Source organism: Paenibacillus tepidiphilus, from assembly GCF_008635795.1.
Lineage (GTDB): Bacteria > Bacillota > Bacilli > Paenibacillales > Paenibacillaceae > Paenibacillus_AQ > Paenibacillus_AQ tepidiphilus.
Genome location: NZ_VWRQ01000026.1, coordinates 1 through 57,671, shown reverse-complemented (window position 1 = coordinate 57,671; position 57,671 = coordinate 1). Strand labels below are relative to the sequence as shown.

Below are 57,671 nucleotides of genomic sequence, written 5' to 3'. Positions count from 1 at the left end.
TGAAATGGCGCTGCTGAAGAAAATCAAGTTTCTGTCGGTCGATGTGGATATCCGGGACAAAAATAATTATTCATTCTCCCAGGTGAAAAACCGCATTGATGCCTTCCTGGAAATTCTTTAAACCTAAGCATAAAGGAGAAATCAATCATGATAACAGTTGGAATCGACATCGGCTCACTCTCGACCAAGTCGGCAGTGCTCAAGGACAAACAAGAAGTACTGGCTTACGACGTGATCTATACAGGCGGCAACAACCGGCAATCGGCCCAGACCACCTTCCGCAATGTACTGGATAAGGCCGGACTGACGGAGGATCAGGTGGATGTAGTGGTTACCACCGGTTATGGCCGTGAAAACGTACCGTTCTCCAATAAAAACTTCTCCGAAATCACCTGCCACGCAAAGGGGATGTATTTCCTCAATCCGGAAATCCGGACCATTCTGGATATCGGGGGCCAGGACAGTAAAGCGATCCAGCTGGATGATGACGGCAATGTGCTTAACTTTCTGATGAATGACAAATGCGCTGCCGGCTGCGGGCGCTTCCTTGATATTATTGCCAGAGCGCTCAACGTACAATTGGAAGAGATGGGGGAAATATCGCTCGCTTCCACGTCGGCCGCGCGCATCAGCAGCATGTGCTCCGTATTTGCGGAGACCGAGGTGGTATCCCTGGTAGCGGTTGGGACGCCTGCACCCGATATTGTCAAAGGCGTCCATGATTCCATCGCCACCCGTTCCATCGCTCTGCTGAAATCGGTGGGTATCCGTGAACCGCTCGGGATGAGCGGAGGCGTAGCCAAGAACATCGGAATTATTAATTCCCTGCAGGAAAAGCTCAAAATGAAGGTGCACGTCACCGATTATCCGCAGGTTACAGGTGCGATTGGTGCAGCCTATCTGGGATAATTGTCAATTCTTTTAGGAAAGGAGGGAATCTGCTTGGATCAGACCGCCGCTTCAGAACCGGTATCCTACAGGAATATTATCCGCATAACGTATCCCATTATCTTATCGATGTTCTCCATTAATATTATGGTGTTCATCGACAGAGCCTTTGTCGCCCGTTACGACACGACGCAATTTGCGGCGGTGATGCCGGCCAGCAACGTAGCTACCTCACTGGCGAGCATCTTTCTCGGGGTCGTCGGGTTCTCTTCCACGCTGATCTCGCACCATTATGGAGCGGGGGACCGTAAAAGCAGCAGCAGAACATTGTGGCAGGGGATATACATCAGCCTGCTGTCCACCTTGGGGCTGCTCGCCATATCGCCGCTGGTTGCCCAAATCTTCTCGCTGATGGGACACGGCGGTGAGCTTCTGGCTTATGAGAAGCAATTTTTCTATTTGATGATCCTGTCGAACAGCGTTCAGATTATGATTGCCGCCTGCTCCAGCCTGTTCCGGGGAGTGGGCGATACCAAGAAAATTCTGTATGTTTCCGTCATTGCGAATCTGTGCAATATTCTGCTGGATTGGCTGCTTATCTTCGGAAACTGGGGGTTTCCCGAGCTGGGAGGGATCAAGGGCGCCGGGCTGGCTACCTTATTCAGCTGTCTGCTGAATCTGCTGCTGACCGTTCTGCTGTTATGTACCCCGGCCTATAAGAAAGGATTTGAGGTATTCAAGCATTGGAAGCCGGACCTTGCGCCATTCAAGAAGATCTGGAAATTTGGTTTGCCTTCAGGGATTCAGTCGTTTGTGGGAACAGCCTACTTCAGTCTGCTGCTGCTTATCCTCGGCGGCACGGGGGAAAATGATCTCACTGCAGCCAATATCGTGTTTACCATCGAGGGTCTGTCGATCTTTCCGATATGGGGACTAGGCAATGCGCTCAGTATTGTAGCGGCCCAGGAGCGGGGAGGAGGGAGAACGGATAATATCTCAGGTGTATTGCGCAAAGGCCTGTGGCTCGCACTCGGCTTCAATGTGCTGATTATTGCGGTCTTTAATCTGCTGCCCGGTCCGCTGATCTCCATCTTCCATGACCCCAGCTCTCCGGGCTATCAGGCAGTGCTTGATATTACCATTCCGCTGGTTCGGCTCACCTCTGTCTGGATTATTTTTGATTCCGTACAGATTGTCATTGGCAGCATTCTCAAGGCAGCCGGTGACACCCTGTTTATGATGAAGCTGTATTTGCTGATGCCCATCGTCTTTTATCTGGTGCTGCCCTATCTTACATACACTGTGGCCGGTTACTCGCTTTACTGGGTATGGCTGGAGCTGCTGGCGTTCACGCTGGCGATGCTGCTGTTTGTAGGTAAGAGGTATCTGGACGGGAAGTGGCGGCAAATCGAAGTGTTGAAGCCGCCGTCGGTATCGGCTTAAGGCCGACGATATGACGAGAAGTTCTAGCCGATAAACAATGTGAGGACTCCTTCAATCCGCCGCCTTCCCGGCTAGCCGGCGGATTATAAGGACGGCCGCCTCCAGCAGCGAGGAAGCTGTAAGGTCCGCCGCCGGCTGCTTCGCTGCCCGGCGCTTCCGGCCGGCGATGCGCACCGTCATCGTACCGGCCGCTTGCCCGGCCTGGATGTCCGACTCCATATCGCCGACCATATAGCTCTGCGCCAAGTCAATGCCGTGCCGCTCTGCGAGCTCCAGGATCATGCCGGGCTGGGGCTTCCGGCAGGAGCAGCCTGCTTGCGGCCTGTGTGTGCAGGCGAGGATCTCGTCGATGTGCGCGCCCCGCTCCGCCAGCAGCGCTTCCAGCCGCCCGTGCACCGCCGACAGCGCTGAACGGCTCATCCGCCCCAGCCCGACACCGCCCTGGTTGGTGACGATATAGACCGCATAGCCCGCCTGATGCAGGCCGGCCACCGCTTCCGCCGCCCCCGGCAGTAAATAGACATCCTCCGGCTTGTTAACATAGCGGACCCGCTTTGTTTTGACCTCGGTTAGTACGCCATCCCGGTCCAGAAAGACCGCTCTACGTCCAGTTTGTTCCACGCCCATTGAACCTTCTCCCTTCTTCTCTTTCTAAACACTATACCCGCAGGACAGCTCCAGCACACTTCATGCCTACCACTTCTTCATATCTACCAATTCTTCATCCCTGCCATAAGAAGGAAGCCCCGGACCCGCCTGCCGCTTGATTGTCCCATAGTCAAAGCGGTTAATAATGGGCATTGACGAATTGAACAGAGGAGGTTACCGGCATGCAGACGATCTGGAAGGGCGCTGTCATCTTCGGACTGGTCAATGTGCCTGTCAAAATGTACACCGCAACTCACGACAACGATATTCCGCTGCGGATGCTGCACCGCGAATACAATGAACCGATCCATTACAGCCGTACCTGCCCGAAATGCGAGCAGGAGGTCGCCTGGAGCGATATCGTCAAGGGCTACGAATATGAGGAGGGGCACTTCGTTACCTTCGACAAGGAGGAGCTGGAGGAGCTGGCCTCCGAGACTTCGCGGGAGATCCGGATTCTGGACTTCGTTGATCTCGCCGATATCGATCCGATTTACTATCAGAAGACCTATTATTTGTCGCCCGAAGAGACGGGAGTGCATGCATACAAGCTGCTGGTGGAGGCTTTGAAAGCAACGGAGAAGATCGGCATCGCCAATGTGACGATCCGCCAGAAGAGCAGTCTGGCAGCCGTGCGTGTCGTCGACGGTGTGCTGTCGCTGGTTACGATGTTCTACGAAGAGGAAATCCGCGACCGTAAGCAGATTCCGGGCCTGCCGGATGATGAGAAGGTGGACCGCCGCGAGCTGGATATGGCGAAGACGCTGATCGGCCAGCTTACCGGCGACTTCGAGCCGGAGAAATACAAGGATGAATACCGGGAGCGCCTGATGGAAGCTATTGAGGACAAAATAGAAGGACGCGAGGTCAAGGTCGCACCGGAGGAGAAGGTCGGCAATGTGCTTGATCTGATGGATGCGCTCCAGGCCAGCCTTAAGCAGTTGAAGCCGGCCGACCATACAGACAAAGGGAAAGGGACGAGCAAGGAGACGAAGGGACCCGCGACGAAAAACCGCAGCAAAGGGCGCTCCAAGCGTACCGGAGCTTAAGGCATGCAGCCGCTGCTGCCCATGTCTCCGATACTGGTCCGCGAGCTTCCGCAGGGCGAGGATTGGCGTTACCAGCTGAAATGGGACGGCTTCCGGACCATTGCGGCGGTGCAGGACGGCCGGGCTGCCCTGTGGTCGAAGCAAATGCTGCCCAAGACGGCCGTCTATCCCGAGCTGGCGGCGGCGCTGTCCCGGCAGCACGGCAGCTTTGTGCTGGACGGGGAAGCCGTTATTCTGGAGCCGGGCTCCGGCCGGCCCAGCTTCCAGCTGATGCAGAAGCGGGATAAGCTGCAGGACCCGCAGCTTATCGCCCAGGCGGCCGTGCAAAGGCCGGTACAGTATGTGCTCTTCGATCTGCTGTACGAAGACGGCGAGGACCTGCGCGGCCTGCCGTTTGAAGAGCGGAACCGGCGGCTCCGCGCCCTGGCCGCTGATTGGGGGCCGCCGTTATACCTGGCGGACACCTTTGAGGATGGCGAAGCCCTCTGGAACTGGGTGGCCGAGCATGGCTGGGAGGGTGTAATCGCCAAGCGGAGCGGCAGCCTGTACCGCGCAGGCAAAGATCATGCCGACTGGTACAAGCGCAAAGCCTCCTTTCATTATGAGGCCCTGGTTGTGGCCGTGCTGTACAAGGAAGGCCGGCTGTCCAGTCTGGCGATGGTCCGGGAAGGCCGTTATTTCGGCCGGATCTCGTCCGGCCTGAACGAGTCCGCGAAGGCGCAGCTGGCCCGGCTGGATATGAGCGGCCGGGCCGCAGACTATTTCCCGGCCGGATTGCCGGAGGGATTGCGCGGCGCCGATATCCGCTGGCTGAAGCAGCCGCTGACCGTTCAGGTCAGCGGGCGGGAGGTCACCGAAGCCGGGCTGCTGCGTCAACCGAAACTGCAGGAGCTGGAGGGGATTATCCGATGAGCAGCAATGAACTTGAGGTTGAGGGCAACCGGATTGCCGTTACCCATCCGGGCAAGCTGCTCTGGCCGGAGGCAGGCATCCGCAAGGCGGATTACCTGGGCAAGCTGATTGCGCTGGCACCTTACCTGCTCCCTTACTGCCGGAACCGCTATTTGACGACAATCCGTTATCCAGGCGGGGTGGACGAGAAGCCGTTCTATCAAAAGAATGCGCCGGGTGGCCTTCCGGATTTCGTCGACACAGCCGACCACAATGCTATCCGCTATGTGAACTTAAATTCGCTGTCTACTCTGCTATGGCTTGGGAATCTAGATGCGCTGGAATTCCATCCGTCCTTTGAATTTATCGGCGGGGAGGAGCCGGCGGAATGGGTTCTGGATATTGACCCCAGCGAAGGAGGGGAGAGCGGGCTGATGGAGGCGGTGTCGCTGATCGGCGAGACGCTCGTAGACATGGGGATTGCTTCCGTCCCGAAGACCTCGGGAGCGACCGGGGTCCAGATCATCATCCCGCTGCAGCCGGGATACACGTTCGACCAGCTGCGCAAGCTGGGGTCCTTCACGGGGCATTATCTGGCGGACAAGTATCCGAAGCTCTTCACGGTGGAGCGCCGGCTGCGTGACCGGGAAGGCCGGATTTATATCGATTATGTCCAGCACGCGGCGGGCAAAAGCTTAGCCGCCCCCTACACGCCGCGGGGCCGTGCGGAAGCGACGGTCAGCACGCCGCTGACCTGGGAGGAAGTGCGGCAGAATGCCGATCCGAAGGCGTTTCACCTGCTCAATATCGAGGAGCGGTTGCAGGTACGCGGAGATTTGCTGGCAGAGGCTGCGCCGCAGAATCTGGATGCCGTACTTGATTTTGTCGGCAAGCAGGGATCGCGTCTAAGGCTGGATTAAATGGAATTTACCAATATCATCTATTATCTAAGGAGGAAGTTACCATGGAAGACAAACGCAAGAATAACGTTCATGTTACCCCCAATGAGAACGGCGGCTGGGACAATCAGCAGGGCGGCGAGAAGCTTAGCCATCACAGCACCAAGGCAGACGCGGAGGAGCGCGGCAAGGAGGAAGCCCGCAAAGCCGAAACCGAGCTGAAAATTCATAACAAGGACGGTAAAATATCGGATTCCATCAGCTACGGCAACGATCCTTATCCGCCGAAGGGCTAAGAACAGGGAGGAATAGCCGAAGAGCTGATCATTTCAGACAGCCCGCCCTTGTTCGGACCCCGTAATTCTGCTTATATTAAGAGAGCAGCTCTGGCCGGATACAGGCAAGCTCCGGCAGAGACGGCTAATCCGAACATCAGGGGGCAATCGAATGATTCAGCAAATCGGACAAGTCATGCTTTACATGGAGGATCAAGACCGCGCTTTACGTTTTTGGCGGGATAAAGTCGGCTTTGCCGTAGTATCCGAAATGGACCAGGGCGAGGGGCTGCGCTGGATTGAAATCGCCCCGCAAGCGGGAGCGCAGACGACCTTTGTGCTGCAGAACAAGAAATGGGTGGAGCAGTATGAACCGGACCTGAATACAGGCACTCCTTCGATCCTGTTTTATTCGGATAATGTTGACGGACTGTATGCTTCCTTTCAGGAGAAGGGTATTACCGTCGGTGATCTGGTAGAGATGGCCGGAAGCCGGGTATTCAATTTCGCCGATGATGAGAATAATTATTTTGCCGTAATAGAGAAGCGGTAACTACAAAGAGAATTTTCAGCGTCTCCACTCCGTGGGGGCGCTTTTATTTGGTTCTGGAGTTTAGGCGGGAATAGATTCAGACCCCTTTCAGCGCATTTTCATCTGGTATTCAGATTGGCTGTTTATAATACGTTCATCAACGCTGCTGCAAAGGGGTTATTTCATGGTCAAAAGATTTCATCAAGCGCTGTACCTCCTGCTCGCATTCTTCCTGGCCCTCTTCATTACTTCGGCATTTTGGATCAGAGCAAAATATATCTATTCCGTCTACGGTGATACGCCTGTGCTTGAGTCCCAGCGGATCGGTCTGCTGATCGTTTGGGTGGCTGCGGCTGCCGCTGCCGGTCTGGCCATGCTCTATTTGGGCCGGAAGCTGGGGAAATACCGTCCGAAGCTCGTCATTCCGCTAATCCTGCTCGGTTCTCTGGCGGTTCAGGTCGGGGTGATATTTGCTTTTCCCCGCTTGCCGACGGACGATTCACAGACTGTTCTCTCCCTGGCGCTGGATATGCTGTACCGGAACGATTATTCTTCCTTTCAGACCGGGGGCTATCTGCATATGTTTCCGTTTAATTTCTCGACGGTGCTGTACTTAAAGACCTTGCTGTTTATTTTTCCGGACAATTATCTGGTCTTGAAAATATTCAACATCCTCTTCATGCTCATAACCTCGCTCATGATATACCTGCTGTACAAGGAATTAAGCGGCAAAGACGGGGAGCAGGATTACGGGGTGCTGCTGTTCGCGGCCACCTATGTCCCTGCCGTGCTGATGAGCAATTTTATATACAATGATGTGATAGCTACCGCCGCTCTGACCTTGGCCCTGTATTTCGCCGTCAGATTTATGAAACAGCGTTCGCTGAAGCTCATTATAATCAGCGGAGTCCTGCTGGCGCTCGGCAACTATTTCCGCAGTATCGGGGTTATCTTCCTGATTGCCATTGCATTAAGTTTGTTACTGAAGGTGCGAACCGTGGGCTTGCGGAGAACGCTGATTGCGCTGGGTATCTTAGCCGTGCTCTTCAATGTTCCAGGCTGGATACAAAATGCCGTGCTGCAGGGGAGCGGAGTGGTCGGAGAACCGGTCAACGCTAATTCCGCACCGGTCTATATGTGGCTGAACATGGGCGTTAACCAGGAGACGTTCGGATTCTGGGACAACCGGGCCAGCTATAATATTTATCAAAGAGAAGCGGGCTATAACAAGGAGGCAAGCACGGAGCTGTTCAAAGAGAACATCCGCAGCACTTTATCCGAAGCAAGTGCGGGCGAGCTGGTCCGGACGTATTACAAGAAGCTGATCTGGACCTGGACGGAGGGGACCTATCAGATGGAACGTTATGGGATCGGCAATGACGGCTCGGCTGCTGCGGGCCGGGGGACCGGGATGCTGCTGGACCGCTACAGCTATACCACTGTCTTTACGCATGCCTTCGCCGGAGATTCGCTGTACCGCATCGGCCTGATCTGGTTCGCGTATGCGCTCAATCTTGTGATGTATGCCGGTACGGTCGTCAGGCTGATCGGCAGCATACGCACAGGCCGGACCGCCGAAGTACCGCTCGTGCTTGTGATTCTGGGGTTTGTTGGTTTCTATCTCCTGTGGGAAATTAAATCGCGCTACCTGTTCCCGGTCTATCCACTTTTGATTGTGCTATCCTGTATGGGCTTCAAAGACTTGTACCGCTGCATGATTCCACTTATGATGAGGGGGACCCGACATGTGCGTTCGTAAGCGTATTTTGCTGCTCTTGGCGGGGCTGCTGGCTTCAGCGCTCTTAACGTCCTGCGAGGCTGTCACGGCACAGCACATCGACAGCTCCGGATCAGGGTTTCAGTCCGGCGGTCAGCCGGGCGACGGGGGAGGCCGAGTCCGCGGAGGAGCCGGTCAGGGCATGGACAGAGCATGGCAGGAGGACGAAAGCAGACCGGGCTTCGGCGGACGGCAGGGAACGGTCCGCAACCCGGACAACAAATGAGGAGGTTATTTGTGGATAGAGGACATGAAGTTCTGTTTGAGCAGTTGACTGCGTACCGCAGCGAGCTGCTTGGTGTTGTAGCGGACATTTCGGATGCTGAGGCGGAAATCATACCTTCCGGTTTTAACAACAATATCCACTGGAATCTGGGGCATCTGTATACCGATCAGTTTCTTTGGCTCCAGGCGCTGACCGGAGAGCGGCAGCCAATCCCGGCGGAATATTTGAAATGGTTCGGGTATGGCACGAATCCGGCGGATTTTACGGAGCTGACCCCTTCGCTGGATGAGCTTAAGACCCTGCTCCGGCAGCAGCCGCTGGCGATTCGTCAAACGTACGGGGAACGCATGGAGGAGGTATTCCCTGAAACGGAAATGGGGATGTTCACGGTCAGCCAGGTTCTGGTTAGAACGATCTTTCATGAGGGGCTGCATCTCGGAGCCATTCTGGCCATCAAGCGCCACCTTAGAACATTGCAATAAAGATAAAGCAGCGGCATCTTCCTCTTCGGAAGTGCCGCTGCTTTATTCTGCATAACGTCTTTAGTTCTGCCAATCTACCGTGACTTCACCGACACCGCTGGCAGGCGCGGTGTACGTATGGTTGTTGCCGCCTTCCCAGGTAACGGTGCTGCCGGCCACCTTCAGGAATTTGAACTGCAGGCTGGCACCGGCCGGAACACTGACATCGAAATACCAGGTCGGATAGGCAGCCTCGACCACATTGTACAGCGGGCCGACGGCCGTGGCCGGAGTCCACGAGCCAAGCTCGGCGACGTTGCCGGTCAGATAGACATTGCTGCCAAGCGTTGTTGTGGCGTTATTGACCTTGAACCGTACGGTGACCTGGTCGGCGGTCAACACTTTGTAGTTGCTGAAGCTGTTGCTGGTCACATTCGCCGCAGTCTTCACGGATACGGTTGTAGTGCCTGCCGCAACGGCAGGGATCTTCACTTTAATCTGCGTATCCTCCCAGCTGACGATGTTCGCGCCGGTAGCTGCCGTTGTGCCGAAGTATACTGTGCCGCTGCCGGAGCCGAAGCCGCGGCCGTCGATAGTTACCGTATTGCCCGGCTTGCCCATGGTTGGGCCGACATTGGCGACGGTTGGCGTAGTCTCCGGTGCGGTGTACTGCCAGACCGCCGTTCCGCCGGCGGCCAGGGTGAAGTTGGTCACCGCACCGGTGGAGCTTGCGGTGATGGAGCCGCCGCCCAGAAGACCGCCGAGTACATCCGTGTAGGTTCCTCCCGGGAGCGAAGACAGCAGACCCGTGATCGGATAAGACAGGGAGGTGTTGCGGTTAATGGCAACGAGAGCAACGCTCTTGCCAAATTTGCGTTCAAAGATGAACACATCATCATTCACCCAGCGCTGCGTGGTTGAGCCGTAAGCAATCGCCGGGTTGGATTTGCGCAGTGGAGCCAGCGCCTGGATCAGCTTATAAGCGTTGGTATTGGTATTAAAGCCTGTCATCATCGCCCGGTTATTCGGGTCACCGACTCCGCTCATGTACTGCTCGGTGCCGTAATAAATCGCCGGAACCCCACGGGAGGTCAAGGTGAGCGCCAGTGCCTGCTCGGTAGGTCTGGTGCTGGCTCCGGCCACCTGAAACCGGTCCATATCATGGTTGTCGATAAAGGTTACCATGTTGTTGAGATAATTGTAACTGGAGGCTGTGGAGGTCAGGACCGAATTCAGATCGGTCATGGATTCGGTTTTGTCCTTAAACACCTCGCGGACTTCCTGCGCATAAGCGAAATCCAGCAGGTGCATCCCGCTGTTATTGGCGAATTTGATGTTCTCGCTGCTGATTTCATCGACGCCGAGGAACCACTCTCCGAAGGTAAAGACCGGATTGGCGCTGCTGTAAATGGAGGAGACGTAGCTCTTTTGCCAGCCCTCAGGCATATGCTTCACTGCATCGAAGCGGATACCGTCCACGCCCATGTTCAGCCACAGCTGGATCGCTTCCTTGAAGTAGGTGTCAATGGCCGCGTTGTTCTGGTTAATGTCCGCCAGGTCGTAGAGGTTACGGTAAATGCCGCTTTCAATAGTGGAGAAGTCAGTACCTCCGTTATGGTGGAACAGGTTGTTCGGATCGCTGCCGTATTTGGCGAGCAGGCTTCCGTTATTGTAGAGTGCGCCGTTCTCGGCGAAGCTGGCATCCGTCGACGAAGCCGGGCTGGTATGATTCGGGGCAAAGTCGATAATAACTTTGATATTATGGGCATGGGCCGTCGTGATCAGATTCTGAAAATCACTGAAGCTGCCGAAGGCGGCATTCGTCTTCTTGAAATCACGGGCCCAATAGCCGTGATAAGCGGCGTTGTTCACACCGGAATAGTTAATGACCGAGGTGATATTCTCCACCGGCTGGGAAATCCAGATGGCCGTAACGCCCATTCCCGTCAGATATCCGTCATTGATTTTATTGATAATGCCTTGCCAGTCTCCGCCAAAATACAGCTTCAAATTCGATTTGTTCGCGCTGAAGGCGGCTCCGGCCGGATTGTTGGCAGTGTTGCCGTCTACAAACCGGTCTGTGACAATCTGATAGATTACATCCGTGCTGTAATTGAGCTTGTTGCTTACGCTGGTATCCGGGGCGGCCAGGGCAGGCAGGGCCGTGCCAAGCACCAGGCTGACTGATAGAGCTGCGGTACCGATCCATTTACTGTAAGATTTCATTGGGCGTCTCCTCTCAAATGTTGCTGCAAATGTTGCTCTGTTGCCGTCACGTCCGCTCCGGCTGCGGCTGCGCATCCGCAGACCCTTCAAGGACGTTCAGAGTTTAGGCGAATCGTTTGCACAAAATCCAATGAGAAACCGGTTTCCGTATTCAAAATACCACTCTGCCAACTGAGAGTCAATATATAATATGGAAAATAATAGGGTTAAAGATAGAAAAATGGCGTTTGACTAAGGCATGTATGCTGTTGAAATGCGAACTAATGTTTGCTATTGTTGAGGAATAATATGGTTTCTCAGGGAGTGGTCGTGTGGATATCGCTATGGAATTACAGAAGAGTTTACTGGTGAAATTCAGAGGCGAACGTAAATGGACATTGCAGGCGCTCGATCAATTAACTGAGCATGATATTCACTGGGCTGCCAGCAAGGATTGCAACAGCATTGTGAATTTGGTCGCGCATATCAGGGGAGGGGTACATTCGCGGATTGAAACCATCCTGTATGGGATTCCCGACAGCAGAGACCGGGACAAGGAATTCGAACATGGATTGCCCATGACGAAAGAAGAGGCAATCCGGCTCACTGGCGAAGCTTTTGACATCATGATTCAATATGTCGAGCAGCTTGGATCGAACCCGGAATTATGGATGTCGCAGCCGTATCTGGATTTGCCTCCCTTGACCTATAGCCAGGTTAATAATGAAACCACCGCACTTAATATGGTATTGGCTATGTTCAGGGAAATGCACTATCATACCGGCCAGATCATCCACATAGCCAAAGAGCGGGCAGGACAAATGGTATGGCAATACGACTGATACGGCAGCGGAGCACTCTTCGCTGGCAGTGCGTTACACAGGTGTTGAATTGCCTATTGTGTCGCAGTCTCCCTGCTGGTACACTGGTCATCTGCCGATAATTCTGAAGCGGTGTGTGACCCGGATAACGGGGAGGTCGGCGGAATGATCGAACTTTGAAGGGGGATATGGATGAAGCAAGAGTATATTGAAATCGTCAATGCCCGAGAGAACAATCTGAAGAATGTCAGCCTGCAGATCCCGAAAGGACAAATCACGATCTTCACCGGAGTCTCCGGCTCCGGCAAATCATCCATTGTCTTTGACACGGTCGCGCAGGAAGCAGGCCGTCAGTTGAATGAGACATACAGCAGCTTCGTGCGTTTGTTTCTTCCCCGCTACAGCCGGCCGGAGGCCGATGAAATCAACAACCTGTCCACGGCCGTCGTCGTCGACCAGAAGCGGTTAGGCGGCAATGCCCGGTCTACACTGGGAACGGCCACGGATATTAATCCGCTGCTGCGGCTCCTGTATTCCCGGTTTGCCGAGCCCCACCTGGGCTATGGCAATGCTTACTCCTTCAATGATCCCGCCGGCATGTGTCCCGAATGCGAAGGCATTGGACAGACGATCACCCTGAATACCGAGGCAGCGCTGGATATGAGCAAGTCGCTGAATGAAGGCGCGATCCAGTTGCCGGGCCATGCACCGGGTACCTATTACTGGAAGACCTACGGCGATTCCGGCTTTTTTGACAACGATAAGCCCATTAAAGACTATACTCCCAACGAGTTAAAGAAGCTGGTGTATGCGCAGCCTCAGAAGGTGGCGCTCACCCATATGAATACCGACTTCAATGCCACGTACGAGGGGCTTGCTGTCCGCTTCATGCGGACCAATGTGCAGCGGGAGAAGGATTCCACCAAATCCAGCGCCAAAATTCTGAAGAATTTCACGACGGCCTGCGAGTGTCCGGCATGCGGCGGAACCCGCTATAACGCCAAAGTCCTGTCTTCAGTAATCAACGGCTATAACATCCATGAATTGACCGCCATGGAGATAGACGAACTGATCGCCGTGCTGCGCGATTGGAATATGCCTGCGGCCAAGCCGCTGATCGACGGGGTTCTGGAGCGGCTCGGCAATCTGTGCGACATCGGGCTTAGCTATATGAGCCTGACACGGGAGACGCCGTCGCTATCCGGCGGAGAGTCCCAGCGCGTCAAGATGGTCAAATACTTGTCCAGCAATCTGACCGGGCTGATGTATATCTTCGATGAACCAAGCACCGGTCTTCATCCGCGCGATGTGCATCTGCTGAATGAATTGCTCGTTAAGCTGCGGGACAAGGGCAATACCGTCCTCGTTGTCGAGCATGATCCGGATGTCATCCGCATTGCCGATCATGTCATCGATGTCGGACCGAAGGCCGGCTCCGGCGGCGGACAGATATTGTACAGCGGCAGCTATGACGGTTTGCTGACCTCCGGGACCCTGACCGCCGAGTATTTGAGCAGAAGTGTGCAGATGAACCAGCAGCCCCGGCCGGCGGGTGAATTCCTGGAGAGCCGCCGAAGCAGCCTGCATAATCTGAAGAACATTGGTTTACGGGTTCCCAAAGGCTTGTTCACCGTAGTCACAGGTGTGGCCGGCTCCGGCAAAAGCACACTGGTCAACAAGGTATTCACCCGGGATTATCCGGACGCCGTCCGTATCGACCAAAGTCCGGTTCATGCGAACAGCCGCTCCAATCCGGCCACCTTTGTGGATATCATGTCGGCGATCCGCAAAGCTTTTGCAGCAGCCAACCAGGTGGAGGCCGGATTGTTCAGCTTTAACTCCACCGGTGCCTGTCCGGCCTGCGGCGGAACAGGGGTACTTGAGCTGAATATGTCTTTTATGGACAAGATGGAAGTGGAATGCAGTGAATGCGGCGGCAGCCGATATAAGCAGGAAGTGCTTCAGTATCAATACAAGGGCAAGAATATCGTCGACATTATGGAGATGACGGTTTCCGAGGCGCTGGAATTTTTCGAAACGAAGGATATCCGCGGCAAGCTGAACGGTCTGGAAACGGTGGGACTGGGATATCTGACGCTGGGACAACCCCTCAGCACGCTGTCCGGCGGGGAATGCCAGCGGCTGAAGCTGGCCAAGGAGCTCGGCACGAAGGGGAGCATCTATATTCTGGATGAACCTACAACCGGCTTGCATATGTCCGACGTATCCAACATTGTGAAGATTATCAACACCTTCGTCGATAAAGGCAACACCGTCATTGTCATCGAGCATAATCTGGATGTCATTCGCAGCGGCGACTGGATCATTGACCTGGGTCCGGACGGCGGCAGCGGCGGCGGAGAGCTGCTGTACGAAGGGCCGCCCGCCGGGCTTGCGGCTTGTGCACAGTCGGTTACGGCGAAGTATATTCTGAATTAGCTCCGCTTTCAGGCGGTTCATATCTTCGGCTTCTGCCTTTATTTCGGAATTCGCCGTCGCATGCCGGGTTATTGTCTCACGAAGACAATAGCCCGGTTTTTGTGATGCGGCAAGCCAAGGTGCAGAGAGGACAAATCTGTTAAAGATAAAGTAAGATAATGTATGGGATCAACAAAATAGGGAGGGCGGAGAATGCGAGCAGAGATCGTAGAAGAAACCCTGTTTTCTATGGGCATTAAGCCGGAGGATTGTAAGCTGATCGGAGGCTACAGCGGCAATGTATTTGAAGTTGACGGTGAGTATAGCGCAATCCTCAAGATTTTAGACAGGTCCGAAGTAGATGAAGCGGGATTGCTGGCGGAGATGGAATGGCTGCATTATTTGCATTCCGCAGGGGTGAAGGTGGCGCGTCCGCTGCGCGTGGACGGGAATGCTTTTATCCGGCATATCGGCAATGAACATTACTGTGTAATGTATGAGAAGCTTATCGGACAAGCCGTAAGTCCAGCCGACCCCAAGCTGTGGAACCCGGCGACGTTTAGGCAATGGGGCGAAACGATGGGGCAAATTCATGCGGCTGCGGCCAGATATGGCGGACATCAAGGACTGCCGCAATGGTACGGGAACAGTGTCTATCACGCCGTCCAATCAGCTGATATAAACAGCCGGATTATTGAGAAATGGGAGCAGTATCGCCGGGAATTCGCGGCGCTTCCGGTGGCGGGCGACAGCTACGGACTGATCCATGGCGACATGCATCACGGCAACCTGCTTGCAGGCGAAGACTCGTTATATGTGATTGATTTCGGGGACAGTGAGCATCACTGGTTCGCCTACGATATCGCTATTGCGATATACCATTCGGGTCAAACCGCAGCAGCCGGGGATAGAGAACATTTTACCGCCGAATTCTGTAAAGCATTCATGCAAGGGTACAAGCAGAGTCATTCTACTGTTCCTTCCCTGGAAGAGATCGGCTATTTTATTGAATACAGGCACCTGTACTCCTTCATCTATCATTGCCTATATGCCGACAAAAGCAGCTTATCACCGGCACAATTACGGTATTTGGAGGACATGGAATCGTCAGTGTTAAGCGGCCGGCCTTATGTGACCGGATTTAGCTGAGCCCGCAACCCTTGTTGGCAGACTGTAGTTGGAAAATCGCCACTTAATTTGACTCATATCGAGATAATCACAGACTTAGTTGGATATCCGCCACTTAATATGGGTGGAAAGTAGTGAGTTCACCAATTTCGACCAATTTAAGTGGCGATTATCGAATTAGATTGCTGAAATCCGTAATGCAGGCCGAAATAGTGTGCGGAAATCGAACTAATTGCAGTGAACGTTGAGTTTGGCCTGAGGTTAGGCCTGAGCTTGGCCCTGACTATCGCGAAAGCTTGGATATCCGGCCGCTATTTTCTTTTGACAAAAAGCAGCGAGCAGTTCCCGGACCGTCCGGGAATCGCTGCGCTGCTCTTTATTTGTACCCTCTAAGTATCCATCCGCTCCTATTGTAAATACCGGAAGCTCTTGCTGCGGCCGTCTCCGAAGCAGACCACTTGATCCAGCTCTGCGGCGGCGAGGCTGCCGTCTTCGTGCAGCGCTTCTGTAGCTACATACCGGCCCTTGATTTGCGCCAGCACATTGGTAATTCCTTTGAATTGCTCATGTTCCACTACATCCGTCAACGTGCATTCGATAGCTATGGAACATTCCTGGATAACCGGAGCGTTTACCATGTGGCCTTTGGCATGCGTTAGGTCAACATTCTCAAATTTACTCACTTCGTAACCCGAATGGCTGCCGCAGTACTCAATGGCATCCAGCAGGGAACGGTCAGGGATGTTGACTACGAAGTCCTTGACCTTCTTGAGCTGATTGACAGCATAGCCCTTGCTGCTGAAGCCGAGCATAATCATGTCCTTGAGTGTGTACGAGGAAGTGATGGGTGTTACGTTCGGCAGACCGGTCTCATCATAGAAGCTCACCAGAATGACCGGAAATCCATAATACATTTTCTCATAATTCACAGCTACCTTCTCCATTACGCAATCCTCCTGAAATCTAACTTGCCACATTGTGGCAGCTCCATTTCAAAAGCATAACGCAAGCCGGGAAAGAGGCTGGGTGACCGCAGTCACATTTCTAGTGATTCAGCTGCAGGGCGGGCCCGAAGAATTCGTAGTGAATCTGTTCCTCTTTCATGCCGAGCGCATGCAGCTCGCGGATCATGGCCTCCATAAAAGGTACCGGTCCGCATACATAGGCGTCCCCGGCAATATCCACGTATTTACCCAGCGTTTCGCCTGTGATCACGCCGTCCGGACCGCCGGAATAGAAGAACTTGGTCTGCACATTGCTCATCGCGGCGGCATGCTTCTCCACATCGGCACGGAAAGCGCCAAGCGCTTCGTTCCGGGCAGAGTGCAGGAACACGGTAGGACGCTCGGGAGTAACGGCAGCGACGGTTTCGAACATGCTCATCATCGGCGTAATGCCGACGCCGCCGGAGATAAAGGCTACCGGTGTCGCTTTGGCGGTGTCCAGCACAAATTCGCCGGCAGGCGCACTCACTTCAACCGTGTCTCCTTCGTTAACCTGCTCATGCAGATACAAGGATACGACGCCATTCGGATCATGCTGGGCTTCGCGCTTCACGGAGATCCGGAATTCATCCGCTGAAGGTGCCTGCGAGAGGCTGTACTGGCGGATCATTAAATACTGCTCGCCCGGAATGGATACCCGTACAGAAATGTACTGGCCAGGCTTGTAGTCCGGTACTTTGGAGCCGTCCGCCGGCTTCAGGTAGAAGGAGGTGATATTTTCACTCTCCTGAATTTTACGGGCAATCGTAAACGGTTTGAAGAAATTCCAGCCATGCTCCTGCTCTCTGGCCGCTTGATACATATTGTCTTCCACCCCGATGAAAGCATCGGCAATCACACCGTAAGCTTCTTCCCAGGCGGTAAGTATCTCCGGCGTAGCTGCGTCGCCAAGCACTTCCTTAATGGCCTTTAGCAGAAATTCACCGACAATCGGATAATGCTCGGGTTTAATTCCCAGACTGACATGCTTATGGGCAATCTGCACAACTGCCGGCAAAATATTCTCAAGATTGTCGATATGCACTGCCGCAGCATACACTGCATTGGCCAACGCTGCTTGCTGGCGCCCTTGAACCTGGTTGGCATGGTTAAACACATTAAGCAGCTCCGGGTGTGCTTCGAACAAGTTGCGGTAAAAAACAGTGGTAATCGTAGTGCCGTGTTCTGCCAAGACCGGTGCTGTTGATTTAACGATATCTCTGGTTTGCTGAGTTAAAATGATCATCCACTCCTCTCGAATAATACGAATTTAATATATACGCTTTTTAAGCAAAAAGATATATTTAAAATACCACTTTAACAAAATGGACAATTTATATGTTATTATTTGTTACAAATATCACATCAATGCATCCGTAGGAGTGGAATATGAGACTGACTATGTACACCGATTTTTCCTTGCGTATCTTGATATATCTGGGCAGTAATCAGCGGGGTAAGTTGTCTACCATTCAAGAGATTTCCGGCGGATACCGGATCTCCAAGAACCATCTGATGAAGGTAGCGCATGAACTGGGGAAAGCGGGATACATTGAGACCGTAAGGGGGCGCAGTGGAGGGATACGGCTGGCGCTTGCGCCGGAACAGATCAATATCGGAGCGGTAGTCCGCCGGATGGAGGACGACTTCTATCTGGTGGAATGCTTCCAGCCTTCCGGCGGCAGCTGTCCGATCAGCCCGGTGTGCAGATTGAAGGGAGCACTCGGAAGGGCGCTTGAGGCCTACCTGCAGGTGCTGGACGAATACACGCTGCAGGATTTATTGGTTAATACGGAAGATCTGAGGGCGCTGCTGCAGATGAATGACCCGCTCAATCCTGTCCGAACAACAGACGCTCCTCTTCCCGGCTATGAACACCGTTCAATACCAGCAGTGCATGAAACTGAAGAAGCACCTCCGGAGTGAGACCCTGCTCGGCCAATAAGACCTTGATGTCACGTATAATGATCCGCATCAATTCGTGGTCGCGGGCCAGGCGCAGGACGTCATCCGCCAACCTGGGATTCTTCTGGACCATGTCCTGGTAGAAGCCTTCTTCTTCGGCATCGGCATGACTGATGATCCTGGTCTCCCAATATTCGATTAAATGCTCGGCCGCCTGGCGGGCCACGGTAAATTCCTTGGCGAGCAGCAGCTCTTCCATTTCTCCGGTTAGGGTTACCGCTCCTGACAGTCCGCCCTCATGGATAGCGTGGTGGGCGGAGTGCTGCCATAATGAAGGTCCTGGCATCGGATTCATCCTCTCTTTTTTTGGTTCCTAGTATAGCATGGAAGCGGGCGGAGGATGTCCCGCTAAGGAGTTCCCCGCTGCGAAAGAGGGAATTCCCTAAGGCAGCAGGATTTCGGGCGAACCATAGAATTAAAGCTAAACCTTTCTCCCCGGGGAAAGGTTTATTTGCTGTGGATTCGGCTGCGGCTGCAGATCAAGGGATTTCCCGTTCCTCAATAGGACATTCCCTAATGGGAACCGGGAATCGGCAGATTCATAATGGGATTAATGAGTGTTCTGCAAAGGAGTGTACGACATCGATGAAGAAGAAATTTGGTCTCAATTTTTTCAAGCCGCTCGAGAGCTATTCCGGTAACTGGTCCATTCTGGAGGAGAAGAACAGAGATTGGGAGAACATGTACCGCCAGCGCTGGTCGCATGACAAGGTTGTCCGCACGACCCACGGAGTGAACTGTACAGGCTCCTGCAGCTGGAAGGTGTTCGTGAAGAACGGCATCATCACCTGGGAGAACCAGCAGATCGACTATCCTTCCTGCGGGCCGGATATGCCGGAGTTCGAGCCGCGCGGCTGTCCACGCGGAGCCACCTTTTCGTGGTATGAGTACAGTCCGCTGCGTGTGAAATACCCGTATGTGCGCGGCAAGCTGTGGCGGCTGTGGCAGGCAGCGCTGACCGAGCACGACAACTACATTGATGCCTGGGCCAGCATTGTTGAGAATCCTGAACAATCCAGCCAATACAAGAAAGCGCGCGGCAAGGGCGGCCATATCCGTGTCGCCTGGGATGATGTGCTGCGCCTCATTTCAGCCCAGCTAATCTATACCATCCGCAAGTATGGCCCCGACCGGATTGCCGGGTTCACACCGATTCCGGCCATGTCGATGGTCAGCTATGCGTCCGGCGCCCGCTTCATCTCGCTGCTGGGCGGCCAGATGCTGAGCTTCTACGACTGGTACGCCGATCTTCCGCCGGCTTCGCCGCAGATCTGGGGCGAGCAGACGGATGTGCCGGAATCCTCCGACTGGTACAACGCCGGATACTTGATCATGTGGGGATCAAATGTGCCGCTGACGCGCACTCCGGATGCCCACTTCATGACCGAGGTGCGTTATAAAGGCACGAAGGTTGTCTCGGTTGCGCCGGACCACGCCGAGAATGTCAAATTCGCCGATAACTGGCTGGCGCCGAACCCGGGAACCGACGCTGCCCTTGCGCAGGCTATGACGCATGTCATTCTGAATGAGTTCTACCACGAGCGCCGGGAAGCGCAATTCATTAATTATGCCAAGCAATTTACAGATATGCCGTTCCTGATTTTGCTCGATGAGCATGAGGATTCCTGGAAGGGCGGCCGGTTCCTGCGGGCGAGCGATCTGGGTGATACCACACCGCATGCCGATTGGAAGCCGGTCATCTTCGATGAAGCTGCGGGGGAAGTCATCGTGCCGGGCGGCACCATGGGCCAGCGCTGGGAGGAAGGCAAAGCCTGGAACCTGATTCTGGAACGGGAAGACGGTACCAAGATTGAACCGGCTCTAAGCATGGAAGAGCATGAAGGGCAATGGACAGAGATTGTGTTCCCTTACTTCGACAATGCCGGCAACGGCGTATTCAAGCGGGTCATTCCGGCCCGGACCATACGGCTGGCAGACGGCACGGAGCGGCTGGCCGCCACCGTGTATGACTTGATGATGAGCCAATACGGTATCGCCCGGACCGCCAGTCCGCTGAATGCCCAGGGGTATACGGATGCAGCGTCGCATTATACGCCGGCCTGGCAAGAGAAGATTACCGGAGTAAAGGCGAGTGTCGTGGTGCAGATCGCCCGCGAATTCGCCCAGAATTCCATTGATACGGGCGGCCGTTCGATGATTATTATGGGGGCGGGCATCAACCACTGGTTCAACAGCGACACGATCTACCGCTCGATCCTGAACCTGGTCGTGCTGACCGCATCCCAGGGCGTCAACGGCGGCGGCTGGGCGCATTATGTCGGCCAGGAGAAATGCCGGCCGATTGAAGGCTGGTCCACGGTCGCCTTCGCCAAAGACTGGCAGGGCGCAGCCCGCCAGCAGAATGCGACTTCCTTCTTCTACTTCGCCACGGAGCAGTGGCGGTATGAAGAGAGCGGCACCGACTCGCTGAAGTCGCCGACCGGGGGCGAGGTCGCCTACCGTCATCCGGCCGACTATAATGTGCTGGCAGCACGGCTCGGCTGGCTGCCGTCCTTCCCGCAGTTCAACAAGAACAGCCTGCTGTTCGCCGAAGAAGCTGCGCGGCAGGGCAAGTCCTCTAACAGCGATATCGTGGGCCATGCCCTGGAGGAGCTGAAGTCCCGCAAGACCCGGTTCGCCGTTGAAGACCCGGGCGCACCCGAGAACTTCCCGCGCTCGCTGTTCATCTGGCGCTCGAATCTGATCTCGAGCTCCGCCAAGGGCCAGGAGTATTTCATGAAGCATCTGCTGGGCGCCTCGGACGGCCTGCTGGCCGAGCCGAATACCGAAGAGAAGCCGGAGGAAATCATCTGGCGCGAGGATGTGGAAGGCAAGCTTGACCTGATGGTAGCCCTCGATTTCCGGATGACGACTACTCCGCTCTATGCAGATATCGTGCTGCCTGCGGCAACCTGGTATGAGAAGACAGACCTGTCTTCCACCGATATGCATCCGTTTGTGCATCCGTTCAATCCGGCCGTCAATCCATTGTGGGAATCCCGTTCCGACTGGGATATCTACCGGGGGCTGGCGGAGGTGTTCTCCGAGATGGCCAAAACTCATCTTCCGGGTGTATATAAAGACCTGGTTTCCACACCGCTTGGACACGATTCCATCGGAGAGATTTCCCAGCCGATGGGGCTGGTGAAGGATTGGGCCAAGGGCGAGGTTGACGCCATTCCGGGCAAAACAATGCCGAACCTGAGCATCGTCGAACGCGACTATACCAAGATTCACGATAAATTCATTTCGCTCGGCCCGAATCTGGCAATCGGCAAGGCCGGCGCCCACGGCATCAGCTTCTCCGTGGCCGAAGAGTACGAAGAGCTGAAGAAGCTGAGCGGCGTCTACTACGACGAATCCATCAAGAACGGACTGCCGAAGCTGGCGACTGCCCGTCAGGCAGCCGATGCCATTCTGCACCTGTCGTCGGCGACGAACGGCCGCGTATCGCAGAAGGCATATGCGCAGGCCGAGAAGGACTCGGGCGTCGAGCTGCGCGACATCTCGGCCGACCGGGCAGCGGAACGCATCACCTTCCAGAGCATCACGGCACAGCCGCGCGAGGTCATTCCGACGCCGGTGTTCAGCGGCTCGAACAAGCAGGGCCGCCGGTATTCGCCGTTCACGACCAACATCGAACGGCTGGTTCCCTTCCGTACATTGACCGGAAGACAGCATTTCTATATTGACCATGAAATCTTCCAGCAGTTCGGCGAAGCGCTGCCGGTCTACAAGCCGACGCTGCCGCCGATGGTATTCGGTCCGCGCGACAAGGAAGTGAAGGGCGGCCAGGACTCGCTGGTTCTCCGTTATCTGACGCCGCACGGCAAGTGGAATATCCATTCCACCTATCAGGACAATCAGCATATGCTGACGCTCTTCCGCGGCGGTCCAACCGTATGGATCAACGACGAGGATGCGCAGGGCCACGGCATTAACGACAATGACTGGCTGGAGGTCTACAACCGCAACGGTGTTGTCACCGCCCGGGCGGTTGTCAGCCACCGGATGCCGCGCGGCACGATGTTCATGTACCATGCCCAGGATAAGCACATTCAGGTGCCGGGCTCGGAAATTACCGATACACGCGGCGGGAGTCACAATGCGCCTACCCGTATCCATCTGAAGCCTACGCAGATGGTCGGCGGCTACGCTCAGCTCAGCTACGGTTTCAACTACTACGGACCTATCGGCAACCAGCGTGATGTCTACGTAGCCGTCCGCAAGAAGAAGGAGGTTGACTGGCTTGAAAATTAAAGCGCAAGTGGCAATGGTAATGAATCTGGATAAATGCATCGGCTGCCATACGTGCAGTGTGACCTGTAAGACAACCTGGACCAACCGCAAAGGTGCGGAGTATATGTGGTTCAACAACGTGGAGACCAAGCCGGGGATCGGCTATCCGAAGCGCTGGGAAGACCAGGAGCTGTATAAAGGCGGCTGGCAGCTGCGCAAGGGCAAGCTGGAGCTGAAGTCCGGCAACAAGCTGTCCAAGATCGCGCTCGGCAAAATCTTCTATAACCCCGATATGCCGGAAATGAAGGACTACTATGAACCGTGGACCTATAACTATGAGCATCTTACCGAAGCAGGTGAGCAGAAGCATAGTCCGGTGGCACGGGCCCACTCGGCGGTAACGGGCGAGAAGATGGACCTCGAATGGGGACCGAACTGGGAGGATGACCTGGCCGGAGCGCATGTCACCGGACCGCAGGACCCGAACATCCAGAAGATCGAAGAAGAGATTAAATTCAACTTCGAGCAGTCCTTTATGCTCTATCTGCCCCGGCTGTGCGAGCATTGCCTCAATCCGAGCTGTGTCGCCTCCTGTCCGTCCGGTGCCATGTACAAACGCGACGAGGACGGCATTGTCCTCGTAGACCAGGAAGCCTGCCGCGGCTGGCGTTACTGCATGACGGGCTGCCCGTACAAGAAGGTCTACTTCAACTGGCAGACCAATAAGGCCGAGAAGTGCACGTTCTGCTTCCCGCGCGTGGAAGCGGGCCTGCCGACCGTATGCTCCGAGACCTGTACCGGCCGCATCCGGTATCTGGGTGTGCTGCTGTATGATGCCGACAAGGTGCATGACGCCGCATCCGTGCCGGATGAGCAGGATTTGTACCAGGCCCAGTGCGATCTCTTCCTGAACCCGCATGATCCGGAAATTATCGCCCAGGCCAAAGCCGACGGGATTTCGCAGGATTGGCTGGAGGCTGCCCAGAATTCGCCAGTTTACAAGCTGGCCATCGAGCATAAGCTGGCATTCCCGCTGCATCCGGAATACCGGACGCTGCCGATGGTCTGGTATGTACCGCCGCTTAGCCCGATCATGAATTATTTTGAAGGCAAGGATTCGCTGAACAACCCGGATATGATCTTCCCGGCCATCGAAGAGATGCGTACGCCGATCCAGTATCTGGCGAACATGCTGACAGCAGGCGATACAGAGACGGTCAAAGAAGCATTGCAGCGGATGGCGATGATGCGCTCCTATAAGCGCGCACAGTCGACTGGACAGGAATTTGACGCTGCGCGTCTGGAACGCGTGGGAATGACCGCACAGCAGATGGAGGATCTGTACCGGCTCCTGGCCATTGCCAAGTATGAAGACCGCTTTGTCATTCCGACCTCCCACAAGGAGCAGCATATGAATCCTTACCGCGCCCAAGGCTCGGCGGGCTTCGGCGACCTGATGGGCGATATGGGCTCCGGCTGCAGCGGCTGCGGTCCGGCCAGCGCACCGGGGATCACCATCAAGGACGGCAAACAAACGCTTGAAGAGAACTTTTACGGAGGGATCTGGCGTGATTGATTTAGACCAATTGCATAAATATAAGCAATCCTTCGGTTATTTCTCTCTGCAGCTCATGTATCCGGAGAAGCTGGATTTCCATCCGGCTTTTCTGGAGGAAGCGTTTGACGCCGCTCATCCGGCATATGAGCATGTACAGACTTACTGGACGCTCATGCAGAACTACAGCCTGGAGGAGATTCAGGAGCAATATGCGGCCACGTTTGATTTTCAGAAGCATTGTGCCCTGTATATGACCTATTTCAAGTTCGAGGATGCCAAGGAACGGGGGCAAATCCTGGCCAAGACGAAGCTGCTCTATGAAATGTTCGGCCTCGAAATGCCGGAAGGCGAGCTGCCCGATTACCTGCCGCTGATGTGTGAATTCCTCTATGCCGCAGAGTGGCGGGGAAATCCGGACGCTCCGGAGAATTTCCGGATGCTGATGGCCATCTTTGAAGACGGCACGTATCATCTGCTCAAGGCGCTGGAGCGGAATGAAAGCCCGTACGCCCATCTGGTCAAAGGATTGCGCGAAACCATTAAGGCTTGTGTACGACAGGAGGCCCCTCGTTCATGAATATGTTCAACCAGTTTCTTTGGGTTATCGTCCCATATATGTGTCTCGTCGTCTTTATCGGCGGACATATTTACCGCTACCGCAAGGACCAGTTCAACTGGACGGCGAAATCCAGCGAATTCATTGAGAAAAAGCAGCTGAAATTCGGCAGCATTCTGTTCCATCTGGGCATCATTCCGGTCATCTTCGGCCATGTTGCCGGACTCGGCATACCGAAGTCATGGATGGAGGCACTCGGAGTAAATGATCATCTCTACCATATCGGAGCTGTCTATATCGGCGGATTCTTCGGTGTGGCTACGCTGCTGGGCATGCTTATTCTGACCTCCCGCCGCTTCACAATCAAGAATGTGCGCCGGCTCAGCAGCGCCTCCGACCTGATCGTTAATTCGCTGCTGCTCTTCATCGTCTTCATGGGCATGTATTCCACCGTCGTCACCAATGCGGTCCAGCCCGAGTTCGATTACCGGGAGACCATCTCCGTCTGGTTCCGCGGCCTGTTCATGTTCCGTCCCGATCCCGCGCTGATGGCGGATGTACCGTTCTCGTTCAAGCTGCATATTCTGTCCGGCTTCGCGATCTTCGCCTTCTGGCCTTTCAGCCGGCTGGTTCATGTCTGGAGCGTTCCGTTGAATTATATCGGCAGAAGTTATATCCTATACAGAAGAAATAAATCGAATTAAGGTACGGAAGCAAGGCTTCCGCTGCCGTTTATATAGGGGAGAACGCGATGACCAACAAGGTGGATTACGATCATGAACTCCACAGAATCCGCAAGGATTTGGGATATGACTTCATGTCGCTCGCCCTGGCCGAACCGGCAGAGTATGATTATGTCATCCGCTGGAAATATGCCTCCGGCAACACTGGTGAGCGTTATAAACGGATCGTGCTGCAATCGGGGAGAGGGATAGCGGGTATCGTGTTCAAGACCGGCAAGCCATTCCTGATCTCATCGGTGCAGGAGGATGTGAAGCCGGACTATCTGTTCAACTATCCCATCACGAAGATGGAGAATTTGAACAGCATCGGGGCGGTGCCTGTCTGGAATGACGCCCGTGTGGCGGGTGTGCTGCTCGGGGGCTTCCGCGACGGACGCCGGGTTACCGCAGAGATGCTTCTTGTCCTGGAGGCCGTGGCCCGCAAGGGAATCGGAGAATTGAACGGGAAGGAATTGTTGCTGAGTTGAGAACCCCGGGAACTGAACATGTGTCCGCTTCATTGATGATGAAGCTGTTTGAGAACAGCACCGAAGCCATATTCTTCTTCGACCGGCAAGGGAAAGCGCTGGCCATGAATCCGGCTGCCGAGAATATCGTCGATCAGGATATTCTGAAGCAGCTCTATCAGGGAAATCCCGAGGCGTTGTGCGGGACCTGCCGGGGCTACACCAGCGAGATGGAGCTGCGCACCTGCCTGAACTGTTATTTCCATACACCGGATGCCGAGGAATTCAGCTCATATCAGGTCTATCTGGAGACGCGGGATAAGGGAATGATTCCGTTTGCTGCAACCTTCCACACCATCGACGCCGCGGCGGGCATCCGTGTATTTATGCTGCGGGATTTGACTCGGCAGTTCAAGACCCAGGAGAAGTTCTACCAGAACAAAATGATGAAGCATGTCATAGAAGCCCAGGAGAATGAGCGCAAGCGGATCTCCCGCGAGCTGCATGACAGTGTGGCCCAGGAAGTCATGGGCGCGGTCATTGACCTGCGGCTGCTCAAATATATGACGGGCGACGAGCAGCTGCTGAAGAAGGTGAAGCAGACCGAAATGTCGATGACCCGGCTGCTGAATGATATCCGCAACCTGTCGGTCGAGCTGCGTCCGGCGGCGCTTGATGATTTCGGGCTGGAGGCGGCGTTCCGCTCGCATTTCAAACGGATGGAGCAAAGCTACGGCTTAGTCATCGACTATCACTCCCAGCTGGCAGAGAAGCGGTACGGCAGCGAGATCGAAACGATTATGTACCGGGTCTGCCAGGAAGCGGTCCTGAATGCCCTGAAGTATGCCCAGGTGGATAAAGTCCGGGTATCGCTGACCGAGAGCGAGGGTCTGCTGCGGCTGCTGGTCGAAGATGAAGGCATCGGCTTTCAGCCGGGCGATGAACCCGACGGCACCGGTCTGGGCTTGTTCGGCATGCAGGAGCGGGCGGAGCTGGTCGGCGGCACCTTCAGTGTGGATTCCGTAATTGGCCGGGGCACGCGGATTCTGCTGCAGGTTCCCGTAAGCGGGTCCAACAGAAAGGAGGGAATTCCCGAATGAGAATCGTCATTGCCGACGATCATGCGATGGTGCGCAGCGGCTTCTCAATGATTCTGAACTTTCAGGAGGATATCGAGGTCATCGGGGCGGCGGCAGACGGCCTTGAGGCTTATGCCATGGTGGCCAGAATGCGGCCGGATCTCTTGATTATGGATTTGAGCATGCCTCCCGGAGAGAGCGGCCTGATTGCCACCGGCAAGATCAAAGAGGATTATCCCGATACCAAAATCCTGATCCTGACCATGCATGATGACGAAGAATATCTGTTCCATGTGCTGAAGAACGGAGCTTCGGGTTATGTGCTCAAGAGCGCGCCGGACGAGGAGCTGCTGCTTGCGATCCGGACAATTTATGAAGGCGGCACTTATATTCATCCCAAGATGGCGACCTCACTGGTCCGCGAATTCATCAAGAAGGATAAGTCCGACAACAGCGAGGATCTGTTCGAGCTCTTATCGAAGCGTGAGCTGGAAATCCTGCCTTTGATCGCCAAGGGGTACGGCAACAAGGAGATTGCCGAGAAGCTGTTCATTTCCGTAAAGACAGTGGAAGCCCACAAGGCGAAGATTATGGAGAAGCTGAACCTGAAGAGCCGGCCGGAGCTGGTCGAATATGCACTTCGCAAAAAAATGCTGGACTTCTAGAGGGGAGCCACTGCCAATAAGGCATGGGGTTCCCCCTTGTTTTGTATCCAAGCATGTTTGGCCTTGATTCCCTAAATGTTATACCCGCCTTCGGGTAAGAACTCCCACCATTTCATATGCTCAAAAGGCTTACGGCGCACATTGGTTCCGCAGTGTATTTCTCCCGATTTCTGATGGTAGCTGTACCAGTCATCGATAAACCGGATGTCCCGGCCCGGAAGCGCTTTTCTGAAGGAACGTTCAAATTCATCCACGCCATCAATGACAGGACCGTAAGGCTTGGGTACCAGACTGGTATTGCCAATGACCAGATGATTCACCATATCAGGAAAATAAGCCTCTGTCCGATTGTCCGCAACGGAGCGCGGATGAAACAGCACCGGGATCTCAATAACATCGGCGTCGGTGATATCGAGATGCTCTTTCAGTATAATACGGTTAATGTCCATACATTTTTGAAAAAAGCGGTTTTCACTCCAGAAGCGGGCATCGGACAATAACTCCCCGACGGTAATCTGCGCAGAGACCTGTTGTCCGTCCAGCTCATGGAACAGACCCTCGAACATTGCCGCGTTGCTGTGGCCTTCCTGAGCCAGGCGGTCAAGCACCGCTTTGGCGCGCATCGGGGATGCGGCCAATATTTTGAACCCTTTGGCGTTCTCTGCGGGGACAAAGTTAATAATCTCATCTACATGACCCACAGCCAGCCAATCTGTAAAAATTTCAATCGGACTTTGCACCTTCTGGGCATGAAGGAAATGGCGCAGATGCGGCATCATCTGCCGGGAACTGTCCTGGTAGTCGCCATAAGCGCGGCCTCCGAATATAATCCGTCCGAGCGGGTATTGCCGGCCTTTTACAACAACAGGTGGACTCACTTCCAGATTGCCGAAGGAATCAAGTGAATTGGGTGTGCTTCCGCCGATTTGAAAATGGCCAAAATCAGGTCCAAACAGACTTTGCTCCGGGAAAGAATCAAGTTCCCTGTTACGCGGGCTGTCGAAAACAACAGGCATGCTGTGGGTCGGACTTTCACAATACCCGATTTCGATTTCATCCTGAATCCAGCGGTCTCCCTTATTGTCTTCGTAGGGGATTAGCCGTAAGGGAACGCCCAGCTGATTGCAGGCATCTGTTAATCCCTCCAGAAACTTAGAGTTTTCCCCGCTTTCGGAAGGGGGAATTACACAGGCATACACTTCTGCTACAGGAAGTGAATTCGGCATCATAATCCACGGCGCTACGCGAAACACAGCAGTATCAATCGCTGCAGGAATGCCTCCTGTTCTGCGCAAATGCAATTCCAGGGTCACCAATCCCTCAAAATAAGGGCCGGGAAACTCGTAAGCTTCAATAAACAATTGCTCGCCGCGGGGATCTAGTGGAACGGATTTCGAAATGAGCTCCTCCTTGGATTTACGCCCCAAAATACACTCGGGCTGTCCGATCTGGTTAATGCGGAATACACCGAACCGCTGAGCCGCTTCAGGCTGAGTGTACAGCACAAGTTCAATTCCCTCCGGCAATTGCTGGAGTCCTGTAGGCCGGACTATTAACGGGGTATGTTCAGAATGTTCGTTTCGCGCAGGGGTAATGTCGGAATGATCGCGGTCATTGTTTACCAATACGATGGCCCCCGGTTCATTTTTGCCCCATACCCAGTTGCCTTTGCCCGCCTCCTGCGGATTAATGTCGCCGTCACGATTGGAGTCGATATCAAGGACGACCGGAATGTCCGCGAAATCAATGCGCAGCTCGTCGGAAATTGCCCCTCCTTCTGTAACATGATGCAGGACAGCATACCCAAAGCCGTTGCTTTTACCCGATATGCTCATAAGTCCTTCATAGGGCAAGGGATTATTCAATGGGATATCTGGCATCAAAAGGGTCCACTGATCATCCTGTACATAGAAAACATCGACATTCGATTGCTCCTTAAGCAAGATATGGCCGTCTGTTTTATTGAAGTAAAATCTCGATTTCTCTCCATCGTTATTGTATAGCAGGATTGCTTCCATGACAGGTCACTCCTTCTTTGCGTTAAAATGTAGTATGTGAATAAAATAACAAGATATACCATGCGCTTCCGGGCCGGACCGGAACTGAGCTTTTTTTCAGGGTTTACCCTGTCAGGGAAAGGGTACTCCCCTATATATGTGCGCGGGATCGGCGGATACAATGGTGACAGGAGAGATACAGCAGTACATACAATCAGGAGAATACATGGTGAGAAGGTGAGTAAATGATTAAAAAACTGCAGCTCCCGCTGCAAACCCTTAATCTGATTACCGGATTTATGGTGTGGGTGATTATTTCTTCGCTGATGCCTTACATTTCCGAGGACATCAGCATCCCGTCCGGCCAGTTGGCGATCGTTACCGCCATACCGGTGGTCCTGGGCTCCGTTTTACGGATTCCGCTGGGGTATTACGCCAATATTTTAGGTGCACGGATTATTTTTATGACCAGCTTTATCCTGCTGCTGTTTCCGGTCTATTTCATCAGTGAAGCGACGACGATGACGCACCTGATTATCGGTGGGCTCTTCCTCGGCATCGGCGGAGCGGTATTCTCGGTAGGGGTGACCTCGCTGCCGAAGTATTATCCCAAGGAAAAGCACGGGCTCGTCAACGGGATTTACGGAATCGGTAACATCGGTACCGCAATTACGACGTTCTCTGCACCGATAGTGGCCGACAGGTTCGGCTGGAGCACGGCCGTCAAGATTTATCTGATCCTGCTGCTGGTGTTCATTGTGCTGAACTTCCTTCTGGGGGACCGGCGTGAGCCCAAGGTGAAGACCCCGATCATTGAGCAGATCAAGGGGGTGGCCCGCAATGAGAAGCTGTGGCTCTTCTCGTTGTTCTATTTCATTACGTTCGGGTCGTTCGTAGCGTTTACGGTGTATTTGCCGAACTTTCTGGTATCCAACTTCGATCTGGAAAAAGTCGATGCCGGGATGCGCACCGCCGGCTTCATCGCGGCTGCAACGTTCTTCCGTCCGGTGGGCGGATGGCTCGCCGATAAGTTCCAGCCGCTGTTTCTGCTGATCGGCACATTCAGTATTTATACCGTAGCCGCCATTGTTCTGGCATTTCTGCCTTCCATGGGGCTCTACACGGCGGGCTGTCTGGCGATTGCCGTAAGTGCGGGGATTGGCAACGGGGTTATTTTCAAATTGGTGCCCCTATATTTCAATAAGCAGGCAGGGATAGCCAACGGTGTGGTGTCGATGATGGGCGGACTGGGCGGATTCTTCCCGCCGATTATGCTGTCGCTGATATATTCCGCCACCGGGCAGTATTCCATCGGATTCATGCTGCTGTCGCAAGTGGCGCTGGCCTCTCTGGTGCTGGTGGTCTGGTTGTATTATCAGGACCGTCTGGCGCTTACTGCGGAGGTGTTCAATTCGACCGGCCAGGGGATTCTGGTCACCGATGCGTCCGGGCTGATCAAGTCCGTCAATCCGGCCTTTACGAAGCTCACGGGTTACAGCGAAGAGGAAGTGCTGGGCAAGCAGCCGAGCATTTTGAAATCCGGCCGGCAACCGCAGGAATTCTACCGCGACATGTGGACGGAGATCCGGGCAAGCGGCATGTGGCAGGGTGAAATCTGGAACCGGCGCAAGAACGGCGAAGAATATCTGCAGTGGCTGAACATCAGCGCTGTCAAAGACGATACTGGCGAAGATGTAAGGTACGTAGGCACTTTCAGCGATATTACGGGGAAGTAAGCAGCTGTGGCCCGGCGGGGATACGCAGCATAGGAGCGGTTACAGCGGGAAAGGGAAGATGACCAGATGAATGCACATCCATTAGAAGATCAGCTGCGGCGTCCAATCCGCGATTTGCGGATATCGGTCACAGACCGGTGCAACTTCCGCTGCTCCTACTGCATGCCGCGGGAGCTGTTCGGCGACGATTATGCCTTTATGCCAAGCAGCGAGCAGCTAACCTTTGAAGAGATCGAGCGGCTGGCTGGGCTATTCGTAGCCCTAGGGGTACGGAAGCTGCGGCTGACCGGCGGCGAGCCGCTGCTGCGGCGTAATCTCTCCGGGCTTACGGCGAGACTGTGCAAGATGGACGGGGTAGAGGATATCGGCTTAACGACGAACGGAATCTTGCTGCGCCAGCATGCGGAAGCGTTGTACGAAGCCGGGCTGCGCAGGCTGAACATCAGTCTGGACGGACTCGATCCTGAGCTGTTCGGGCGGATCAACGGGCGGGGCGTCAAGCCGGAAACGGTGCTGCGCCAGATCGATCATGCGGTGGACACCGGGTTCGAGGTTAAGGTGAACATGGTAGTGAAGCGCGGCTTGAACGAATCGGAGCTCCTGCCGATGGCCGGATACTTCAAGGACAGGGGGATTACACTCCGGTTCATCGAGTTTATGGATGTGGGCGGCGGCAATGGCTGGAGTATGGAGCATGTGGTCACAAAGCGGGAAATGCTGGAACGCCTCCAAAGCGTCTATGAGCTGGAAGCGCTGGACCGGCATTATTTTGGCGAAGTGGCCAAGCGGTACAGGTACAAGGGGAGCGAAGCACAGGTCGGATTCATTACCTCGGTATCCGAATCGTTCTGCTCCTCCTGTACCCGTGCCCGGCTGTCCTCCGACGGAAAGTTCTACACCTGCCTGTTCGCTTCGGGTGGCCTGGATCTGCGGCGGCTGCTGCGCAGCGGAGCGGATGACGACAGCCTGCTGGCTGCCATCACAGAGGTGTGGGAGCACCGGGCAGACCGTTATTCCGATGAGCGCACAGAGCAGACGCAGCAGCAACGCAGCAAAATAGGGATGTCCTATATTGGCGGGTAACAGACAACTGGCATTTCGATACTGCTCGGACTAGCTATGCTCGGGCTAGCTATTAATGGAGCCGGTCTGCGGATCATTCTTGGCGGTTTCGAAATTGCCGGAGCCGACCCGGCGGCGGATTTCCTCCTCCGTCAGCTGCTGGCCAATCGGACCGGTCGGGATCTCCGCCTCACGCTCATTGGCTGCCGTCCGTTCCACACGGGCGAAGCCGGCATTGGTGCGGCGGCCGATCTCTTCGCGTTCCTCCCGCGACAGCTGCGGACGTTGTCCGGATTGCTGATCCATATTCATCATCATTTCCTCCTCGCTGAATTTGTCATGACCCACTTGAGTTGACCGACTAACACATCCCTTTCCCTGAACAGCCCGACAAACAGTGCAGTCCGGCTGATCATTCTAAATGTAGTCGAAAAAACGACCACAATGGGCTGCAGTGATGGCTGGCTGGGCAAATGTAGGCGAAAAACCGACCATAATATCCTGCCGTGGCGAAAAATAGACCAATTGTAGTTGAAAAACCGACCATAATGGGCTGCAGTGAAGGCTAGCTGAGCAAATGTAGTCGAAAAACCGACCATAATCCACAAACCTAGCTCACCTAGCGGGAAACAGGACAGAACCTTATGGTTGTCATGTTTAGCTTTTTTGCAGGATTAGTGGAAAGTCGCCACAGGCTGAAACAGTGTGCAAAAAACGGACTAATTGCATTGAGCGATCTACGTTTCAGCAGATAAATTCGATAGATCAACTTATAATATACCCCCTTAATGTAACCAAGAAACAAGCGAATTTACCCGGAATGCGAAGGAGACGAAGTAAGCCGATGAATGGAGCCCAGTTATTGATTCAGTTATTGACCGAACAAAATACGGAGATTATCTTCGGCTACCCCGGCGGTGCCGTGCTGCCCTTATATGATGCTTTGTATGACTGCAGCGGCATTCAGCACATTCTGGTACGGCATGAGCAGGCTGCAGTCCATGCCGCCGACGGCTATGCCCGGTCGACGGGAAGACCCGGGGTGGCGCTGGTAACGAGCGGTCCCGGCGCGACCAATGCGGTAACCGGCATTGCCACGGCCTATATGGATTCCGTGCCGCTCATTGTGCTGACCGGACAAGTCTCGACTGAGCTGATCGGGCTGGACAGCTTTCAGGAGGTGGACATCTACGGCATGACGATGCCGATTACGAAGCATAATTACATCGTCCGGGATGTCGCCGAACTGCCGCGAATCATGATTGAGGCGTTTCATGTGGCGACTACGGGCCGGCCGGGTCCGGTCCTGATCGACTTGCCGAAGAATGTGATGAATGCGCAGTGGAAGCCGGAGGATAGCCGCGGACCGGCGGAGGTTACGCCCGCTATCCGGGGCTATGAGCCTTATCATCCGCTGGATGCCCAGGATATTCAGCTGGCAGCCGAACGGCTGAACCGGGCAGAGCGCCCGCTTATCCTGGCCGGCGGAGGCTGCATGAGCGGGAATACGCCGGCGCTCCTAAGGGAGCTGGCGGAGCAGTACGGCCTGCCGGTGGCCAGTACGCTGATGGGCCTGGGTGCCATGCCCAGCGGACATCCGCTGCATTTGGGCATGGTCGGAATGCACGGAACCGTAGCGGCCAACCGCGCTCTGCAGGCTGCGGATGCCGTGCTCTGCCTTGGCGTACGGTTCAGCGACCGTGTCACCGGCAAGCGTAAGGCGTTCTCGCCCGGCTCCTATAAGATTCAGATCGATCTGGACCACTCCGAGCTGAACAAGAATATCAAGGTGGATCACGCCATCCTCGGTGATTGTGGGGATTTGCTCGCCGGACTACAGGAGCAATTGAAGCTGCAGGATTTGACGGAGTGGACCCGGCAGATCCGCACCTGGTCCCAGCGCTCAGCCAAAATACCCCGTGGGCAAGAGAACAAGCTGTCAGGACCGGAGGTTATCAAGTGTCTGGCGGCGGCGACGGAGGGCGATGCCATAATTGCAACCGATGTCGGCCAGCACCAGATCTGGACTGCCGCGTATTATCCGTTCTCGGAGCCGCGGTCGTTTCTGACATCCGGAGGGCTGGGGACGATGGGCTATGGATTGCCGGCGGCCATCGGCGCTGCCGCTGCATTCCCCGGACGGGCGGTTCTCTGCATCACAGGGGACGGCAGCTTTCAGATGAACATGCAGGAAATGATGACAGCCGTCGATCTGGACCTGAATGTGAAAGTGGCGGTGCTTAAGAACGGCTACCTGGGGATGGTCCGGCAATGGCAGCAATTGTTCCACGGCCGCCGCTATTCATCGGTACGCATCAGCTCACCCGATTTTGCAGCCCTGGCCCACTCCTTTGGCGCCCACGGGTTCCGGGCCTCTTCCCGTGCCGAGGCAGAGGAGATGATTGCACGCGCCCTGGAAATCGAAGGACCGGTCATTATGGAATTCGATATCACCGAGGAGACGAATGTGTACCCTATTGTGCCTCCGGGTGCCAGCAATCAGGAGATGATTACCGAGTAACCAGCCGTTCGCAGGATAAGCAATCCATTACATATACAAAAAGGATGTTCCCGCCGCGTTGATTCCGGCAGAGGAACATCCTTTTTCGTATGCAGCGCGGGTACTAGAAATAGAGCATGAGCACAGATACATACAGCATCAGCGAAAATCCGATCTCCAGCATTCCCGTGCGTTTGGCGGTAATCCCCGTCTTGGGCAATAGTGCTGCACGCAGAAGCAGGATAACAAGCGGGACGATCAGGGAAGGGAAGAAGAGTGCGCCGGCAGCGGCGAACAGGACATGGTACAGCACGGACATGTAATAGAAGCGGGGATTGTTCCGCTCGCGGATGACGGTCTTGACATAGAACGCAGTGCCGACAAAGTACAAGGCTGACAATAGAAACAGCTCGGCCGCCGCCCTCCAGTTCTCGCCGCCTCCGACATAGAAGACCGGGAACAGAATCAGGCAGAAGGCCAGCACAGCCGCAATGTCGTTCAGCAGAGCGCGTTCATTCTTGGCTTTGGCATAATAAATATTTACTGCAAATAAAGGCAGCAGGGGCAGGGCGAAGACGAGCAGCTTCGGCTCGCGTATCAGCATATATGCCGCAAAGGGCAGCAGCAACAGGCCGTATAATTTGACAGGCTGAATGTACCGTTCCCGTCTTCCGGTCTTGACCCATTGCAGCAGCGGGAAGCTGAACAAGTAGATCAGCAGCCAGCAAATAAAGAAGGGAATATGTATAGCCCGGCCTGAGGAAGAAGCGATTCCGAACAGAAAAGGCAGAATTAGCATGGCCCAGGCTCCGTGCTGATTGGGTATGTATTTTCTCATCATCGTTAACCTCCATATCCGAAAGATCCGGCAGACCAGCGATCTGGCTGCTCCAACCATAACTATACCGCTTCGCGAACCGCCGGCTTAGTGATTGCGGACACAGTGGATTTTACAAATTGATTATAGATGACGGTAATAGAATAATTAGCGGAAATTAGCGATAAAAACAGAAACAGGCTGACGTATATCGAAGCGTTTTTTAATAAAATAGTTTATAAGTTAGTTTAATAATAACTTTATTCACTAACACATAAAATTACATTTTGCCTTGACAATATACATGGATAATTTTAGAATGAAAGCGATTACTCTATTGGTAATGTTGTACAATGCGCTGGAGAACAGCAAGCTGTCTGCAACGTATCATTCGACAATCATTCGGGAGGTGCTAACCAAATACGACATTTGCAATAACTTTAGTGATAACTCAACAATAACTTGTTAGCTTATTTGAACCGAAACCGATTTCTGAGGGGGAACGCTTTAGGATGAAAAAAAAGAATGCCCTGCTTGCATTGTTCATGACTTGCGCCTTAATATCAACCACTGCCTGTAACAACGGTAATAACAGCTCTAATGGTAATAAACCGGACTCATCCGCTAATACTGCCGCTGCAACAAGCAAGCCTGCTGCGGATGTGGGGCAAACGCCAACCAAAAATGAAAGCGCTTCTGATCCGGAAATCAAAGCAGGCAGCTCGGTCACGGTATTCAATCCGAAGATGCCGACGCTCGACCCGACACAATGGCAGGGGCAGATTCTGGTAGGGCAGGGCACCTTGCTCGAAGGACTGTACGGCTACAACCAGGATAATGAGATCGTTCCGAAGATTGCGACGGGCTATACTGTTTCCGATGATAAAAAGACCTGGACCTTCACGCTCCGCAAGGATGCCAAGTGGTCCAACGGTGATCCGGTGACGGCCCATGACTTTTATTACTCGTACATGTACCAGCTTGATCCGGCCAATACAACGGCGCAGCTGTGGCTCAGCGTACTCAACTATGTGAAGAACAGCTACGCTTACCATGCCGGCTCGGTCAGCAAGGAAGAAGTCGGCCTTAAGGTCGTTGATGATTATACCTTCGAGATTACAACCACGGTGCCTCATGCCATCCTGGGAAGCCTGGTGCTGGCGGGGTCCATGCCGCTCAATCAGAAGTCGGTGGAAGCGAATCCGGGAACCTGGTTTGAGCCGGAGAACTTCCTTGGCAACGGACCATACACGGTCAAATCGTTTGTTCCCAACGGTGAGCTGATCATGGTGAGCAACCCGAATTACGTCGGTCCGGCAGGCCAGCTTAACCGCGGCAATGTTGAGACGATCCATGTTCTCCCGGCTACGACGGTTCCTGTAGAGGATTATATGTCGAGTCATGCCGATGTCGTGCTGATCCAGAGCGCCTCGGATTTGCAGTACGTCAAGAAGTCCGACGAACTGAAGGCACAGCTGTATACGGCACCGACGTATTCCATCAAATATTTGCTGTGGAGCAACCCGCAGACAGAATCCCCTTATGACAAGAAGGAAGTGCGTCAGGCCATCGCCAAGGCGGTTATGCGCAAGCCGATTGTGGAATCGGTGCTGAACGGCATGGGCGGAGCCACCAATATCTTCTCGACGCCGGGCTGGCCGACGGAGAAGCTGGAGACCGGCATTGCCGAAGATCTGGAATCCGCCAAGCAAATGCTCAAGGATGCCGGGTATGAGAACGGCAAGGGACTGCCGACGCTCTCCCTGTATGTCGGTGTGAAGCAGGTCGATGCCCAAGGGGAACAAATCGCTCTGGCGCTCGGTCAACTCCTGGAGCAGAACCTGGGCATCAAGACCGAGCTTGTACAGCTCAACGAAGCCCAATTCAACGCTTACCAGTACAACGGCCCGCAGGCCGACGCGAAACCGGGCTTTATCCTGGCTTCGGGTGCTACGAACTGGAGTGAACCCGGCGGGCTGGATATGGGAGCGACACAGCAGCTGTACTCCCTGGGTACCCTTGACGCTCCGCTTGAAGCCACCAAGCAGTTCGTGGACTGGACCAAGGACGTATATTATAAACCGGCTATCGAGAAGTACGGAGATCCGGACAACAAAAAAGCCGGCGTAGAGTGGAGCGACTGGGCGGCGCTGGAGAAAGCAGCTAAAGAGGATATCGCTTTCATCGACAAATGGACGTCGGAGCAGCCGGCCGAATGGCAGCCTTTCCTGAAGCAAGAAGGTCTGCCGACCCTTACCGAGCAGTGGCAGCAGATCGTCGATGTCTGGAAGAATGCCAAGACCGACGATGAGAAGCATTCCGCCTTCGTCACGGCCTGGACCTTCGTTGCACCTAACGCTCCGGGCGGCAAGCTGAATCAGAATGCACTGGATGTGCAGGTATATTACAATACCTATTCTTCCAAGGATCTGCTGAATCTGAGAATGTGGCAGACGCAGTTCGTCAACGCGCTGACTGTCGAAGAAGGCGCACCGCTTGCAGCCAATGTCATCAATTATCTGCTGGAAGAAGCCTATACAGTGCCACTGTACTACCAGCAGCAATACTTCCTGGTGAAGCCGGGCATTACAGGGGTACAATCCAACCCTTGGGCATGGGGCAACTTCTACGGTCTTCATATGATCTCCGTGGAGTAATCCGGATCGGTTAATAATGGCCAATCGAGGGCACCCAAGCGGTGCCCTCGTATCGGTAAAGGAGGCACGAAGATGGCCATAGTGAAGTTCATTTCCAAGCGTATTATCCAGATCATTATCACGCTGATCCTGGTCATTTCCGTCAGTTATATCATGATGTATTATTCTCCGGGCGGATTCATGCACACCAGCACAATGGCTACGGCACTGGCTCCCCTGCAGGGACAGAACCCGGTGCTCTACCAGGAGGTTATGGCGCAATTCCAGAGCCGTTACGGCCTGGATCTCCCGCTCTGGCAGCAAATTGCGAAATATATCTGGCATGAGCTGACCTTTGATTTCGGCAATTCGATGCAGAACCCTTCGCTGCAGATCGCGGGTCAGCTGAAGCAGACGCTGCCGATCAGCGTTATGCTGGCATTCGGAGCCGTGCTGCTCTCGGTCATCGTCGGAGTTCCGCTTGGAATTATTGCAGCGCTGAAGCGGAATACATGGGTGGATTATGTAGTCAGCACTATCTCCCTGGCCGGACAGGCGATTCCCGCATTCGTGCTCGCGGTCATTATGGTATTGCTCTTCGGGGTGGTATTTCAGGGTATTCTCCCGGTAACCGGCTGGGGGAACTGGAAGCAGGCGATTCTGCCAATCATATGTTTGTCCGCAGCCAATGTCGGCGTTGTCGCCCGGTATATGCGCGGAAGCTTAATTGAGACACTGAGGTCCGATTATATCCGTACAGCCAAGGCCAAGGGTGTCAAATACTGGCCGATGATCATGAAGCACGGCGTCAAGAACTCCCTGACCGCGATGATCACCGTTATTGGCCCGCAGTTCGCTTTTACAGTGATGGGCACAATCTGGGTAGAGCAAATCTTCGCCATTCCGGCGCTCGGACAGGTGATGCAGATGGCTTTCACCAGCTTCGATTATCCGCTGGCCATCACCTCCGTCTTCCTGCTTGGTTCGATGATTATGATAATGAACCTCATGGTCGACATTATATACGCCTTTATTGACCCAAGGGTCAAATTATAATCCGCGAAGCATTTCTACAAGCATAGGAGGGGGAGCCATTGGCAAGTACGGTTACAGCAACACAATCGCCGGATACGGCTGTCAGCAAGCAGCGCCGGCGGTCCCAGCTATACCAGGGCTGGAAGCGGTTCAAGAGACACCGCCTCGCCGTCATCGGCTTAGTCTGGGTGGTAATCTTCGTACTGGCCGGGATCATCGGGCCGTGGGTGGCACCGTATGACTACCGTACAGGCGATTTCCTGGCGATCAATCAAGGGCCGACCTGGAAACATATCTTTGGTACGGACAATGTGGGCCATGATATGTTCAGCCAGATTCTGTACAGTATCCGCAGCGCGCTGATCATTGCCATCGGCGCTACGCTGGTCAGCTTCATTATCGGAATTATCCTCGGTCTGTGGGCCGGACTGCGCGGCGGTCTCGCAGACGTTATCATCATGCGTGCAGTTGATTTCATGATGACCTTACCGGGATTTCTGTTCGCCCTCATTCTGGTCATCATGCTGGGGCGGGGATATCTGTCCCTGATTCTGGCGATCGGCATTCCCGGCTGGGCAGGATATGCGCGGCTCATCCGCAGCCTGGTGCTCAGCATGCGGGACGGCGAGATGGTGGAGGCAGCGCGGGCACTGGGCGCTTCCCAGGCGCATATTGCGCGGCGCTATATGCTGCCCAATGTCGTCGGAAGCATGGGGGTCGCACTGGCCTTCGGCATTCCCGGCGATTTGATCCAGATCGCGGGGCTCAGCATCTTCGGCATGGGGCTGCGGCCGCCGATTCCGTCCTTCGGCAGCATGATCGCCCAGGCGAGCGAGAACATCCTCGGGTTTCCGTGGCTGCTGTATTTTCCGGCAGGTATCTTTGCCATTACCCTGCTGTCGTTTCTGTTCGTAGCAGACGGTCTCCAGGAAGCATTCAGTCCGAAAGGGGGCAATTGACATGGGCGAACCGCTGCTGTCCATAGATGATCTACATGTGAAATTCTCCAGAAGCGAAGATGAAGTATTCGCCGTAAACGGGGTCAGCTTCTCGATTGAGGCGAATGAAGCGCTGGGCATTGTCGGCGAGAGCGGCTCGGGTAAATCGGTTACCCTGATGTCCTCGATCGGACTGCTGCGCGAGAACGGTAAAATCACATCAGGCACGGCCAATTTTCAGGGGAGGAATCTGCTTAAGCTGCGTCCGAAGCAGCTTGAGGATATCCGCGGACGCGATATCGGCGTGGTGTTCCAGGACCCGATGACCAGCCTCAATCCGATCATGCGCATCGGGGATCAGATTATGGAAGCGATGCTGACGCATCAATATGCAAGCCGCAAGGAAGCGTTCGACCGGACGCTGCAGCTGCTGCAGGAAATGGGGATTCCGGATCCCAAATCGCGTTTTAAAAGCTACCCCCATGAATTCTCCGGCGGGATGCGCCAGCGCATTATGATCGCCATCGCCCTGGCCTGTGAGCCGCAGCTGCTGATCGCCGATGAACCGACGACGGCGCTTGATGTAACGGTACAGATGCAGATTCTGGCGCTCCTGCAGGAGCTGCGCCGCAAGCGCGGGATGAGCGTCGTCATGGTAACGCATGACTTCGGACTCGCCACCAATTTCTGCGACAAGATCATCGTCATGTACGGCGGGCAGATTATGGAGAAAGCGACGACGGATCAGTTCATCCGCGAGGCGGCGCATCCGTATTCACTGGGGCTCAAGCGGTCCATTATCGAAGTGGGCCATAAAGGAAAAGAAATCCTGCCTATTCCGAAGACGGCAAAGACGCTGACAGCGGTATTGACCGGCTGCCCTTTTGCCGAACGATGCTCCTATACAACTGAACGCTGCCATCAGGAAGTACCCCGGCTGCGGGTTTTTGGTACCGATCATGAAATCGCCTGCCATCATGCCGAGGAGGTGGCCTGCCATGTCCGCTAAACCGCTGCTGCGTGTAGAAAATGTCTCAAAGACTTTCCGTGTGCAGGGCAAAAAGCTGCATGCCATCGAAAATGTCTCGTTTACCCTGGAGGCCGGGAAGACACTGGGGCTTGTCGGCGAGAGCGGCTCGGGTAAGTCGACGCTCGGACGGATGGTGCTGCGGCTGCTGGAGTCCGACAAAGGGAAGATTTATTTTGACGGCGCAGACCTCTCCAAGCTCTCGAAAGTGAAGCTGCGGGCCTTGCGCCGGGATATGCAGATCATCTTCCAGGACCCGAAGGCGAGCCTTAGCCCGCGGATGACCGTAGGCGATGCCATTGAAGACGCGATGGCGATCCACAAGCTAGGGACCAAGGCCAGCCGCCGTGAACGGATGACCGAGCTGCTGGAGAAGGTCGGGCTGCCCGCCGAGATCCAGTATGCCTATCCGCATGAGCTGTCCGGCGGACAGTTGCAGCGGGTCGGCATCGCCAGAGCGCTGTCGCTTAATCCGAAGCTGATCATCTGCGACGAGCCGGTCTCTGCGCTGGACGTCTCCATACAGGTTCAGGTTATTCAGCTGCTGCGCGATCTGCAGAAGGAATTCAACCTGACGTATATCTTTATCTCGCATAATTTGGCGGTGGTGGAGTACTTAAGTGATGATATCGCCGTGCTGTATCTGGGCGAGGTGGTAGAGCAAGCGCCGGCGGAGGAATTGTTCAAGACGCCGACGCATCCATATACCCAAGTCCTGCTCGATTCGATTCTGAGGGTGCCGGAGTCGCCGGAGCAGAAGCAGGAGATGGTCTACATTCAGGGCGAGGTTCCGTCTCCGCTGAACCCGCCAAGCGGCTGCACCTTCCATCCGCGCTGCCCGTATGCTACGGATATTTGCAGAAGTGCCAAGCCGCTGCAGCGCACGGTAGCCGAGTGCCATGTCGCCGCCTGCCACCGCGTGGAGGAGACGCAGAACCTGCTGATGGTGAATGCCAATTAAGCTGCCGCCTGTGAAATCGCGTAGGGCAAATACTCACAACATGCACCAATCTGGGCATGAATAATTCAGACTTTGAAGCAGAGCGATGCTCTGCTTTTTTGCTGTAATGTTAAGGCTGCGGTCACGGGACAGGAAATATCTTCTTGTGACTTTTCACGTAAATCTTGTTAAGGTAATGGGTAACACTTGAAGATGAGGTGATCCATTGTCATGCTGAAGAAGCATTGTTTGTTCTGCGATGATATTGTTCCCACTGAACAAGTAGGGAATTATGATAAATATATCGGCTGCACCTGTTCGCCCGGCGGGTCGTACGGCCTGCTGAGCGACAGCTACGAAGCCGTCAATACGCTGCCTTACCCGCAGAAGCGCGAGATGTTCCATATTATATCGGCATATATCCGGGAGCGGACGGACCACGGCGATAAGCTTGTACTGTCCGCCGGGGATTTGCCTGACATTGTGAAGCATCAGGATATTCCTGTGACTATTGAGGATAAAGGCAGCCGGCTGCTCCAATATATCTGCAGGCATACCGCGGGACCGCTGGAGCCGGTTGTCATCCAGCCGCTCGCCAGAAGCTATAACCTGACCTACTCCGCCAACCTGCAGGAGCTTGTCTATATTATCGACAAGCTGCAGGGTGAGCAGCTGCTGATCCGCGAGGGTATGACCTTCAAGCTGACGGAAGCGGGCTGGAGCGAAGCCGTCGCCGCAGCGGGAGGCAAGCCGCTGAAGCCCTGCTCCGTGCTGCTGGCGGATGAAGACAGATGGCTAACTGACTGGACAGAAGCGCTGCTGCCGCGAATCGAACAGTGCGGATATAAACCGGAGCTCCTGGCCGCCAAAGACACGCAGCAGCAGGGAACCAGTCCGCTGGAGCAGATCTCGGACAGCCAGCTGATTATTGCAGACCTCACCGGCCCGGCATCCGGGATTTATTTCATGGGCGGATATGCGCTGGGTTCCGGTATCCCGGTGATCTGGACCGTTCACAGAAGCGCCGCCGATAACCTGTCCGTACAGCCTCATGATATCCGTCCCATGGTATGGGATACAGCCGAAGAGCTGGCTGCAGTTCTCCAGCAGCGGTTAACCTCACAAGTCACGTAAATGCGTGGCTTGTTTTCTGTTAATATCGGAATAATTGCTGACTTTCGGCGGAGAAATGATATACTTGGCAAGTACATAACAACATGCATCAAACAGGGGGCGAAATCATGGAATACCGCAATATGGGCAGATCGGGACTGAAGCTGAGTGAGGTGGCGCTGGGCAGCTGGATGACCGATTTGAAGGACACTGCAGCCGGAGCTGCAGCTGGTGATATTATTAAGCAGGCTTATGAGAACGGTGTCAATTTCTTCGATTGTGCGGATGCCTACAGCGGCGGGGAAGCAGAACGGCATTTAGGGGCTACGCTTAAGCAATTCTCCAGAAGCTCCTACGTCATTTCCAGCAAGGTCTTTTTCCCGTCGGGTCCAAGCGTCAACGAACGCGGGCTCTCACGCAAGCATATCTTTCATCAGATCGATAATACCTTGAAGAATATGCAGGTCGATTATGTGGATTTGTATTTCTGTCACCGCTTCGATCCTACGACACCGATGGAAGAGACGCTGCAGGCACTCAGTGACCTGGTGGCCCAGGGCAAAATTCTGTATTACGGGGTCAGCGAGGAGTGGAGCGCGGCGAGAATTAATAAAGCCGTCGGCATTATCAAAGATATGGGGCTCCGTCCGATGTCAGTAATTCAGCCACAGTATCATATGTTCGACCGCTACATTGAGCATGAAATCGTTGAGGTCTGCGAAGAGCACGGCATCGGTATTGTGCCGTTCTCGCCACTGGCACAGGGGCTGCTTACCGGCAAATACCGGAAGGGTGAGCCGTTGCCGGAGGGCTCCCGGGCAACGCACCAGGCGGATAAGCAGATCAACGCCCTGTTGACGGATGAGAACCTGGACAAGGTGCATGAGCTGCAGCTAATCGCCGATGAACTCGGGGTAAGCCTGTCCGTGCTGGCCCTTTCCTGGATTCTGCGCCGCAGCATCATCAGCAGCGTCATTACCGGTGCGTCCAGCACCCGCCAGCTGCTCGGCAATGTCCAGGCCAGCGGATTCACGATTCCGGCCGATGCGCTGGAGCGGATAGAGAAGATTCTTGGGTTCGCGCCATTCACCAGACGTGTCGGATAGACCGCTGCGCCGATAGACTATGAATAAGACCTGCTCCAACGGGAGCAGGTCTTTCTGCATTTATCGGGTTGCCGTCCTCAAGCATTCAGCTCCGCCAAATCGAGAGTTTGCCTTAATCGCTCCGTGTCCACCCGGATATCCTCCAGGCCGGTATAAGGCACGGCGGGATTCGGGCAACCCTTGGCATAGAGCATGTAATAATCGAGGTCATTGTGATTGCTGATCATCCAGTAGGTCGGTACAATATGCCTCTCATGGAATATTTCAATGACCTTGGTACCCGGCCGGCAAAAGGCGAGGTTGGCCAGGCCCGCGCCATGCGGCCCGGCGATGGCATCGGCGGCGGCAAACATTTGAATCTGCTCCGCCACCGTATAATCCTCCAGACAGACCGAAGTGAAGCCGTATTGCTCCAGACAGTGAACAACGTCCTCTTCGTTGACTATGCGCCGGGCTTCGGCATGGCGGCGGGAGACGAATATCCGTCCCGGTGTGCATAATGCCAGGTCCCTATAGGGCAGCAGCAGCCGGCGCAGGGTCTGCGTTGTCCATGGCGGATAATGAGAATTCATCATCAGGGAAGGAACCAGCAGCTGCCCGGGACGCATATAGAGGCCGGGCGATGCGCGGATGACTGCCGCTTCGGGAATGCCCAGCATGGCAAAGGTCTCCTCTACGAACGCTCCGTAAGGATTCGGGTTCATCACAAGCGCGGTGTAATGGATTCCGGCAGCCTGAAGCATTGCATACCGCGGCAGTACATCATAGAGCCAGTGATAATAATTAGGACTGCCGCAAAAGCTCAACACCGCCACCGTCCCGGGAACCTCCAGCAAGTACGGAGAGTTCCACTGACGGAACACCGGGTGCTCATCCGCTGTAAGCATACGGTGTTCCTGAGAATCGTATTCCTGCGACAGCTCAAAGATCAGCCTGCCATCAGCCGATAACACGGTGCCGGTGCTGCCCCATATCTTTCCGCCGGGAATGACGGCCAGATAGCCCCCGGAGGGCTGAAGCCGGTAGGGGGTAAGCGCCGGATGAACCTGCTGCTCCAGGCTTCGCGCTGCCCTGAAATCGGCCATTCCGCCGAAGTCGAACGGGATGATCCGGCCGGATTCTTGCCCGGTATCCTTCTTCGCTGTTGCCTGGGTCCACTCCTCAATGCTGCTGTAATACTCCTTGGGTTGCCCGTCCTCATGATTGGATACAGCCATCGTTTCACCTCAGTAGGTCTGATTCATCCACACAAAGCTTTATGCCATTGTATGAGACAGCTTCCTGAAGAGCGCCTTGCGCCGGAAAAAAGGCCAATGTACAGTGCGGCATACTAACCGTCCGGGGAGGTTACTGGCTTTTGCGGAAAGCTTTCGGAGAGAGACCGTAAGCCTTCTTGAATTGACGAGTGAGATAATTGCTGTCGTTGAAGCCGCATGCATAGGATATATCCGTGATTGAGCCGTTCGTCTCCTTAAGCAGGGTGCAGGCTTGCTGGAGCCGCAGGCGCTGCAGATAGGCAATCGGGGTGGTTTTATAATAAGACCGGAAGATCCGGTTCAAATGTCTGACCGATATATCGGATTTGGCAGCAATCTCTTCCAGCGTAATCTGCTCACGGTAATGGTCTTCAATGTAGGAAATGGCGCTGGCCAAATGCATCAGACTGCTGTCCACGCCCTGCTCCTGATGGTCATATTGGCGGGACAGATACACAACCAGCTCCATGAACCGGGAGGCCAGCATGGTCTGATAGCCGGGAGGCTGCTCATCATATTCCCTGATCATGGCCGCAATGAGCGCAGCGACGGTTTCCAGGCCGGCGATGGACATATTCAGCTTGCTTTTAAAAGGATTGATGCTGCGCAAGTAAGGCTCCAGAATAAACAGCGCCTGATAGCCGTTCATGGTCCGCAGATCCGGTCCGGCTGAACGCAGCATCTCCGGCTTGTACATAATATTGCAGATTCTGAAATCGTAAGGGGCCATGTAAGCGTGGGGAGTGTCCCCGTTGACCACAAAGACATTCCCCTTCTTGATAAATGATTCCTCGCCCTGGATGATATGGGTGGCATGCCCGTTCAAGACAATGACCAGCTCGGAGAAGTCTACGTGACTGTGCATCGACATCTCTTCCTCATGACCGCCATACTGAATGAAAAAGGGGAATTGTTCATCCCGCGTGAACCAGTTCAAATATACATCACTCAATTAATTTTCACCCCAAAACAGATCGGATGGCTATATCATGCTATTTTATGACCTAAAAATCAAGGTTTTCCGTCATTATTGCCGCTAAAATGTGGGATGTGAAAGCGAATTCACTTACATCATACAGCCATATGGGGGGCATGACGGAAATGAAAAGCAGATTAACCAAGCAGCTAAGCGCGGCCTTGCTCGCAGGCACCATGATTATTGCAGCAGGCTGCAGCAACAACGGCAGTACGAAAGATTCGGCGAACGGCAACGGCGGCGACGACACCGCCCCGGTCAGCTTTACCTTCTTCGGTGCGGATGCCAATCCAAGCTGGAATTCCATGCAGGATGATGTCGGCAAGGAGATTACAGCCAGAACCGGCGTCACGCTGGACGCAGAATTTGATGTCGGCAGCGGTGGCGGACAGGATAAAATTTCATTGATGGCGGCGAGCGGGGAGTATCCCGATCTGATCTATGCCAAGGGCGAGCTCGGCAAGCTGGTTGACGCCGGAGCGATTCTCGATCTGACCGAGCTGATCGACAAGCACGCACCCAATATCAAGAAGGTCATGAGCGAGAACATGAACCGGATGAAATACAGCCTTGAGGATCAGGCTATCTATTCGATTCCTACCAATATCGGCGTAGACGAGCAGGTCTTTGATGCAACGAACGGCTTCGAGGTGCAGCTTCGGGTATTGAAGGAGCTGGGGTATCCGGAAATCAAGACGGTACAGGATTTCGAGAACGTCCTGAAAGAATACGTGGCCAAGCATCCGACAACCGACGGCCAGCCAACTATTCCACTCACGCTGAACGCCGACGGCTGGAAGATGATGATTACGGTGACCAACCAGGCGTCTATCACAACCGGAGGCATGAATGACGGCGAGTATCATGTTGATCCGGAAACCTATGAAGCGATCCTGCATTACAAGCGGCCGGAGGAGAAGGAATATTTCCGCTGGCTGAATCATATGAACAACATCGGTCTGCTGGACAAGGATTCCTTCGTACAGCAGGAAGACCAATACAAAGCCAAAATCTCCAGCGGACGCGTACTGGGCCTTACCTCTGTAGAATGGGAATACGCGGATGCCGAGAATGCCTTGAAGGCAGCCGGCAAAGATGAATATACCTATTCGCATTTCCCGGTTACGATGGGCGAGGAGTTCAAGGAGCATGCGATGCAGTCCATCGGCGTCGACGGCTACGGCATCAGCATCACGACGGCCTGCGAGGACCCGGTCCGTGCCATCAAGTTCATTGACTGGCTCTCCTCCGACGAGGGACAAGTGCTGCGGAACTGGGGAGTGGAGGGCAAGCAATACAATGTAGAGAATGGCACCCGCGTTATACCGGCCGATATCCTCGACCGGAAGGTAAATGATGCTGCAAGCTTCTCGAAGGAGACGGGGATAGGCCTTTATTCGATCTTCGGCGTGCGCTACGGCGATGGAGTGAAGGATTCCACCGGCAATTATTATACGACAAATTTCCCGGAACAGATTGTGGCCGCTTACTCGGATGCCGAGAAGGAAGCGCTGGCCGCATACGAGGCAACCACCTGGAAGGACCTGTTCCCGAGTGCGGATGAGCTCCCGGTTAAGGAGTGGGGCGCGCTATACAACATGCCCGTTCCGACTGACGGACAATACCAGGTTATTTACCAGAAGACCCAGGATATCGTCGGCAAGCGGATTCCGGAAGCCGTGCTGGCGAAGCCGGAGGACTTTGACCGGATTTACGACGCTTTCGTCGAAGAACTGAACAAAGCGGGAGCCGAGGAGATGGAGAAGGAATATACCGAGCTGGTCAAGGCCAGAACCTCGCTGTTCACCGGAAAGGATATTCAATAAAGGGAGAAGACCCGGCCAAGCTTTGGCCGGGTCTTTCCGTCTGCGAGGATTTCATACACGCTTAGGCCGGCTTATGCTCACTTTGGCCGGGAATGTATTCTGTAGGCCGTCGGCGAGAAGCCGGTGAACGCCTTGAACAGCTTGGAGAAGTATGGAACATCCGGAATGCCGATCTCTTCGCCGATTCCGGTTAAGGGGAGGTCCGTGGAGAGCAGGAGCCACTTGGCCTGCTCTATTTTTTTGCGGTTAATGTACTGAATAGGCGATAACCCGAAATGCCGTTTGAACACGCGGATGAAATAGTTCGGATGCAGATGGACCCGTTCCGCCAGCTCCGGCACGGTGACGTTACGGTTGTAATGCGCATCCATGTAGCTGATCGCTTCCTGCAGATAGCCGGGAGTTGCCGCCGGCTGGACTCCGGTCATTCCTGCGGCCGCATGCTCGATATAATAGGAGATCAGCTTCAGCATGGCTGCCTGGGTCATCAGCGGCAGGGTAAGTGCATCGGAGGCGCGGCAGGCGAGCAGTTCCCGGAACAGCTGCACCGGTTCGGGAGCGTGGCCGGTATCGATATGCAGCGGAACTCCCAGTAAGTCGAACAGATTGCTTTGTCCGATCTTTGCGGTGAAATGGCACCAATACTTCGTATACCTTGGACCGGAGGTATAGGAGAAGGATTGCTTGACGCCCTCCGGCATGATAAACCATTGACCGGGCCGGGGATAATATTCTTCATCCCCGATCTTCAGCCAGCCTTCCCCGTCGCAGATGAGATAGAATTTATTATAATCCGGCGTATAATCCAGCTCCCGCCAATCGGTCCACACCTGATTGTAGCCGCTGGCCGTAACCTTTACTTGAAGATTGCTGAGATACAACTGCATCAGCTGCCGCTGCGGTGCATTCATCCTGTCAGTCCCCCGGCAGGCCGTTCCGGCCGTTATTTGATAATTCCTTATAGCATGGTAATGCCAATACGGAATTTAAGCAAGAGTATGAAATGAACCAACCCGCTTAAGGCGTGGTTTATCGGAGCCTGCGATAACCAGATTTTTGCATAGGCAATGGATCGGGATTACGGTAAGGTAAAATACAGGCGCAGCTGACAGGGAAATTAGACAAGCAGTCGAGGAGTGATTAATTGCATGATTTACCGGATGATGTATCGCGGAGTGTGGAAAGACGGTCGGGAAGCGGAAGGACTGGCGGCCTTACAGCAGGATAAGGCGGCTCTGAAGCTGGTGAGAGACGGGGCGCTGATGACGGCCGCAGCTTTCGCCTGGCAGAGCAATGTATTCCTGTATATGGAATGCGTGAATGAGATCATAGAACCGGCGGTGATGGCCGGGGCAGTAAATGAATATTTGATGGACTGGCCCGGTGAGGCCGAGTCGCGCAAATGGATTCCGCTGGTGGATGTCTTCCACTTCAACGAGCCTGCGGATGAGGGGCACTGGCTGCGCAAGTCGCCGGTCGAGCGGCGGGTGGGCCGGGTGGCCCATCTGAAGCGGGAGATGATGAGCAGCTATATCTACTACCATTATCAGCTCCAGGAAGAGCGTGCCTTTCATGGCCCCAAGTACGAGATTATCGGCATGCACGAGAATTTGCTGTTCGGATATCAGGAGTTTCCCGCCGTCGTCGAGCCACCGGTCGTGCCGGGGCGGCTGGATACGAAGGGGACGCCCGTGCCGTGGGAGAAGTCGCGGATGGATCTGCATTTTCAGCCGTGGGAAGAGGACGGGTATCTGTACTTTAAGCCTGTAGAGACGATTTACGCCTATTATGTGGGCGATGTGGAAGAGCAGGTCAACCCTTGTCTTTAGCGTTCTTGCGGAATTCGCTGGGCGTAACCGTGAGGGCTTGCTTGAACATTTTGCAGAAATACATTGACGAGTTATAGCCGCAGGCCATGCCGATTTCCAGAATGGAGAACTTCGAATTGACCAGCAGATTGCAGGCATGCTGTAGCTTGATATTGTTCAGATATTGAATGAGCGTAAGCCCCGTAGCTTCCTTGAAGATACGGCACAGATAATACTTGGAGATGTAGAATTGCCCGGCGATCTCCTCAATGGTATTAATCTTGTTGTAATGCTGGTTGATATACGCCAGGATCGGCGCAATATTGGTATAGGCCAGAGGAACTTGTTCAGCCCGCGGTGATCTCTGCTGGTCATTCAGCAGGCTGAGAATATCCGCCAGATACACAAAAATGCGGTTGCCCGGGTTGTTCACGTTCTCCTTCTCCAGCAGCAGCAGAAGCCTCTTCAGCTTGGGGAAGGCTTCTTTGCTGACCGATATCAGCTTCTTCTCGAAGCAGTCCATCAACACTTGAATGGAATGCTCCGTATAGTGCAGGCGCAGAAACCGGTCCGTGAAATACACACAGGTGCGGGCACAGGAGTGGTTTCCGTGGCTTTGATGAAACATATTCGGCTTGACCAGCGCCACATCATGCATGGCTATATCAAAGATTCCATCGTCGACCATGAAATGGTGATAGCCTTCCTCCAGGAAGTAGAGCTCATAGGAATTATGATAATGATAGTTTGGCATCCGGTAGTCTGCATCATGCTTCTCATATTCAATACCGAACAGCGGGTGCGAGCAATATAAGTCAGCCGGAGTAGTAGTCATGCCTGGCCCTCCTTGTTTTCCATAGCAATATAATACAACAAATACGGATCAAGGCAAGATTATAAAAGATTCTTGTTCTTTGTTTAGGTATGATGAACGAAAGGCAACCCCTATTCAACAAGGATAAATGTATTTCGTACAACTATTTGTTAGGTATCCACCCATCTTTGAGGGATAGATGTAGTTTGTGCAACTAAAATCAGCATATTGGGAACAAACGGCCTTAAAGCACGAAAATAGATGTACGAAATGCAACTATAGCCGGGAAACGGCCAGTTTAGGTGGATATAGTTGTACAAACTGCAATTAGCAGCTTAAAACGTTGACAGCCCGTGCTACGGATATCAGCTTTACTGCGGAAAGCCATCAGGCGGAGGCCGTAACCGCAACTAGCGGTATTAATCAAGAAATCTGCGGACGGGAAGCGGCCGGAAGTCCAAAGGTTTTCTTGCGTCACGGCTAATCCCAACACAAAAATCTTTAGTTCAATCTATCTACATTCGCTTTAAAGGATAAAAGGAGGTTCCTTGCATGGAACAGGTTATGCCAACCACTGGGCAACTGGAGCTGTTCAGCCGCAATCAGACCATCCGCATTTATGTATCCGGCACGGAGAACAGTGCTGTACAACTGGCTGTCCGCAATCTCATTGATGATATCGGCCGGACCAGCGGCTGCCGCGCCGAGCTTACCGGTGAGCTGGACGATTCCAGTATCGTAATAGGTTCACTGGATCAGCGGTCCTTCGCGGAGCAAGCAGAACAGCGGGGCTTATCGCTGGAGAGGTTGCAGATGGAGGAGGGCGGCTACCGCTGGGAAGGGTATCTGCAGCAGGCTGTGCAAGGCGTGTTTTACATTGTGGGTACGGACAGACGCGGAACCATCTACGGGATCTATGATTTGTGCGAAGCCATTGGCGTGTCGCCATGGCATTATTGGGCAGATGTACCTGTAAAGGTGAAGGATGCTTATAGCGTTCCCGCCGATTACTGTAAAGCCGATTGGCCGTCGGTGAAGTACCGGGGGATTTTCCTGAACGACGAGGAGGAGCTGGATGCCTGGGCCAAGCTGCATACTCCGGACGACACGATTGGGCCGGAAGCCTACCGTCATGTGTTCGAACTGCTGCTGCGGCTGAAGGGGAACTATATCTGGCCCGCGATGCATGTGAATTATTTTAACGGCAATCCCGGAAACGGTGCGCTTGCGGAAGAGATGGGCGTTGTCGTCGGGACGTCGCACTGTGATATGCTGCTGCGCAGCAACCAGAATGAATGGGAGCCGTGGCTGAAGAGCAAGGGCTATGAAGGGGCTGTCTATGATTACTCCATTGAGGGCCGGAACCGGGAGATTCTGCAGGAATACTGGCGTGAGAGCGTGGAGCAGAACCGTAATTACGAAGTGAGCTTCACGATGGGGATGCGCGGCATTCATGATTCCGGGTTCCATACCCGGGCTATAGATGAAGACGCTTCCTTAACGGAGGAACAGAAGAATAACGCCAAGGTCGAGCTTCTTGCCCGGGTCATCCGCGACCAGCGGGACATTCTGCTGGAGGTGCTGGGGCCGCAGGGCGCAGAGGCGCTGCAGACCTTCGTGCCATACAAAGAGGTACTCGACCTGTATGACCAGCAGCTTGAGGTTCCCGACAATGTGACCCTGATCTGGGCGAATGACAACTTCGGCCATGTGCGCCGGTATCCGAATGAAACAGAACGCAGCCGCAGCGGCGGGAATGGACTTTACTTCCATAACTCCTATTGGGCGGCTCCGGGAACGGCAATGAGCTATCTGTTCATCAACTCCATTCCTCTGGCCCATACCGGCAATGAGCTGCGGAAGTCGTATGCCTCTGGTATCCGGAACATCTGGATTCTGAATGTGGGCGGGCTGAAGCCGCTGGAGCAGGATATGGAATTCTTTCTGCGCTGCGGCTGGGAAGCCGGCCAGGCAGCAGGCGTTACGAAGGACCCTTTCCGGTTCACCGAGCAGTGGATCAACCGGAACTTCTCCGGCCATCACGGCCGGGAAGCGGCAGAGCTGTATGAAACCTTCGCGCAGGTCACCAATGTGCGCAAGATTGAGCATATGAATTCGCAGGTCTTCTCGCAGACCGCTTACGGCGATGAGGCTGGGCGAAGACTGATGCGCCTTGAGGATGTATATAGACGGGGGAACGCGATCATGGACCGTCTTCCAGCTGAGGAACGTGAAGCGTTCTTCCAGCTCTTCCTGATGAAGATACATGCTTCCTACTATACCAACCATGAATTCTATTACGCCGACCGCAGCCAGCTTGCCTATAAGCGGGGGAATATGCAGGCGGCAGATCATTATGTGGCGCTGTCGCTCCGGATGACCGATTACAGACGAACCATGCTGCACTACTATAATAAAAAGATGAGCGGCGGCAAATGGGACGCCATACTCACGCCGGAGAGCTTCCCGCCGCCGCCGACAGCTATGCATCCGGCGCGGCAGCCGGCCTTGCGCATCGCCGGCAGCGGTATGCGCGTTGATCTGTGGAATGAGGGGGAGGAGCTGACCTTCTCTGCTGCGGGCCGCAGGCAGAAGTGGCTGGAGCTCGGCAATCAGGGAACCGGATGCTTCGCCTATTCAATTGAAATCCGCGAAGGTGCGGACTGGATCATTGTGTCCGAGCCAGAGGGAATCGTCGAGACGGAGAGACGGATTCTCGTCATAGCATTGGCGCCCCAGGTGTATGCCCGAAAAGAGGGGCTGCTGGTTGTCCGTAATCATACAGACGGTACAGAAGTACCGGTCAAGGTAAAGCTTGAAGCCGTGTCAGCCCTACCGGAGGGATTTACGGGATATGTGGAAGCTGACGGCGCAGTGTCGATTCCTGCGGCTATGTATGACCGGATTAGCCTGCCAGATGAAGCGGGCGCCGGACAGTCAGGAAGCGGCTGGATCACCGTACAGGGCCTCGGCAGATACGAGGGTGCCGCCGTAATGGCCTGGAATGCGCAGTTGCATCCGCTGGAAGGCGACCTGCGGCATAATCCTTTTCTCGAATATGATCTGTATGTCGAGAACGGCGGTTCGTTCATGCTCGAAATCCACCGGTTCCTGACGCTGAACTCCACAGGCAGAATACGCTTCGGCATCGGGATAGACGATCACGAGCCGGTAACGGTTGAGTCCATTACCCGCGATGAATGGACAGGAGCCTGGCAGCAATCGGTGTTCGACAACGGCGAGAAGCTGACGCTGGAGCTGCCGTTCCTGACTGCGGGAGTGCACCGATTGAAGCTATATATGGTCGACCACTTTGTGACAGTCAGCAAGCTTGTGCTTTATACGGAAGCAAGACACGATAACAATCTGGGACCGGTGTACAGCGCGCACGGCCCGGTGCCCGTAACTGAACACGGGCTGGAGCTCCCTGACGTACAGTGGGACGTCATTGATCAACAGATTTGCAGCGGACTGTACAGAACTGCCAGAGAAGAGGTCCCTTTACAGAGCACAGTGTATGCTACCAGGGAGTTCTACGAGAAGCGGGATGAGATTTTCGTGCCTGCCTTGAATGTCGCTCAGGAGGTGCCGGGCGTGAAGCGCTATGCGAGCCAAGGGGAAGAAGGCTCCAAGGATGTGTTTGCTGAATTCGGCTCCGGTATCTTCAACGAACAGAATGGAGTCATAGCGCTGGAAGCCGAGTATGCCCTGGAGCAGTCCGGGGATGCCTATCTCACGTTTGCGGACGGAAGCGGGCTGGGCTGGAGCCATCTGCAGGCAGAGACCGATGGCCGGACCGGAATGGCGATGCATGTCGCTGGGCCTGGACGGCTGTGGGAAGAACCGGCCGGTGCGCCCGGTATGCATTACCGGTTGAACGTCGGCCAGAGCGGATCGTACCGGGTATGGATGCTCGTCCGGCATTATAGCAATACCTCCGATTCCTGTTATCTGGCACTGGATGGCCAGGTCCTGCCTCTGGCGGAACAACTGAACAAAGGCAAGCTGTACACCTACAATACCTCCTACATATATTTCTGGTCGCATTTCTGCGAGCTGAATCTCTCGGCCGGAGAGCATGTATTGTCTGTCATCGCCAGAAAATCGGAGCTGCGGGTAGACCGGATCTATCTGACGCTTGGCGATGAACTGCCGCCTGCAGATGCGGAATGGAAAAATTCCCCTCGGAGCTGAATCGTATGGTATGATCCTATTGATCTACTGAAATCCGGGAAGGAAGAGAGGCATACAGCTTGAAGAAGGGAATATGCGCGCTCATTATAGTATGTTTATTCATGGGGTTAACCCCCGGAGTGAAGTATAGTGTGTCCGCGGCCAACGCCAAGGAAATCCTGCGTATCGGCTTCAATGAGTTTCCGAAATCTCTGGATCCGGCAATCCACGCGGATACAGGGGCAGGCACCATTCTTGAGGGGCTGTTTGAAGGTTTGGTCCGGCTGGATAAGTCAGGAAAGGCTGTGCCGGGCATGGCCAAGTCATGGACGGTTTCAGGCGACGGCATGACATATACCTTCACCCTGCGTTCAGATGCCAGATGGAGCAATAAGGACCGCGTCCAGGCCGTAGATTTCGAATATGCCTGGAAGCGGGCGCTTGATCCGGAAACCGGCAGCACCTTCGCCGCCGACATGTTCATGATTGCCGGTGCGGAAGACTACAATAAAAGCAGACTGATGGATGTCTCCAAAGTCGGGGTCAAGGCACTGAGCAAGACCGTCCTCCAGGTTACCCTGAAAGAGAAGACCACCTATTTCCTGCAGGCTCTTGCGGAGAAAATCTATCTGCCGGTAAATGCGGCGGTTGCAAAGGCTAACGCCAACTGGGCAACCAGTGCCAAGTCGATCGTAACCAACGGGCCGTTTACACTCAAGTCATGGGACAGCAGGAAAATCTCCCTGGTTCGTAATCCAAGCTATTACGCCGCTAAGGAGATTCGGTTCGCGGAGGTTCAACTGCTGCGGCCAAAGCTCGGGGCTACAAATGCTACAGCCGCCTATATCAAGAAGGAAACGGACTGGGTCGGCGGACATGTGCAGCTTGACTACGCTTCGATGACCCCAGACATCGCCGGACTGGTTATCAGTATGCCAACCGCCGGCACCTACTTCTACCAGTTCAACCTGAATGAGCGGCCATTCACCAACGTGAAGATCCGCCGGGCACTCTCGATGGCCATCGACCGCGAAGCGCTGATCTACGGTTCACCCGCTTTCGGCTTTGTACCGCCGGCTGTGCGCAGCGGCAACCTGAATTATCGCACGGCGGTACCGGATACTTCCTTGTTCAGTAAAGATATAACTTTGGCCAAACAATTGCTGCAGGAAGGATTAAAGGAAGAAGGCTATGCCGAGCTACCCGGTTTTACGGTAATTGTAAACGATGGGGATGTGCATTCCCAGATCGCCATGTCAGTTATTTCGGACTGGCACAAATATCTGGGGATTGAAGCAAGCCTGAAGGTTCAGGCCTGGCAGGAGCTGCTCAATAACCGATACAGCGGAAACTTCACGGTAGCCAGAGCGGGCTGGACCGCTGACTATAACGACCCCGCTGCGATGCTGGAATTCCTGACGGCTTCCTCACCGGATAACGATACAAGCTGGAACAATAAGCAATATGACAGCTATGTACGAAAGGGCAAGCAGAGTGCTGATTCCAAGGAACGCATACAACTATACGCCCAGGCCGAGCGGCTGCTCATGAACCAGATGGGTGTCATTCCGCTTTATTATTATGAGGCTGATGTCCTGCATCATCCGGATCTGCAGAATGTATATCTCCGCTACGACGGCATCGTATGCTTCACCAGAGGATATTGGCAGTAGAGTTCGCTGCTTGTGCAGTGGCTATTCCACAGGGGCTGTTCCGCAAACGGACACCGCAGTAAACCCGAATAAGCCGAGTAGTGATTCTCCATTAAAGGAGGGCAGCTGCTCGGTTTTTTTCGCGTTGAATAAGAACAGAAATGACTGATGAGGATAGTTACAATTGGATGCGGTCAAGGTACGAGTTGGAAAATCGCCACTTAATTTCGACTATATGGAGGCAGATCGCAACACTAGATGGATATTCGCCACTAGCGTTGCATAAAAGCTAACATTAGCCGAATGGTATAAACTAACTGTCCATAAATGAAAAAAAACCCTATTGTAAGAAGGTAGGCACGTT

General features: G+C 54.3%; 47 protein-coding genes and 1 pseudogene (1 of these 48 running past the window's edge). 36 read left to right on the top strand and 12 right to left on the bottom strand.

The genetic code is table 11. The features are described from left to right. The 3 genes in view from F1379_RS25520 to F1379_RS25510 are tightly spaced (at most 33 nt apart) and all read left to right on the top strand, a layout consistent with a single transcriptional unit that may run on beyond the window. A protein-coding gene (locus tag F1379_RS25520) for a 2-hydroxyacyl-CoA dehydratase subunit D (protein WP_150275294.1) crosses the window boundary here: on the top strand, positions 1-121 show its 3' portion. 1,115 nt of this gene lie to the left of the window's left edge; only the last 121 of its 1,236 coding nucleotides appear in the window; the start codon falls outside the window, past its left edge; it ends in the stop codon at positions 119-121. A gap of 26 nt (positions 122-147) precedes the next feature. After that, the gene (locus tag F1379_RS25515; RefSeq protein ID WP_150275293.1) at positions 148-909 is read left to right on the top strand and encodes an acyl-CoA dehydratase activase; all 762 of its coding nucleotides are present in this window, start codon (positions 148-150) and stop codon (positions 907-909) included. Between the two features lie 33 nt (positions 910-942). Then, positions 943-2,331, top strand: coding sequence for an MATE family efflux transporter (locus tag F1379_RS25510; RefSeq protein ID WP_150275292.1), 1,389 nt, complete (start codon positions 943-945; stop codon positions 2,329-2,331). 51 nt (positions 2,332-2,382) lie between these two features. On the opposite strand, the gene F1379_RS25505 is transcribed toward F1379_RS25510, so the two are convergent. Further along, positions 2,383-2,958 (bottom strand): D-glycero-alpha-D-manno-heptose-1,7-bisphosphate 7-phosphatase, encoded by a 576-nt coding sequence (locus F1379_RS25505; RefSeq protein WP_150275291.1) that lies wholly within the window; start codon positions 2,956-2,958, stop codon positions 2,383-2,385. A gap of 203 nt (positions 2,959-3,161) precedes the next feature. On the opposite strand from F1379_RS25505, the gene ku reads away from it, so the two are divergent. The 8 genes from ku (at position 3,162) to F1379_RS25465 (ending at position 9,110) form a co-directional block, all read left to right on the top strand. Then, on the top strand, positions 3,162-4,028 hold the full coding sequence (gene ku, locus F1379_RS25500; protein WP_150275290.1) for a non-homologous end joining protein Ku: 867 nt from the start codon (positions 3,162-3,164) through the stop codon (positions 4,026-4,028). A gap of 3 nt (positions 4,029-4,031) precedes the next feature. After that, entirely contained in the window at positions 4,032-4,940 is a 909-nt protein-coding gene (locus F1379_RS25495; protein WP_150275289.1) for an ATP-dependent DNA ligase, read from the top strand. Continuing rightward, positions 4,937-5,839, top strand: coding sequence for a non-homologous end-joining DNA ligase (gene ligD, locus F1379_RS25490; RefSeq protein ID WP_150275288.1), 903 nt, complete (start codon positions 4,937-4,939; stop codon positions 5,837-5,839). The genes F1379_RS25495 and ligD overlap by 4 nt, the downstream gene beginning before the upstream one ends. A 44-nt stretch (positions 5,840-5,883) precedes the next feature. Continuing rightward, positions 5,884-6,114, top strand: coding sequence for a DUF2188 domain-containing protein (locus F1379_RS25485; RefSeq protein ID WP_150275287.1), 231 nt, complete (start codon positions 5,884-5,886; stop codon positions 6,112-6,114). A gap of 151 nt (positions 6,115-6,265) precedes the next feature. Continuing rightward, positions 6,266-6,646: a VOC family protein gene (locus F1379_RS25480; RefSeq protein WP_150275286.1), complete on the top strand. Its 381-nt coding sequence runs from the start codon at positions 6,266-6,268 to the stop codon at positions 6,644-6,646. A 163-nt stretch (positions 6,647-6,809) separates the two neighbouring features. Continuing rightward, positions 6,810-8,384, top strand: coding sequence for a glycosyltransferase family 39 protein (locus tag F1379_RS25475; RefSeq protein WP_150275285.1), 1,575 nt, complete (start codon positions 6,810-6,812; stop codon positions 8,382-8,384). Then, positions 8,371-8,628, top strand: coding sequence for a hypothetical protein (locus F1379_RS25470; RefSeq protein ID WP_150275284.1), 258 nt, complete (start codon positions 8,371-8,373; stop codon positions 8,626-8,628). The genes F1379_RS25475 and F1379_RS25470 overlap by 14 nt, the downstream gene beginning before the upstream one ends. Before the next feature lie 11 nt (positions 8,629-8,639). Further along, the gene (locus F1379_RS25465) at positions 8,640-9,110 is read left to right on the top strand and encodes a DinB family protein (RefSeq protein ID WP_150275283.1); all 471 of its coding nucleotides are present in this window, start codon (positions 8,640-8,642) and stop codon (positions 9,108-9,110) included. 60 nt (positions 9,111-9,170) lie between these two features. On the opposite strand, the gene F1379_RS25460 is transcribed toward F1379_RS25465, so the two are convergent. Then, positions 9,171-11,315 carry an alpha-amylase family glycosyl hydrolase gene (locus F1379_RS25460; RefSeq protein WP_150275282.1) on the bottom strand — a complete coding sequence of 715 codons (2,145 nt, stop codon included), beginning with the start codon at positions 11,313-11,315 and terminating at the stop codon, positions 9,171-9,173. 311 nt (positions 11,316-11,626) lie between these two features. Here F1379_RS25460 and F1379_RS25455 point away from each other — a divergent pair, with 311 nt between their 5' ends. The 3 genes from F1379_RS25455 to F1379_RS25445 all read left to right on the top strand — a co-directional run bounded on the left by F1379_RS25455 (position 11,627) and on the right by F1379_RS25445 (position 15,682). Further along, positions 11,627-12,136 carry a DUF1572 family protein gene (locus F1379_RS25455; protein WP_150275281.1) on the top strand — a complete coding sequence of 170 codons (510 nt, stop codon included), beginning with the start codon at positions 11,627-11,629 and terminating at the stop codon, positions 12,134-12,136. 171 nt (positions 12,137-12,307) lie between these two features. Next, the gene (locus tag F1379_RS25450) at positions 12,308-14,554 is read left to right on the top strand and encodes an ATP-binding cassette domain-containing protein (RefSeq protein WP_150275280.1); all 2,247 of its coding nucleotides are present in this window, start codon (positions 12,308-12,310) and stop codon (positions 14,552-14,554) included. Between the two features lie 192 nt (positions 14,555-14,746). Beyond that, positions 14,747-15,682 carry a phosphotransferase enzyme family protein gene (locus F1379_RS25445; RefSeq protein ID WP_150275279.1) on the top strand — a complete coding sequence of 312 codons (936 nt, stop codon included), beginning with the start codon at positions 14,747-14,749 and terminating at the stop codon, positions 15,680-15,682. Positions 15,683-16,068: 386 nt separating this feature from the next. Here F1379_RS25445 and F1379_RS25440 read toward each other — a convergent pair whose 3' ends face one another. Both F1379_RS25440 and hmpA read right to left on the bottom strand, forming a co-directional pair. Next, positions 16,069-16,605 (bottom strand): flavin reductase family protein, encoded by a 537-nt coding sequence (locus F1379_RS25440; RefSeq protein ID WP_150275278.1) that lies wholly within the window; start codon positions 16,603-16,605, stop codon positions 16,069-16,071. 100 nt (positions 16,606-16,705) lie between these two features. Next, entirely contained in the window at positions 16,706-17,884 is a 1,179-nt protein-coding gene (gene hmpA, locus F1379_RS25435) for an NO-inducible flavohemoprotein (RefSeq protein WP_150275315.1), read from the bottom strand. A 149-nt stretch (positions 17,885-18,033) separates the two neighbouring features. Between hmpA and F1379_RS25430 the strand changes: the two are divergent. After that, a pseudogene (locus F1379_RS25430) lies at positions 18,034-18,459 on the top strand (Rrf2 family transcriptional regulator); the annotation flags it as partial. 16 nt (positions 18,460-18,475) lie between these two features. Here the strand turns inward: F1379_RS25430 and F1379_RS25425 are convergent. After that, positions 18,476-18,895, bottom strand: a complete 420-nt coding sequence (locus F1379_RS25425; RefSeq protein ID WP_150275276.1) for a hemerythrin domain-containing protein — start codon at positions 18,893-18,895, stop codon at positions 18,476-18,478. A gap of 299 nt (positions 18,896-19,194) precedes the next feature. On the opposite strand from F1379_RS25425, the gene F1379_RS25420 reads away from it, so the two are divergent. The 7 genes from F1379_RS25420 to F1379_RS25390 are packed head-to-tail and all read left to right on the top strand — an operon-like array spanning position 19,195 to position 27,895. Then, positions 19,195-22,869, top strand: a complete 3,675-nt coding sequence (locus F1379_RS25420; RefSeq protein WP_150275275.1) for a nitrate reductase subunit alpha — start codon at positions 19,195-19,197, stop codon at positions 22,867-22,869. Beyond that, positions 22,859-24,424 carry a nitrate reductase subunit beta gene (gene narH / locus F1379_RS25415; RefSeq protein WP_150275274.1) on the top strand — a complete coding sequence of 522 codons (1,566 nt, stop codon included), beginning with the start codon at positions 22,859-22,861 and terminating at the stop codon, positions 24,422-24,424. Before F1379_RS25420 ends, narH begins: the two co-directional genes overlap by 11 nt. After that, positions 24,417-24,983 carry a nitrate reductase molybdenum cofactor assembly chaperone gene (gene narJ, locus F1379_RS25410; RefSeq protein ID WP_150275273.1) on the top strand — a complete coding sequence of 189 codons (567 nt, stop codon included), beginning with the start codon at positions 24,417-24,419 and terminating at the stop codon, positions 24,981-24,983. The genes narH and narJ overlap by 8 nt, the downstream gene beginning before the upstream one ends. After that, a complete protein-coding gene (narI, locus tag F1379_RS25405) occupies positions 24,980-25,666 on the top strand; it encodes a respiratory nitrate reductase subunit gamma (RefSeq protein WP_150275272.1) in 687 nt (228 codons plus the stop codon). Before narJ ends, narI begins: the two co-directional genes overlap by 4 nt. Positions 25,667-25,713: 47 nt before the next feature. Continuing rightward, positions 25,714-26,172, top strand: a complete 459-nt coding sequence (locus F1379_RS25400; RefSeq protein WP_150275271.1) for a GAF domain-containing protein — start codon at positions 25,714-25,716, stop codon at positions 26,170-26,172. A gap of 35 nt (positions 26,173-26,207) precedes the next feature. Continuing rightward, complete coding sequence (locus tag F1379_RS25395) at positions 26,208-27,251, top strand: sensor histidine kinase (RefSeq protein WP_150275314.1); 1,044 nt, start codon at positions 26,208-26,210, stop codon at positions 27,249-27,251. Then, entirely contained in the window at positions 27,248-27,895 is a 648-nt protein-coding gene (locus F1379_RS25390; RefSeq protein ID WP_150275270.1) for a response regulator, read from the top strand. Before F1379_RS25395 ends, F1379_RS25390 begins: the two co-directional genes overlap by 4 nt. 71 nt (positions 27,896-27,966) lie before the next feature. On the opposite strand, the gene F1379_RS25385 is transcribed toward F1379_RS25390, so the two are convergent. Beyond that, positions 27,967-29,913 carry a protein-arginine deiminase family protein gene (locus tag F1379_RS25385; protein ID WP_150275269.1) on the bottom strand — a complete coding sequence of 649 codons (1,947 nt, stop codon included), beginning with the start codon at positions 29,911-29,913 and terminating at the stop codon, positions 27,967-27,969. 224 nt (positions 29,914-30,137) lie between these two features. Between F1379_RS25385 and F1379_RS25380 the strand changes: the two genes are divergently transcribed. Beyond that, positions 30,138-31,628, top strand: a complete 1,491-nt coding sequence (locus F1379_RS25380) for an MFS transporter (RefSeq protein ID WP_150275268.1) — start codon at positions 30,138-30,140, stop codon at positions 31,626-31,628. A 66-nt stretch (positions 31,629-31,694) separates the two neighbouring features. After that, entirely contained in the window at positions 31,695-32,711 is a 1,017-nt protein-coding gene (moaA, locus tag F1379_RS25375; RefSeq protein ID WP_150275267.1) for a GTP 3',8-cyclase MoaA, read from the top strand. 45 nt (positions 32,712-32,756) lie between these two features. Here the strand turns inward: moaA and F1379_RS25370 are convergent, their stop codons facing one another. Further along, positions 32,757-33,002 (bottom strand): hypothetical protein, encoded by a 246-nt coding sequence (locus F1379_RS25370; protein ID WP_239004808.1) that lies wholly within the window; start codon positions 33,000-33,002, stop codon positions 32,757-32,759. A 532-nt stretch (positions 33,003-33,534) separates the two neighbouring features. On the opposite strand from F1379_RS25370, the gene ilvB reads away from it, so the two are divergent. Next, positions 33,535-35,211, top strand: a complete 1,677-nt coding sequence (gene ilvB, locus F1379_RS25365; RefSeq protein ID WP_150275266.1) for a biosynthetic-type acetolactate synthase large subunit — start codon at positions 33,535-33,537, stop codon at positions 35,209-35,211. A 103-nt stretch (positions 35,212-35,314) separates the two neighbouring features. Here ilvB and F1379_RS25360 read toward each other — a convergent pair whose 3' ends face one another. Further along, complete coding sequence (locus F1379_RS25360) at positions 35,315-36,031, bottom strand: YwiC-like family protein (protein ID WP_338046804.1); 717 nt, start codon at positions 36,029-36,031, stop codon at positions 35,315-35,317. A 488-nt stretch (positions 36,032-36,519) separates the two neighbouring features. Here F1379_RS25360 and F1379_RS25355 point away from each other — a divergent pair, with 488 nt between their 5' ends. The 7 genes from F1379_RS25355 to F1379_RS25325 all read left to right on the top strand — a co-directional run bounded on the left by F1379_RS25355 (position 36,520) and on the right by F1379_RS25325 (position 44,802). Next, positions 36,520-38,664 (top strand): peptide ABC transporter substrate-binding protein, encoded by a 2,145-nt coding sequence (locus F1379_RS25355; RefSeq protein ID WP_150275264.1) that lies wholly within the window; start codon positions 36,520-36,522, stop codon positions 38,662-38,664. Between the two features lie 72 nt (positions 38,665-38,736). Beyond that, the gene (locus tag F1379_RS25350; protein ID WP_150275263.1) at positions 38,737-39,699 is read left to right on the top strand and encodes an ABC transporter permease; all 963 of its coding nucleotides are present in this window, start codon (positions 38,737-38,739) and stop codon (positions 39,697-39,699) included. 38 nt (positions 39,700-39,737) lie between these two features. After that, positions 39,738-40,637 carry an ABC transporter permease gene (locus F1379_RS25345; RefSeq protein ID WP_150275262.1) on the top strand — a complete coding sequence of 300 codons (900 nt, stop codon included), beginning with the start codon at positions 39,738-39,740 and terminating at the stop codon, positions 40,635-40,637. Position 40,638: 1 nt separating this feature from the next. Continuing rightward, a complete protein-coding gene (locus F1379_RS25340) occupies positions 40,639-41,625 on the top strand; it encodes an ABC transporter ATP-binding protein (protein ID WP_150275261.1) in 987 nt (328 codons plus the stop codon). Continuing rightward, a complete protein-coding gene (locus F1379_RS25335; protein ID WP_150275260.1) occupies positions 41,615-42,604 on the top strand; it encodes an ABC transporter ATP-binding protein in 990 nt (329 codons plus the stop codon). Before F1379_RS25340 ends, F1379_RS25335 begins: the two co-directional genes overlap by 11 nt. Positions 42,605-42,814: 210 nt before the next feature. Further along, complete coding sequence (locus F1379_RS25330) at positions 42,815-43,717, top strand: hypothetical protein (RefSeq protein ID WP_150275259.1); 903 nt, start codon at positions 42,815-42,817, stop codon at positions 43,715-43,717. Between the two features lie 107 nt (positions 43,718-43,824). Then, complete coding sequence (locus tag F1379_RS25325; protein WP_150275258.1) at positions 43,825-44,802, top strand: aldo/keto reductase family protein; 978 nt, start codon at positions 43,825-43,827, stop codon at positions 44,800-44,802. A 77-nt stretch (positions 44,803-44,879) separates the two neighbouring features. Here F1379_RS25325 and F1379_RS25320 read toward each other — a convergent pair whose 3' ends face one another. Further along, entirely contained in the window at positions 44,880-46,019 is a 1,140-nt protein-coding gene (locus F1379_RS25320) for a glycosyltransferase family 61 protein (RefSeq protein WP_150275257.1), read from the bottom strand. Between the two features lie 130 nt (positions 46,020-46,149). After that, positions 46,150-47,010, bottom strand: a complete 861-nt coding sequence (locus F1379_RS25315; RefSeq protein WP_150275256.1) for a helix-turn-helix domain-containing protein — start codon at positions 47,008-47,010, stop codon at positions 46,150-46,152. 149 nt (positions 47,011-47,159) lie between these two features. On the opposite strand from F1379_RS25315, the gene F1379_RS25310 reads away from it, so the two are divergent. Beyond that, the gene (locus F1379_RS25310; protein ID WP_150275255.1) at positions 47,160-48,860 is read left to right on the top strand and encodes an ABC transporter substrate-binding protein; all 1,701 of its coding nucleotides are present in this window, start codon (positions 47,160-47,162) and stop codon (positions 48,858-48,860) included. Positions 48,861-48,937: 77 nt separating this feature from the next. Here the strand turns inward: F1379_RS25310 and F1379_RS25305 are convergent, their stop codons facing one another. Further along, a complete protein-coding gene (locus tag F1379_RS25305) occupies positions 48,938-49,771 on the bottom strand; it encodes an AraC family transcriptional regulator (RefSeq protein ID WP_150275254.1) in 834 nt (277 codons plus the stop codon). Positions 49,772-50,008: 237 nt separating this feature from the next. On the opposite strand from F1379_RS25305, the gene F1379_RS25300 reads away from it, so the two are divergent. Further along, the gene (locus F1379_RS25300) at positions 50,009-50,689 is read left to right on the top strand and encodes a hypothetical protein (RefSeq protein WP_150275253.1); all 681 of its coding nucleotides are present in this window, start codon (positions 50,009-50,011) and stop codon (positions 50,687-50,689) included. Here the strand turns inward: F1379_RS25300 and F1379_RS25295 are convergent. Next, positions 50,673-51,503 (bottom strand): helix-turn-helix transcriptional regulator, encoded by an 831-nt coding sequence (locus F1379_RS25295; RefSeq protein WP_150275252.1) that lies wholly within the window; start codon positions 51,501-51,503, stop codon positions 50,673-50,675. The two genes, F1379_RS25300 and F1379_RS25295, sit on opposite strands and share 17 nt — an antisense overlap. 531 nt (positions 51,504-52,034) lie before the next feature. On the opposite strand from F1379_RS25295, the gene F1379_RS25290 reads away from it, so the two are divergent. After that, positions 52,035-55,676 carry a glycosyl hydrolase 115 family protein gene (locus tag F1379_RS25290; RefSeq protein WP_150275251.1) on the top strand — a complete coding sequence of 1,214 codons (3,642 nt, stop codon included), beginning with the start codon at positions 52,035-52,037 and terminating at the stop codon, positions 55,674-55,676. A 131-nt stretch (positions 55,677-55,807) separates the two neighbouring features. Continuing rightward, entirely contained in the window at positions 55,808-57,328 is a 1,521-nt protein-coding gene (locus tag F1379_RS25285; RefSeq protein WP_162551285.1) for a peptide ABC transporter substrate-binding protein, read from the top strand. Positions 57,329-57,671 lie beyond the last annotated feature (343 nt).

Coding starts and splice junctions, on each gene's coding strand:
- F1379_RS25300 (WP_150275253.1), top strand. CDS start 50,009: ATGATTTACCGGATGATGTATCGCGGAGTGTGGAAAGACGGTCGGGAA.
- F1379_RS25480 (WP_150275286.1), top strand. CDS start 6,266: ATGATTCAGCAAATCGGACAAGTCATGCTTTACATGGAGGATCAAGAC.
- F1379_RS25445 (WP_150275279.1), top strand. CDS start 14,747: ATGCGAGCAGAGATCGTAGAAGAAACCCTGTTTTCTATGGGCATTAAG.
- F1379_RS25395 (WP_150275314.1), top strand. CDS start 26,208: ATGATGAAGCTGTTTGAGAACAGCACCGAAGCCATATTCTTCTTCGAC.
- ligD (WP_150275288.1), top strand. CDS start 4,937: ATGAGCAGCAATGAACTTGAGGTTGAGGGCAACCGGATTGCCGTTACC.
- moaA (WP_150275267.1), top strand. CDS start 31,695: ATGAATGCACATCCATTAGAAGATCAGCTGCGGCGTCCAATCCGCGAT.
- ilvB (WP_150275266.1), top strand. CDS start 33,535: ATGAATGGAGCCCAGTTATTGATTCAGTTATTGACCGAACAAAATACG.
- F1379_RS25425 (WP_150275276.1), bottom strand. CDS start 18,895: ATGCCAGGACCTTCATTATGGCAGCACTCCGCCCACCACGCTATCCAT.
- F1379_RS25330 (WP_150275259.1), top strand. CDS start 42,815: ATGCTGAAGAAGCATTGTTTGTTCTGCGATGATATTGTTCCCACTGAA.
- F1379_RS25310 (WP_150275255.1), top strand. CDS start 47,160: ATGAAAAGCAGATTAACCAAGCAGCTAAGCGCGGCCTTGCTCGCAGGC.
- F1379_RS25370 (WP_239004808.1), bottom strand. CDS start 33,002: ATGAATATGGATCAGCAATCCGGACAACGTCCGCAGCTGTCGCGGGAG.
- F1379_RS25380 (WP_150275268.1), top strand. CDS start 30,138: ATGATTAAAAAACTGCAGCTCCCGCTGCAAACCCTTAATCTGATTACC.
- F1379_RS25400 (WP_150275271.1), top strand. CDS start 25,714: ATGACCAACAAGGTGGATTACGATCATGAACTCCACAGAATCCGCAAG.
- F1379_RS25475 (WP_150275285.1), top strand. CDS start 6,810: ATGGTCAAAAGATTTCATCAAGCGCTGTACCTCCTGCTCGCATTCTTC.
- F1379_RS25440 (WP_150275278.1), bottom strand. CDS start 16,605: ATGGAGAAGGTAGCTGTGAATTATGAGAAAATGTATTATGGATTTCCG.
- F1379_RS25515 (WP_150275293.1), top strand. CDS start 148: ATGATAACAGTTGGAATCGACATCGGCTCACTCTCGACCAAGTCGGCA.
- F1379_RS25325 (WP_150275258.1), top strand. CDS start 43,825: ATGGAATACCGCAATATGGGCAGATCGGGACTGAAGCTGAGTGAGGTG.
- F1379_RS25295 (WP_150275252.1), bottom strand. CDS start 51,503: ATGACTACTACTCCGGCTGACTTATATTGCTCGCACCCGCTGTTCGGT.
- F1379_RS25470 (WP_150275284.1), top strand. CDS start 8,371: ATGTGCGTTCGTAAGCGTATTTTGCTGCTCTTGGCGGGGCTGCTGGCT.
- F1379_RS25385 (WP_150275269.1), bottom strand. CDS start 29,913: ATGGAAGCAATCCTGCTATACAATAACGATGGAGAGAAATCGAGATTT.
- F1379_RS25360 (WP_338046804.1), bottom strand. CDS start 36,031: ATGATGAGAAAATACATACCCAATCAGCACGGAGCCTGGGCCATGCTA.
- F1379_RS25335 (WP_150275260.1), top strand. CDS start 41,615: ATGTCCGCTAAACCGCTGCTGCGTGTAGAAAATGTCTCAAAGACTTTC.
- F1379_RS25420 (WP_150275275.1), top strand. CDS start 19,195: ATGAAGAAGAAATTTGGTCTCAATTTTTTCAAGCCGCTCGAGAGCTAT.
- ku (WP_150275290.1), top strand. CDS start 3,162: ATGCAGACGATCTGGAAGGGCGCTGTCATCTTCGGACTGGTCAATGTG.
- F1379_RS25505 (WP_150275291.1), bottom strand. CDS start 2,958: ATGGGCGTGGAACAAACTGGACGTAGAGCGGTCTTTCTGGACCGGGAT.
- F1379_RS25350 (WP_150275263.1), top strand. CDS start 38,737: ATGGCCATAGTGAAGTTCATTTCCAAGCGTATTATCCAGATCATTATC.
- F1379_RS25485 (WP_150275287.1), top strand. CDS start 5,884: ATGGAAGACAAACGCAAGAATAACGTTCATGTTACCCCCAATGAGAAC.
- F1379_RS25320 (WP_150275257.1), bottom strand. CDS start 46,019: ATGGCTGTATCCAATCATGAGGACGGGCAACCCAAGGAGTATTACAGC.
- F1379_RS25355 (WP_150275264.1), top strand. CDS start 36,520: ATGAAAAAAAAGAATGCCCTGCTTGCATTGTTCATGACTTGCGCCTTA.
- F1379_RS25495 (WP_150275289.1), top strand. CDS start 4,032: ATGCAGCCGCTGCTGCCCATGTCTCCGATACTGGTCCGCGAGCTTCCG.
- narI (WP_150275272.1), top strand. CDS start 24,980: ATGAATATGTTCAACCAGTTTCTTTGGGTTATCGTCCCATATATGTGT.
- F1379_RS25450 (WP_150275280.1), top strand. CDS start 12,308: ATGAAGCAAGAGTATATTGAAATCGTCAATGCCCGAGAGAACAATCTG.
- F1379_RS25340 (WP_150275261.1), top strand. CDS start 40,639: ATGGGCGAACCGCTGCTGTCCATAGATGATCTACATGTGAAATTCTCC.
- F1379_RS25390 (WP_150275270.1), top strand. CDS start 27,248: ATGAGAATCGTCATTGCCGACGATCATGCGATGGTGCGCAGCGGCTTC.
- F1379_RS25290 (WP_150275251.1), top strand. CDS start 52,035: ATGGAACAGGTTATGCCAACCACTGGGCAACTGGAGCTGTTCAGCCGC.
- F1379_RS25460 (WP_150275282.1), bottom strand. CDS start 11,315: ATGAAATCTTACAGTAAATGGATCGGTACCGCAGCTCTATCAGTCAGC.
- F1379_RS25305 (WP_150275254.1), bottom strand. CDS start 49,771: ATGAATGCACCGCAGCGGCAGCTGATGCAGTTGTATCTCAGCAATCTT.